42 protein-coding genes and 1 tRNA gene (1 of these 43 cut by a window edge) are annotated in these 50030 nt (G+C 66.3%); 19 read left to right on the forward strand and 24 right to left on the reverse strand.

Features of this window, described 5'->3' with window-relative positions; translation table 11 throughout:
* Positions 1–1940, reverse strand: the 5' portion of a protein-coding gene (locus AAC067_RS12760) for a heavy metal translocating P-type ATPase (protein WP_339933096.1). Its footprint begins 415 nt before the window's first position; only the first 1940 of its 2355 coding nucleotides appear in the window; its start codon is at positions 1938–1940; its stop codon lies beyond the left edge, outside the window.
* A gap of 102 nt (positions 1941–2042) precedes the next feature.
* On the opposite strand from AAC067_RS12760, the gene AAC067_RS12765 reads away from it, so the two are divergent.
* Together AAC067_RS12765 and AAC067_RS12770 are read left to right on the forward strand one after the other, a co-directional pair.
* Entirely contained in the window at positions 2043–2318 is a 276-nt protein-coding gene (locus AAC067_RS12765) for a metal-sensitive transcriptional regulator (protein ID WP_339933098.1), read from the forward strand.
* A 270-nt stretch (positions 2319–2588) separates the two neighbouring features.
* Positions 2589–3878, forward strand: a complete 1290-nt coding sequence (locus AAC067_RS12770; RefSeq protein WP_339933100.1) for a serine hydrolase domain-containing protein — start codon at positions 2589–2591, stop codon at positions 3876–3878.
* 96 nt (positions 3879–3974) lie between these two features.
* Here the strand turns inward: AAC067_RS12770 and AAC067_RS12775 are convergent, their stop codons facing one another.
* The 3 genes from AAC067_RS12775 to AAC067_RS12785 form a co-directional block, all read right to left on the reverse strand.
* Entirely contained in the window at positions 3975–4472 is a 498-nt protein-coding gene (locus AAC067_RS12775) for a nuclear transport factor 2 family protein (protein WP_339933102.1), read from the reverse strand.
* A 126-nt stretch (positions 4473–4598) separates the two neighbouring features.
* Positions 4599–5024, reverse strand: a complete 426-nt coding sequence (locus AAC067_RS12780) for a GreA/GreB family elongation factor (protein ID WP_339933104.1) — start codon at positions 5022–5024, stop codon at positions 4599–4601.
* Entirely contained in the window at positions 5024–5491 is a 468-nt protein-coding gene (locus tag AAC067_RS12785) for an Lrp/AsnC family transcriptional regulator (RefSeq protein ID WP_339933106.1), read from the reverse strand. The genes AAC067_RS12780 and AAC067_RS12785 overlap by 1 nt, the downstream gene beginning before the upstream one ends.
* Before the next feature lie 217 nt (positions 5492–5708).
* On the opposite strand from AAC067_RS12785, the gene AAC067_RS12790 reads away from it, so the two are divergent.
* A complete protein-coding gene (locus tag AAC067_RS12790) occupies positions 5709–6968 on the forward strand; it encodes a D-amino acid dehydrogenase (protein ID WP_339933207.1) in 1260 nt (419 codons plus the stop codon).
* A 29-nt stretch (positions 6969–6997) separates the two neighbouring features.
* On the opposite strand, the gene AAC067_RS12795 is transcribed toward AAC067_RS12790, so the two are convergent.
* The 5 genes from AAC067_RS12795 to AAC067_RS12815 all read right to left on the reverse strand — a co-directional run bounded on the left by AAC067_RS12795 (position 6998) and on the right by AAC067_RS12815 (position 9078).
* Positions 6998–7144 (reverse strand): hypothetical protein, encoded by a 147-nt coding sequence (locus AAC067_RS12795; protein WP_339933108.1) that lies wholly within the window; start codon positions 7142–7144, stop codon positions 6998–7000.
* A 123-nt stretch (positions 7145–7267) separates the two neighbouring features.
* Entirely contained in the window at positions 7268–7735 is a 468-nt protein-coding gene (locus AAC067_RS12800) for a hypothetical protein (protein ID WP_339933110.1), read from the reverse strand.
* 9 nt (positions 7736–7744) lie between these two features.
* Positions 7745–8314 (reverse strand): response regulator, encoded by a 570-nt coding sequence (locus tag AAC067_RS12805; RefSeq protein WP_339933112.1) that lies wholly within the window; start codon positions 8312–8314, stop codon positions 7745–7747.
* Between the two features lie 7 nt (positions 8315–8321).
* Positions 8322–8690 (reverse strand): hypothetical protein, encoded by a 369-nt coding sequence (locus tag AAC067_RS12810; RefSeq protein ID WP_339933114.1) that lies wholly within the window; start codon positions 8688–8690, stop codon positions 8322–8324.
* Between the two features lies 1 nt (position 8691).
* Positions 8692–9078: a response regulator gene (locus tag AAC067_RS12815; protein ID WP_339933116.1), complete on the reverse strand. Its 387-nt coding sequence runs from the start codon at positions 9076–9078 to the stop codon at positions 8692–8694.
* Between the two features lie 319 nt (positions 9079–9397).
* Here AAC067_RS12815 and AAC067_RS12820 point away from each other — a divergent pair, with 319 nt between their 5' ends.
* Entirely contained in the window at positions 9398–11398 is a 2001-nt protein-coding gene (locus tag AAC067_RS12820; RefSeq protein WP_339933118.1) for an ATP-binding protein, read from the forward strand.
* 615 nt (positions 11399–12013) lie between these two features.
* Entirely contained in the window at positions 12014–18562 is a 6549-nt protein-coding gene (locus AAC067_RS12825; protein WP_339933120.1) for an autotransporter outer membrane beta-barrel domain-containing protein, read from the forward strand.
* 187 nt (positions 18563–18749) lie between these two features.
* On the opposite strand, the gene AAC067_RS12830 is transcribed toward AAC067_RS12825, so the two are convergent.
* A tRNA-Arg gene (locus tag AAC067_RS12830) sits at positions 18750–18826 on the reverse strand.
* 143 nt (positions 18827–18969) lie between these two features.
* Between AAC067_RS12830 and AAC067_RS12835 the strand changes: the two genes are divergently transcribed.
* The gene (locus AAC067_RS12835; protein ID WP_339933122.1) at positions 18970–20727 is read left to right on the forward strand and encodes a gamma-glutamyltransferase family protein; all 1758 of its coding nucleotides are present in this window, start codon (positions 18970–18972) and stop codon (positions 20725–20727) included.
* Here AAC067_RS12835 and AAC067_RS12840 read toward each other — a convergent pair whose 3' ends face one another.
* Positions 20728–21606 carry a lipid A-modifier LpxR family protein gene (locus AAC067_RS12840; protein WP_339933124.1) on the reverse strand — a complete coding sequence of 293 codons (879 nt, stop codon included), beginning with the start codon at positions 21604–21606 and terminating at the stop codon, positions 20728–20730. It lies immediately after the preceding gene.
* A 171-nt stretch (positions 21607–21777) separates the two neighbouring features.
* Entirely contained in the window at positions 21778–23688 is a 1911-nt protein-coding gene (locus tag AAC067_RS12845; RefSeq protein ID WP_339933126.1) for a ribonucleoside-diphosphate reductase subunit alpha, read from the reverse strand.
* 253 nt (positions 23689–23941) lie between these two features.
* On the opposite strand from AAC067_RS12845, the gene AAC067_RS12850 reads away from it, so the two are divergent.
* The 4 genes from AAC067_RS12850 (at position 23942) to AAC067_RS12865 (ending at position 28875) form a co-directional block, all read left to right on the forward strand.
* Positions 23942–24709: a phosphatase PAP2 family protein gene (locus tag AAC067_RS12850; RefSeq protein WP_339933128.1), complete on the forward strand. Its 768-nt coding sequence runs from the start codon at positions 23942–23944 to the stop codon at positions 24707–24709.
* Positions 24710–24784: 75 nt separating this feature from the next.
* The gene (locus AAC067_RS12855; protein WP_339933130.1) at positions 24785–26914 is read left to right on the forward strand and encodes a response regulator; all 2130 of its coding nucleotides are present in this window, start codon (positions 24785–24787) and stop codon (positions 26912–26914) included.
* Between the two features lie 144 nt (positions 26915–27058).
* Entirely contained in the window at positions 27059–27613 is a 555-nt protein-coding gene (locus tag AAC067_RS12860; protein WP_339933132.1) for a hypothetical protein, read from the forward strand.
* A gap of 218 nt (positions 27614–27831) precedes the next feature.
* Positions 27832–28875: a ribonucleotide-diphosphate reductase subunit beta gene (locus AAC067_RS12865; RefSeq protein WP_339933134.1), complete on the forward strand. Its 1044-nt coding sequence runs from the start codon at positions 27832–27834 to the stop codon at positions 28873–28875.
* Between the two features lie 18 nt (positions 28876–28893).
* Here the strand turns inward: AAC067_RS12865 and AAC067_RS12870 are convergent, their stop codons facing one another.
* From AAC067_RS12870 to AAC067_RS12890, 5 genes are all read right to left on the reverse strand, one after another.
* Positions 28894–29649: a molybdopterin-binding protein gene (locus AAC067_RS12870; RefSeq protein ID WP_339933136.1), complete on the reverse strand. Its 756-nt coding sequence runs from the start codon at positions 29647–29649 to the stop codon at positions 28894–28896.
* The gene (locus AAC067_RS12875) at positions 29646–30407 is read right to left on the reverse strand and encodes a cytochrome b/b6 domain-containing protein (protein ID WP_339933138.1); all 762 of its coding nucleotides are present in this window, start codon (positions 30405–30407) and stop codon (positions 29646–29648) included. Before AAC067_RS12875 ends, AAC067_RS12870 begins: the two co-directional genes overlap by 4 nt.
* A 108-nt stretch (positions 30408–30515) precedes the next feature.
* The gene (locus AAC067_RS12880; RefSeq protein WP_339933140.1) at positions 30516–30980 is read right to left on the reverse strand and encodes a cell wall hydrolase; all 465 of its coding nucleotides are present in this window, start codon (positions 30978–30980) and stop codon (positions 30516–30518) included.
* 100 nt (positions 30981–31080) lie between these two features.
* The gene (locus tag AAC067_RS12885; RefSeq protein WP_339933142.1) at positions 31081–32592 is read right to left on the reverse strand and encodes a HAMP domain-containing sensor histidine kinase; all 1512 of its coding nucleotides are present in this window, start codon (positions 32590–32592) and stop codon (positions 31081–31083) included.
* Positions 32589–33335: a TVP38/TMEM64 family protein gene (locus AAC067_RS12890; protein WP_339933145.1), complete on the reverse strand. Its 747-nt coding sequence runs from the start codon at positions 33333–33335 to the stop codon at positions 32589–32591. Before AAC067_RS12890 ends, AAC067_RS12885 begins: the two co-directional genes overlap by 4 nt.
* Positions 33336–33462: 127 nt before the next feature.
* Between AAC067_RS12890 and rpmH the strand changes: the two genes are divergently transcribed.
* From rpmH to AAC067_RS12915, 5 genes are read left to right on the forward strand one after another with little or no spacing between them, the layout of a single operon-like run.
* Positions 33463–33597: a 50S ribosomal protein L34 gene (rpmH, locus tag AAC067_RS12895; protein WP_003164000.1), complete on the forward strand. Its 135-nt coding sequence runs from the start codon at positions 33463–33465 to the stop codon at positions 33595–33597.
* Between the two features lie 37 nt (positions 33598–33634).
* On the forward strand, positions 33635–34036 hold the full coding sequence (gene rnpA / locus AAC067_RS12900) for a ribonuclease P protein component (RefSeq protein ID WP_339933147.1): 402 nt from the start codon (positions 33635–33637) through the stop codon (positions 34034–34036).
* 5 nt (positions 34037–34041) lie between these two features.
* Positions 34042–35844: a membrane protein insertase YidC gene (gene yidC / locus AAC067_RS12905; protein ID WP_339933149.1), complete on the forward strand. Its 1803-nt coding sequence runs from the start codon at positions 34042–34044 to the stop codon at positions 35842–35844.
* On the forward strand, positions 35841–36482 hold the full coding sequence (yihA, locus tag AAC067_RS12910) for a ribosome biogenesis GTP-binding protein YihA/YsxC (RefSeq protein WP_339933151.1): 642 nt from the start codon (positions 35841–35843) through the stop codon (positions 36480–36482). The genes yidC and yihA overlap by 4 nt, the downstream gene beginning before the upstream one ends.
* Before the next feature lie 38 nt (positions 36483–36520).
* On the forward strand, positions 36521–37519 hold the full coding sequence (locus tag AAC067_RS12915; protein ID WP_339933153.1) for an LLM class flavin-dependent oxidoreductase: 999 nt from the start codon (positions 36521–36523) through the stop codon (positions 37517–37519).
* Here AAC067_RS12915 and AAC067_RS12920 read toward each other — a convergent pair.
* The 5 genes from AAC067_RS12920 to AAC067_RS12940 all read right to left on the reverse strand — a co-directional run bounded on the left by AAC067_RS12920 (position 37434) and on the right by AAC067_RS12940 (position 42848).
* Entirely contained in the window at positions 37434–38069 is a 636-nt protein-coding gene (locus AAC067_RS12920; protein ID WP_339933155.1) for a hypothetical protein, read from the reverse strand. The genes AAC067_RS12915 and AAC067_RS12920 overlap by 86 nt on opposite strands.
* A gap of 1 nt (position 38070) precedes the next feature.
* Complete coding sequence (locus tag AAC067_RS12925) at positions 38071–39219, reverse strand: polysaccharide biosynthesis/export family protein (protein ID WP_339933157.1); 1149 nt, start codon at positions 39217–39219, stop codon at positions 38071–38073.
* 64 nt (positions 39220–39283) lie between these two features.
* Entirely contained in the window at positions 39284–40522 is a 1239-nt protein-coding gene (locus AAC067_RS12930) for a glycosyltransferase family 1 protein (protein ID WP_339933159.1), read from the reverse strand.
* Entirely contained in the window at positions 40522–41820 is a 1299-nt protein-coding gene (locus tag AAC067_RS12935) for a glycosyltransferase family 1 protein (protein WP_339933161.1), read from the reverse strand. Before AAC067_RS12935 ends, AAC067_RS12930 begins: the two co-directional genes overlap by 1 nt.
* Before the next feature lie 32 nt (positions 41821–41852).
* Positions 41853–42848 carry a KpsF/GutQ family sugar-phosphate isomerase gene (locus tag AAC067_RS12940; protein ID WP_339933163.1) on the reverse strand — a complete coding sequence of 332 codons (996 nt, stop codon included), beginning with the start codon at positions 42846–42848 and terminating at the stop codon, positions 41853–41855.
* 129 nt (positions 42849–42977) lie between these two features.
* On the opposite strand from AAC067_RS12940, the gene otsB reads away from it, so the two are divergent.
* Genes otsB through AAC067_RS12955 form a run of 3 tightly spaced genes read left to right on the forward strand, consistent with a single transcriptional unit; the run spans position 42978 to position 46980 of the window.
* Entirely contained in the window at positions 42978–43769 is a 792-nt protein-coding gene (gene otsB, locus AAC067_RS12945) for a trehalose-phosphatase (protein ID WP_339933165.1), read from the forward strand.
* A complete protein-coding gene (locus AAC067_RS12950; RefSeq protein WP_339933167.1) occupies positions 43766–45550 on the forward strand; it encodes a glycoside hydrolase family 15 protein in 1785 nt (594 codons plus the stop codon). The genes otsB and AAC067_RS12950 overlap by 4 nt, the downstream gene beginning before the upstream one ends.
* Complete coding sequence (locus AAC067_RS12955; protein ID WP_339933209.1) at positions 45547–46980, forward strand: trehalose-6-phosphate synthase; 1434 nt, start codon at positions 45547–45549, stop codon at positions 46978–46980. Before AAC067_RS12950 ends, AAC067_RS12955 begins: the two co-directional genes overlap by 4 nt.
* A 12-nt stretch (positions 46981–46992) precedes the next feature.
* Here AAC067_RS12955 and AAC067_RS12960 read toward each other — a convergent pair whose 3' ends face one another.
* Together AAC067_RS12960 and AAC067_RS12965 are read right to left on the reverse strand one after the other, a co-directional pair.
* Entirely contained in the window at positions 46993–48195 is a 1203-nt protein-coding gene (locus AAC067_RS12960; protein ID WP_339933169.1) for an acetyl-CoA C-acyltransferase, read from the reverse strand.
* A 33-nt stretch (positions 48196–48228) separates the two neighbouring features.
* Positions 48229–49134: an SDR family NAD(P)-dependent oxidoreductase gene (locus AAC067_RS12965; protein WP_339933171.1), complete on the reverse strand. Its 906-nt coding sequence runs from the start codon at positions 49132–49134 to the stop codon at positions 48229–48231.
* A 199-nt stretch (positions 49135–49333) separates the two neighbouring features.
* On the opposite strand from AAC067_RS12965, the gene AAC067_RS12970 reads away from it, so the two are divergent.
* On the forward strand, positions 49334–50030 hold a 697-nt coding region (locus AAC067_RS12970; RefSeq protein ID WP_339933173.1), incomplete at its 3' end, for an outer membrane beta-barrel protein.

The following is a 50030-nucleotide window of genomic DNA, read 5'->3' on the forward strand; positions in this document are numbered from 1 at the left end:
TCGGCCCGGACGTCGTCGATCCCCAGCTGTCGGGCCACGGCCTCAGCCGTGGTGCGGTTGTCGCCGGTCATCATCACCAGCCGCAGACCGGCGGCCTTCAGGGCAATGATGGCTTCGGCAGTGGTCGCCTTGACCGGATCGGCGATGCCCAGCACCCCGGCGGCCTTGCCATCGACGGTGACGAAGATGGCGGTGGCCCCGTCGTGACGCAGCGCCTCGGCCCCGGCTTCCAGCGTCGTGACATCAATGTCCAGTTCGCCGAGATACCGGCTGTTGCCCAGCACCACGCGGCGGCCGTCGACCAGGCCGGTGACGCCGCGCCCGACCGGGCTGTCGAACTCACTGGCCTCGGACAGGGTCAGGGAGCGATCCTTGGCCGCCTGAACGATAGCGTCAGCCAGCGGGTGTTCACTGCCCCGCTCCAGACTGGCGGACAGGCGCAACAGCTCGTCTTCGTCGAAGCCGGCCATGGGCTGGATCGCGATGACGGACGGGCGACCCTCGGTCAGGGTCCCGGTCTTGTCGATCACCAGGGTGTCGACCTTCTCGAACCGCTCCAGCGCCTCGGCATTGCGGATCAGCACCCCGGCCTGGGCTCCGCGTCCGACCCCGACCATGATCGAGATCGGCGTGGCCAGACCCAGGGCACAGGGACAGGCGATGATCAGCACCGAGACCGCGGCAATCAGGGCGTAGGTCAGCTGCGGTGACGGGCCGAACAGACCCCAGATTACGGCGGCCAGCACAGCGGTGGCGATCACCGTCGGCACAAACCAGCCCGAGACCGTATCAGCCAGCCGCTGGATCGGGGCCCGGCTGCGCTGGGCCTGGGCCACCATCTGGACGATCCGCGACAGCAGGGTATCCGCCCCCACCTTGTCGGCGCGCATCACAAATGAACCGGTCCGGTTCAAGGACCCGCCGACGACGTTGTCCCCGGATTCCTTGGTCACCGGCATGGATTCACCGGTCACCATCGACTCGTCGATGGACACGCGGCCGTCGAGAATTTCACCATCGACCGGGACCTGTTCGCCGGGCCGGACACGCAGGCGGTCACCGACCACGACGAGGTCCAGGGTGACGTCTTCATCGGTTCCGTCGTCGCGGACGCGCCGCGCGGTCTTGGGTGTGAGATCCAGCAGCGCCCGGATCGCGCCCGAGGTCTTTTCCCGGGCCCGAAGTTCAAGAATCTGGCCGATCAGCACCAACACGGTAATGACGGCGGCTGCCTCGAAATAGACCGGCACGCTGCCGTCCATGCCGCGCACTGCCGCCGGAAACAGGCCTGGGGCCAGCACTGCGACGACGCTGTAGATCCAGGCCGCACCAACCCCGATGGAGATCAGGGTGAACATGTTGAGGTTTCGGCTGCGCAGCGAGGCCCAGCCGCGCTCGAAGAAGGGCCAGCCCGCCCACAACACCACCGGCGTCGCCAGCACGAACTGGATCCAGTTCGACGTCTGGCCGTCAATCCACTGATGGAGGTTGAACAGATGGCTGCCCATCTCAAGGGCGAACACCGGAATGGTGAGCACCAGACCGATCCAGAACCGGCGGGTGAAGTCGATCAGTTCGTGATTGACGGGGGCCTCGGCCGTGACGGTCTCGGGCTCCAGCGCCATGCCGCAGATCGGGCACGACCCGGGCCCTTCCTGACGTATCTGCGGATGCATCGGACAGGTGTAGATCGCGCCGGGGATCGCCGCTTCAGGCTCGGGCCGGTCGCCCAGATAGCGCTCCGGGTCGGCAATGAATTTGGTCCGGCATCCCGCCGAACAGAAAAAATAGTCCTCGTCGTCATGCGCCGCGCGGTACGCGGTGGTCGCGGGATCGACCGACATGCCGCAGACGGGATCCACGGCCTTGGCTGCGGCGTTGTCGGTCTTGCCGGCACAGCAGCTGTGGCCGGTCGAGGCGGGATGGGAGGGCGTGGACATGAGAGTCGTTCCTTGTTCTCGACCGAGCCATATATACCCATGGGGGGTATAGTGCAAGATGCCGACTTGGGGTATATGCGAACGATCAAACCGGGGAATTGGATGCAGACCGAGGCGAAGCCCAAGCTGATCAACCGCCTGAACCGGATCGAGGGGCAGGTGCGCGGGATCGCGCGCATGGTCGAGGAGGACCGCTATTGCGTGGACGTGCTGACCCAGCTCCAGGCGGTGCGAGCGGCCCTGCTGCGCGTCGAAACTGAAGTCCTGAAGGACCACCTCGACCACTGCGTGATGGGCGCGATGACCGGCGACGATCCGGCCGATCGCAAGGCCAAGGCGACAGAGTTGATTGAACTGCTCGGTCGGGCCACCCGCTAGGCCCAAGGCCCGCTCCCTGGCTTCTTCGACCCCGGAACGCGGCAGGTGCCGATCCAGCAAGATATGACCCGAAGACAGGCCGGCTTGGTGGCAGATCGGCACCATCCGGCATGGTTATGGTCAAGCTCGCGCCGGTTACCTTGAACTTCCGGTCGGCCTCCCGGAGTGTGTCGCGGTACGCAGATCGCGACTCCGGTCTGACTAACGCCCTGTCAAATTCAGACGACCAGTGAAGCTGGCTCAGACGATATTTAAAGAGGTGAGACAGTGATGCGCTTTATCAAATCATTCCTGGCTGCGTTGCTCGTAGCGGTACTCGTGGGTGCCGTAGTCGGCTTTGGGGCCATCGAGGGTTGGGGGCGCAAGCGGCTTGTTCCCGCGGGCGAAACCCGGCAGTTCGCCTCGGCCATCGCCGCCCGACTCGACCAGGACTCGAAGGGCAATGCCGCTTTCATTCTGATCGACGGCGGCGTGCCGGTCACCGAGCATTTCGTATCGAGGGGCGCACCCGTTGACCGCGATACGCAGTTCCAGGTTGCCTCGCTCAGCAAATGGGTGACCGCCTGGGGGGTTATGGCTCTGGTCGAACAGGGCCGGATCGATCTCGATGTACCCGTGTCCCGCTACCTCACTCGCTGGCAGCTGCCGGCCGGTGACTTCGACAACGAAAAGGTGACGGTCAGGCGGTTGTTGAGCCATACGGCCGGACTGACCGACGGACTCGGCTATGCCGGTTTCCCGCCAGGGACGCCGGTTCAGTCCCTCGAGGACTCCTTGACCCGGGCTGCCGACGCCTCGCCCGGTGCGGGCGGCTCTGTCCGGGTGGGCATGGAGCCCGGCAGCGGGTTCCAGTACTCCGGCGGGGGCTACACGCTGTTGCAGCTCATCGTCGAGGAAGTGTCCGGATTGACCTTTAATGACTACATGACGCAGACCATTTTCACGCCACTGGGCATGACGCGGTCGACCTATATTCTGGATGAGCCCGCCGCCAACGTCGCTGAATTCTATGATGTCGACGGTTCACCGGCGACGCATTTCCGCTTTGCATCGCTGGCCGCCACATCGCTCTACACGTCAGCGGGCGACATGGCGCGCCTCATCGCCGCCCATACCGGTAGCCCAACCGGTGAGCCGGCGGGACGCGGGGTGTTGAGCCCCGAAACCCTGCAGGCCATGCGCAAGCCGCACGCCGCCCAGATGGGGGCGGACATCTGGGGTCTTGGTGTCATGCTCTATGCGCCAAACAACAACGGCGACTTCATCATCGGCCACGACGGCGACAATGAACCGGCCATCAACACGGCCGTTCGACTGGACCCGGCGACCGGCGATGGTTTCGTGCTCCTGGAAACCGGCAACGATCTTATGGCCACCCGGCTCGGCGGCGAATGGGTGTTCTGGACCTCGGGCAAGGTCGATTTCCTGGCCGTGACCATGGAGTTTCAGCAGACGCTGAAGTGGGTCGCTATCGGGGCCGGCCTGGCGTTCCTGCTGACCTTCATCCTTGTCTGGCGGTTGGCGCGACGCCGAAAATCCGATGCCATTCCGTTGACCTAGGGAAGGGGAGACGGCGACGTCGACTTCTGCCCGAATGGCCGGAAATATCCTCGCCGCCATGGCGGCGAGGCCGGGCCCGGTCTCCTCGCGCCGGTCTCAGCTGGCGGCGCGCGACGACCAGTGGATATGCACGATGCGCCAGCCAGCCGGGGTGAGGCGCAGGACCATGGTCTCGGTCCCGATCCGGTCGATCGCCCGCTCGCGATAGACGCCGGTGGTGCGGTTTTCGCTGCTGATCCAGGCCAGGTCGGGCCCGGACCGGCCGGACCGGCGCGTGCGGACCGCCGGAACCGCCGCGCTGAAGGCGGCGTCTGCGGCCAGGTGGGAGGCCGTGTATTCGGCTTTCGATCGCTCCGCGCCGCCCTCTTCGAAGATCAGAACATCGTCCGACAGCAGGGTCAGCGCCGCCGCTGTGTCACCGTGCTCAAGGGCGGCATGGAAGGCGTCGACCACCGCCGCGGCCGCTACGGCCCCGGCCTCAATGTCATCGCCGGTAGCGGCCGCGGGGGCCGGATCATGCGCGACAATCGCAGCGGCGGCCGGGGTGATGAGCAGGACGAGAGCGGCCGGGATAGCCAGGGCAAGGCGGATCATGAGGGACTCCGGAAAGGTTCAGGCCGCAGCCTAGCGCGAACCGTTGACTTGTCGCTTGCTAAATTTCGCTGGTCTGACGGCCATCCGCCGCTTGCGCCAGTCGTTGGCGGACAGCCGCCCTCAAGGCTAGAAATGCAAACGATCGGGCGGCGTGACCCGCATCACCGAAACCGGTCGCGCCTCGCCTTGGTCGCACGGCCACCAGATCGTCGCCCCCATGGACAGGCCGATCAGGGCCGCCCCCTCCCACGACAGAACGGAGATCATGCCGGACGCGGGATCCGCCTCGGACGGATACACCAGCGGGACGTCCGGCGAATGGACGCCCGCGTGACTGAACCGAACGATCGAATGCATGCGCACGAACTGCGGCGGCACATAGGCGTCCTTGCAGATCTGGGCCCGGTTGATTTCCCGCTTCAACAGGCCGGCACTCACGTGGTCATAGCCCTGCTTCAGACTGGCGAGCACCGACAGCCGGCGGACTTCAGTTTCGGCCAGGATCAGGGGCGGATTTTCCGGCAGCGACGCGACGGCGACCGAGTCGGGCATCACCGATCGGACCCGGTCGTTTTCGCGACGTCTCGAAGCGCGAAGCTCGATGTCAGGCGGGCCACGCCGGGCAGGCGGGACAGCACCGTCGAATGGATCGCTTCGTACGCCTTGGTGTCTGCGCTGGAGACCTTCAACACATAGTCCGAGCCTCCGGTCATCAGATAGCATTCCTCGATTTCGGGGTGGTGTCGCACCGCAGCCTCGAAACGCCTCATGAACTCCTCGGTCTGCTTCTCCAGCGTAACGCTCACCAGGGCGACCAATGGAGTCTCGGGCGCGGCTGCGCCCAGCACGGCCTGATAGCCGCGGATGACGCCGCGGGACTCCAGCAGCCGGATCCGGCGAGAGCAGGCCGAAGGCGAAACGCCGAGGTCGCGCGCGAGATCGACGTTTGATCGTCGTCCGTGACGTTGCAGCATTCGCAGAAGCCGTTGATCGATTTCATCCAGCTTATGGGGACGCATCTGCCATTCACCGGTTGAATCGGTTGGTTTCAGCCCACAATCAGCACTTTTGGTGACGCAAAGCCACCATTCCCCAGCCCAGCACCGGTACATTCTGCGGATTATTTATCCTGAAGTGCGGGAAAGTTGCGTGCCGGGTCGCCCTGCGCGCGACAAGCATGACCCGGCCTGGTGCCGGCTTCAGCGTATCGACATCAAAGACGACGAGGCAAGCATTATGAAGGTCGTGGTTCTGGGCGCGGGCGTAATCGGCGTTACGACGGCCTATTTTCTGGCCAAGGCCGGACATGAGGTCACCGTCATCGAAAGCCGGGAGGCTCCGGGACTGGAAACCAGCTACGCCAATGCGGGGGAAATTTCGCCAGGCTACGCCTCGCCCTGGGCCGCGCCCGGCGTGCCTGCCAAGGCGGCCCGATGGCTGCTCATGCGGCATGCGCCCCTGATCGTTTCGCGGCCGTTCGAACGGGACACGGCGGCCTGGCTCTTTTCGACGCTGATGAACTGCACCCCGGCGCGATACGCGATCAACAAGGCCCGCATGGTGCGCCTAGCCAGCTACAGCCGCGACGTGCTGCAGCAGCTGCGCCAGGATACGGCTATCCACTACGACGAACGCGCCCTGGGAACCCTGCAGCTGTTTCGCACCCAGGCGCAGCTGGACGCCGCCGACAGCGACATCGCTGTCCTTCGCGAATACGACATCCCGTTTGAACTTCTGGATCGAAAGGCCTGCGAGCTGGCCGAGCCGGGCCTGGCGCAATCGCCTGTCGAGATCGCCGGCGGGCTGCGCTTGCCGGATGACGAGACCGGAGACTGCTTCATGTTCACCCAGGCGTTGGCGCGTCTGGCCGAAACTCTCGGTGTTCAGTTCAGGTTCAACACCCGGGTCGATGCCCTGGAGCTCGAGGGTCACGCGGTTCGCCGGATCATGACCAACCACGACCCTGTTGTCGCCGATGCCTTTGTCGTCGCCGCGGGCCATGGCTCACGTCAGCTTGTACGGCAGGTCGGACTGGACCTGCCCGTCGTGCCCGTGAAGGGCTATTCCCTCACCGTCCCCATCAGCGACCCTCAACGTGCGCCGGTTTCCACCGTGTTGGACGAGACCTACAAGGTCGCCATCACCCGCCTTGGTGATCGCATCCGGATAGGCGGGCTGGCCGAGATCGCCGGATACGACCAAAGCCTGAATCCCGGCCGGGCGCGGACCCTGTTGCATTCCTTCTCCAGCCTGTTCCCTGACGCAGGACACGTGGGCGAGGGCGCATTCTGGACGGGCCTGAGGCCGATGACGCCCGACAGCACGCCGATCGTGGGTGGGACCGCGATCGACAACCTCTACGTCAACACGGGCCACGGCACGCTGGGGTGGACCATGGCCTGCGGGTCGGCAAAGCTGCTGTCCGATCTGGTCAGCAATACGGATCCCGACATCGCATTCGCCGACCTGTCCCTGGCAAGGTATTCATCGAACTGACGAGCCTCTCCGGCTCCGGTAGCGCCCGGCTACTGCGGTCGCAGGGCCGTGATCTCGTTGACCCCGTCGTGGACCGAGACGTCGAAGGCGACCCGGTCTCCAACCTTGGCGGTAGCGAGCACAGGGGTGGAGGCGGTGAAGGCCGTGGTCGATGGTGACCGTGCCCGCCTCGGCATCGACAGCGGTGACGCCGGACGGGTTGAGCGGGTTGAGGATCGAGCGTTTCAGGTGAGGGTGGAGCCCCTCGCGACCGGCCGAGGTCCTGTTCGTCACGCCGCGCCCTTGAGCCGGGATCCCGATCAGGCCGTAAGGCCGATCGACTGCCGCATATCCCTCAGATTTTCCACGATTTGGGCCTGGTCCTGCGGGCTCATCGGCGCGGCCCCCGGGTTCAGCAGACTCAGTGAGCGGATGTGAACGCGAAGGGCGTCCGTGTGCCAGACACCGAGCGTTTTCAGTCCTTCGATCATCGTGATCACGCCGCGCGCCACGTCGCCGAGCGCGTCCAGTCTGGCGGCCCCGGCGACCTCGGCGACATTCATCGCCAGGCCGGAAATGGAGTCGGACTTGGCGAAGAGAACGTCGTCACTCTGATCGCACAGGGCCACGATTTCCTGCAATTTTCCGGTGACGAATACGCGAATGGATCCGGCCAGTGCCGTCACACGACTGTCCGCCTCGGCGATCAGTTCGGCCGGCGTAGGGCCGCCCTGCCGCAGGTGGCGCGCCAGACGGTTCTCCGGCGTAAAAATACGGGCGGTTTTCAAAACGGACTCCTAGCCGAACAGGGCACTGATATCGTCCTGCGAGAGGGCGCGGGTTGGATCGGCCACGAGCGCCAGCGCATCAGCCCGACGTTCTGCGCAGTCTTCGGAGAGCGGAACCTGTCGGAAGCGGCGATCAGGCCCATGGTAATTTTCCGCCGCGACAAACTCGCGATCATTGCGGGCGATCCACTCGATCCGGCTGAGAAGGATTGAGGGCGCGATGGGCTTGCGAACCACCATATTGGCCCCGGCGTCGCGGGCCCGGCTGACCATGAATGCGGGTGTAAACCCGTGCAGGATCATGATGGGAGCCGTATAGTTCGGCAACTGATGTTCCGACCGGATATGGCGCACCAGGGACAGGCCGTCCTCGCCGGGCATGTCGAGGTCGATCAGGATCAGGTCGAACCGTTGGGTGACAAGAATGTCCTTGGCCTCGGTGACGTCGCGGCAGGTCTTCATTTCGCGCATGCGAAAGCCCGTCAAAACCTGGGACAGCAACTCCAGCGACTGCGGATTGTCATCCACCAGAAGGGCTTTGGCTCGTTTGAGATCGAGACGCTTTGCAGGTGTCGACATGATCGGGTCAGGAATTCGGGTCGGATTGCCAGGAATCGACGGAGTCCATCAGACTGTCAGCCGCCGCCTGGCCCACGCCTTCACCGGCGAGGGCGGGGCCGTTCAACAGCGGATCGGCGGCGACCGCCTGAAGCGGGTGGGCCGAAAGCAAGTCTCGAAGCTTGGTTAGGCGCTGGCCCGTCAGGTCCTGAAACGCGCATGCCTCGAGAATGGTGAACATCAGTTGCTCAATTCGCGCGAGCGACTCTACGTCACCGGCCCGGGCGGCGGGGAACTTGTCCAGACTTTCCTCGACTGAACAGAGTACAGTATCCGTGGCAGTTTCGATTTCCCGACGGATGTTGGCGATAATCTCGCCTGCCTCGTCTTCGATCATCTCAAATTTCTCCTAGAACAGTAGTGAGTTTTTGCTTCAATACTGCAAGGGTGAAGGGCTTGATGATGTAGTTGTTTACGCCGGCCTGGCGAGCGGCGACGACGTTTTCGGTCTTGGCCTCAGCGGTCACCATGACGAACGGCGTGTTCCGGGTGCGGGGTTCGGCCCGAACAGCCTTGAGAAGTTCGTACCCGGTCATCGGCACCATGTTCCAGTCCGAGAGGATCAGCCCGTACTCATTGTGCTTGATCTTCTCGAGGGCCGAAGGGCCGTCGAGGGCTTCGTCGATATTCTTGAAGCCGAGCTGCTCGAGCAAATTCCTCACGATGCGGATCATCGTTTTGTAGTCGTCGACGACGAGCACATTCATGGATTTGTCGACGGACATTACAGGACTCTCTCTGTGTGGATTGAGCAATATCGAAGAGTAGAGATGGCTAAAAATCTATAATAAAAAGTAACGCTAGTCGAAAAGCGAGCATGTAACGTATTTATACGGCAACTAATGAACGAATGACGTAACAATATAGACCCTGGGTGCAACATAATGGGCTTTGGGTATCGAGAATCGACGTTTATAGTCAGCAGAATTTGAACAATACATAGGTGTCTGGTGGTTTATTCTCATCGTTAATATTTGCTTCACCAAAAACGCCCCTCAATAGCGTTGCCGGTCTGGTCCGGTGATCCCGACGCGAGGGTGGCCCTTGGACGACCTGGTTGCAGATTTTATCGCCGAGACCCGCGAGGGCCTGGAGGCACTCGACAGTGAGCTGGTTCGTTTCGAGCAATCGCCGGATGATCCGAAGACGCTCGGTGGAATCTTCCGCCTGATTCACACGATCAAGGGCACTTGCGGGTTTCTGGGACTGTCCCGACTGCAGAATGTCGCCCACGCCGCCGAAAATGTACTGGGGGCGTTCCGTGACGGTGAACTGGCGGTGACGCCGGCGGCGGTGACGGCTGTTCTCGACACGGTCGACCTGATCCGTTTGATTACGGACGAACTGGCTGCCACCGGCGGCGAGCCTGCCGGCGACGATTCTGCCCTGATTGCCCGAATGGAGGCCTTCCTGGCGGGTGAGTGCGGCCAGACCGAGTTGCCGGCGGCGGAGGCCGATCCGGCTCCGGTTGCGGTTGTCGACGGGCGCAATCTGATCGAGCAACTGGGGGGGGATGCGACGGTCGATGCCGCAGCGGAATCCGTTCTGGTTCGCATGCAGTCCGACGCCCGGTTCGGCTTTCTGGTGGGGCATGCCGATCCTGACCGCCTTCAGGCCGCAATGCGTGACAGTCTTTGCGGCCTGGCCCGCAAGGGGGAGGCCTCTGAAGCCTTCGAACAGGCCCTGGCGGATATCAGCGACGGCCTGGTGACTGGCGAACACGTCATCACAATCTTCGACATGATGGTCGTCGCCATGGGTGAACTCGACGTCGCCGATGCCCCGATCGCGCAACTGCGGACCTTGGCTCTCCGCCCCGTCGACGCCCCGGCCGCGCTCGAAGAAGCGCCGGCGGTGGTGATCGCTCCCGAGGCTGACCAACCGTCGACGATTGATCTCACCCCTTCACTGGTGCCTGCCCCGCCAAACCCGATACCGGACCCCATGCCCACGCCCGCAACCGCATCTGTATCCACCTCTCCGCCTGCCGCAGTCGCGACCAAGCCCGACGGGGAGGGCAGTGGACCGGCCCAGACGATCCGCGTCAGCGTTGATGCGCTGGAGCATCTGATGACGGTGGTCAGTGAGCTGGTTCTGATCCGGAACCAGTTGATCCAGACGCTTCGTCTCGAGCCCGAGAGCGCGTTCGCCGCCCCCCTGAACCGGCTCAACCAGGTCACCAGCGAGTTGCAGGAAGGCGTGATGACCACGCGGATGCAGCCGATCAGTGGAGCCTGGGCCAAGCTGCCCCGCCTGGTTCGCGACCTGGCCCAGGATCTGGGCAAGACCATCGACCTGAGCATGCACGGTCAGGACACCGAGCTGGACCGCCAGGTTCTCGAACTGATCAAGGATCCCCTGACGCACATGATCCGCAACGCCGCGGATCACGGCCTGGAAACTCCGGCGGAACGGCTCGCGGCCGGGAAGCCGGAGACCGGGCGCATCACTCTGCAGGCGCGCCATGAAGGCGGGGCCATCGTCATCGAGATCTCCGACGACGGGCGTGGCCTCCCGGCCGAGAAGTTGCGCGCCAAGGCACTGGCTTCGGGCATTGTGACGCCGGTGCAGGCCGAGCAGATGTCTGACATTGAGGCCCGTCAGCTGATCTTCCTGCCCGGGCTGTCGACCGCCTCCGAAGTCACGTCCGTTTCCGGACGCGGTGTCGGTATGGATGTGGTCCGGACCAATATCGAGAAGATCGGCGGGGCCATCGAGCTGACGTCGGTCGAGGGCGGCGGCACCTGCTTCACCATCCGCATTCCGCTGACCCTGACCATTGTATCGGCCCTGATCGTCGAATGTTGCGGCGAACGGTTCGCGATGCCCCAGTCAAGCCTGGTCGAGCTGGTCAGCGCCGGCCGGCCGCTGGAGCTCGAGGGCGGCTATTCCCGCGACATCGAACGGCTGCTGGAGGCCCGGGGCCATACCGTCCGCCCGTCCTCGACCATGGGCAGCACCCAGTCGATCCTGATCGACGACGACCGCTTCCTCGGGGCCGCCGACACCCGCCGACCTGACGCGCTCGCGCTTGGGGTGCACTGAATCGCCCTGAAGGAGTCCCTGGGGTCCGCGCCAGTGTCTCCAACCTCGGGGACATGAGTTCGCACCTGATCAGACAGTATCGCCCACGGTCAGAACGCCGCAGCTTACCGCGGGCAGGTCGAACCGTGGCGCGGCCAAATTCAATCAGCAGGAGATATTTGCGCGCTCCGGGCGAGAAGGGCAGGGGGCTTGAATGTCTTGATGTCCCCACCCGCAGGTGTTCGCAAGCTTCCGGCCGGGCGTGGAACGCCCCCGAAACACGTCTGGGCAGAACGCGATCTCTCATCAGAGTACTGTCTTGAAAAAACTGAGAATTGCCCGATGAAGTGATGCGATCCACGGGCCATTGGCGCGGTCGAAAACTCACAGAACAATCGCGAATGACCCTGGCTTTCCCGGGGGTTGGATTCCACTGTTTTGCGGCGTTTACGAATTGGTAGTACTCTACTCATGGTTCCGGGATGGCGTAGGTCTGTGCGGCCAATGTGACTGGCGGGCAGACGTGCGCATGGCACAATCCATGCAGCCGTAAGACTTGTGTAGCATCTCGGGAACCCCGCCGCGGTCTGGCCAATGGGGAGTTCGCCCGGGTTGTAGCGTATCGGGGGCGTGATAATGACAACCGACCATCGGGATTCCGGGCAGGCCCACAAGGGTCAACGGCGCGCCTTGTTGTGTTCGACCGCCCTGGTCGCAGCGGTTCTCGTCTTCGCGCCCCGGACAGCGATGGCGCAGGAGATCATCGACAATGGCGACCACGAGATCGTCGATGGAGACGGGCTGGGCACCGGCGCGCCGCCGTCGACCCAACCCAGCCACTGGACGCTCGGCGGCAATCTCCGGGTCGGCGACGTCGGCCCCGGATTTCTGACCATCCGCAATGGCGGCGCGGTCACTAATGCGTATGCCGCGGTCGGCTTCGGCACCGGCACCACCGGGGACGTCATCGTCACCGGCGCGGGCAGCATATGGACCAATACCAGCGAGCTGTGGGTCGGCCAATACGGAAGCGGCACGGTGACCATTGAAGACGGCGGCGCGGTCTCCGGTCTGGTCGGAGCGGTCGGTCTTTTCGCAGGCTCCACCGGCACCGTCACCGTCACCGGCGCGGGCAGCCTATGGACCAATAGCTACCGGCTGTATCTCGGCAAATCAGGCGACGGTGCCCTGACCATCGCGGACGGCGGCGCGGTGACGGCCGGCGAGGTAAAGCTCGCGTTGGACGCCGCCACGACCGGCACGCTCAATATCGGCGCGGCGGCCGGTGATGCGGCGGTCGCCGCCGGGTCTCTGGACACGCCAAGGATCATCTTCGGGGATGGCTCGGGCACACTGGTCTTCAATCACACCAGTCCTGATTTCGCGCTGGACGCCGATATTTCCGGCGACGGCACGATCCGGCTGCTGGCCGGATGGACCCGGTTGTCGGGCGACAGCAGCTATACCGGATCCACCCTGCTGGAAGGCGGCACGCTGTCGCTGGGCTCGGATACGGCGCTGGGGACCTCGACCCTGACCACGACCGGCTCGGTCGTGGACTATGTCGACGGCGTGAGCATCGCCAATCTGATCGTCATCGATTCCGACACCACCCAGTTTCAGGTGCTGACCGGATCGGCCACGCAATCCGGCGTGATCTCCGAACTCAATGGCCCCCGGCCGTTCGAGAAGATCGGCAACGGCGAACTGGTGCTGACCGCCGCCAACAGCTGGACCGGCCTGACCACGGTGCGCGACGGATCCCTGACCTTCGACGGCGGCTCCGTGGCGCTGGCGGCCGATTTCGTGGTCGGCGATCAGACCGGCGACAGCGGCGCGCTGATCATCGAGAACGGCGGCACAGTCTCCAATACACTGGGCTATATCGGCTACGATACAGGCTCCACCGGTGCGGCCACCGTCACCGGTGCGGGCAGTAGCTGGGCCAATAGCGACGATCTGTTTGTCGGCAACGCCGGCAACGGCACCCTGACTATTGCGGACGGCGGCGCGGTCTCAAATACGGATGGCGGGATCGGCTACGGCTCCGGCTCCACCGGGGCCGTCACCGTCACCGGCGCGGGCAGCGCCTGGACCAATAGCGATGATCTGGCTGTCGGCTATTCCGGCAACGGCACCCTGACCATTGCGGACGGCGGCGCGGTCTCCGGTCTGGTTGGAGCGGTCGGCTTTTTTCCAGGTGTCATCGGGACCGTTACCGTCACCGGCGTGGGCAGCACCTGGACCCATAGCGGGCTGTCGGTCGGCTATTTCGGCAACGGCACCCTGACCATCGCGGATGGTGGCGCGGTCTCCGATGAGTATGGCCTGATCGGTGCCGGCTCCGGCTCCATCGGCACGGTCACCATCACCGGTGTGGGCAGCCGCTGGGCCAATAGCGGCAGTCTGCAGGTCGGCAATTTCGGTGACGGCGCGCTGACCATCGCGGACGGCGGCACGGTCTCCAATACGCTGGGCACGATCGGCGCCAACTCCGGCTCCACCAGCACGGTCATCGTCACCGGCGCGGGCAGTACATGGAACAATAGCAACGGTCTATTTGTCGGCTACATCGGTGACGGCACGCTGACCATCGCGGACGGCGGCGCAGTGAGTGCGAGCGGGGTGATCGTCGCCGTGACCGCCACCGCGACCGGCACCTTGAACATCGGCGCTGCGGCCGGGGATGCGGCGGTCGCCGCCGGGTCGCTGGACACGCCGACGATCACCTTCGGGCCCGGCACGGGCACACTGGTCTTCAATCACACCAGTCCCGATTTTGCGCTGGACGCCGATGTTTCGGGCGCCGGCACGATCCGGCTGCTGGCCGGATGGACCCGGTTGTCGGGTGACAACAGCTATACCGGTGCCACCCTGCTGGAAGGCGGCACGCTGTCGCTGGGCTCGGATACGGCGCTGGGGACCTCGACCCTGACCACGACCGGCTCGGTCGTGGACTATGTCGACGGCGTGAGCATCGCCAATCTGATCGTCATCGATTCCGACACCACCCAGTTTCAGGTGCTGACCGGATCGGCCACGCAATCCGGCGTGATCTCCGAACTCAATGGCCCCCGGCCGTTCGAGAAGATCGGCAACGGCGAACTGGTGCTGACCGCCGCCAACAGCTGGACCGGCCTGACCACGGTGCGCGACGGATCCCTGACCTTCGACGGCGGCTCCGTGGCGCTGGCGGCCGATTTCGTGGTCGGCGATCAGACCGGCGACAGCGGCGCGCTGATCATCGAGAACGGCGGCACAGTCTCCAATACACTGGGCTATATCGGCTACGATACAGGCTCCACCGGTGCGGCCACCGTCACCGGTGCGGGCAGTAGCTGGACCAATAGCGACGACCTGTTTGTCGGCAACGCCGGCGACGGCACGCTGACCATTGCGGACGGCGGTGCGGTCTCCAGTCTGAATAGCCTGATCGGCTTTGATACGGGCACCACCGGCACGGTCACCGTCACCGGGGTGGGCAGCACCTGGACCCATAGTCAGGATCTATTGGTCGGCTTTTTCGGCAACGGCACCCTGACCATCGCGGACGGCGGCGCGGTCTCCGATGAGTATGGCTTGATCGGCCTTTATCCAGGCGCCATCGGGACCGTCACCGTAACCGGTGTGGGCAGCACCTGGACCCATAGCGTCGATCTGTTGGTCGGCTATCTCGGCAACGGCGCCCTGACTATCGCGAATGGCGGCGCGGTCTCCGATGAGTATGGCCTGATCGGCTTTGATACAGACGCCACCGGCGCGGTCACCGTCACCGGTGCCGGCAGCAGCTGGACCCATGGCGAAGAGCTGTTTGTCGGCTATTACGGCGACGGGACGCTGACCATCGAAAACGGTGGCGCGGTCTCCAATACCTATGGCTCGATCGGCTACGAAACAGGCTCGACGGGCGCGGTTACCGTCACCGGTGTGGGCAGCACCTGGACCAACAGCGAGGAGCTGTATGTCGGCGACTACGGCGATGGCACACTGACCGTCGCGGACGGCGGCACGGTCTCCAACACCTATGGCTCGATCGGCTTTGACACAGGCACCATCGGGACCGTCATGGTCACCGGCGCGGGCAGCACCTGGACCAACAGCGAGGAGCTGTTTGTCGGCGAGTTCGGAAGCGGCACACTGACCATCGCCGATGGCGGCGCGGTTGAGGCGGACGGGGTGACCCTGGCGTGGGACACCCTCGGCACCGGCACACTCAATATCGGCGCGGCGGCCGGGGATGCGGCGGTCACCGCCGGGTCGCTGGACACGCCGACGATCACCTTCGGGCCCGGCACGGGGGCGATCGTCTTTAATCACACCAGTCCCGATTTCGCGCTGGACGCTGATATTTCCGGCATCGGCACGATCCATGCCCTGGCCGGCCAGACCACCCTGACCGGCGACAGCTCTGCTTTCAGCGGTCCGACGGCGGTTTCCGGGGGCGACCTTCGGGTCACCGGCGGTCTTGGTGGCGACGTCACGGTCTCGGGCGGCTCGCTGGGCGGGTCCGGCACGGTGCTCGGCGCGGTCTCGGTCGGGGCGGGGGCCCTGGTCGGCGTGCAGGGCCAGACCCTGACCATGGGGTCGCTGAGCCTGTCTTCGGTCTCGAGCGTGAATGTGGCGATGGGCGCGCCCGCGCCCGACGTGCTGTTTGCCGTCGGCGGCGACCTGGTGCTGGACGGAACCGTGAATGTCACCGACCTGGGCGGCTTCGGCGCGGGGGTCTATGGGCTGATCAGCTATGGCGGCGGCCTGACCGACAACGGTCTGGTCGTCGGCACCACCCCGACAGGGGTTGTGGCCGGCGATCTGGCGGTTCAGACCTCGGTGGCCGGTCGGATCAATCTGATCAGCGCCGCGGGGCAGGACCTGCTGTTCTGGGACGGCGGCGACCCCACCCTGCACGACAACGGTGCCATTGACGGCGGCGACGGGACATGGAGCGTCGGCGGCCAGACCTGGGCCACGGCCGACGGCCTGGTCAGCAGCGCCATGCGGCCCAACCCCGGCTTTGCCATCTTTCAGGCCACGGCCGGAACGGTCACCGTCGACGGCCCCGGCATCGGCGTCACCGGCATGCAGTTCGCGGTTGACGGCTACAGCGTCACCGGCGACGCCGTTGAGCTGGCGGCGGCCGAGACCCTGATCCGGGTCGGCGACGGCACGGCGGCGGGCGCGGGCATGACCGCGACCATCGCCTCGGCCCTGACCGGCACTGGTCAGCTGGTCAAGACCGATCTTGGGACCCTGATCCTGACCGGCACCAACAGCTATGGCGGCGGAGTCGAGGTTCGCAACGGCACCCTGGTCGGCGATACGGCCTCACTGATCGGCGACATCGCCAACGATGCGACCATGGTGTTCGACCAGACGACGGATGCGATCTTCGCCGGCACCATCGCCGGCGGCGGTGCCACGATCAAGGATGGCGCTGGCAGCCTAACCCTGACCGGTGCCAACACCATGGACTGGACCGTCCGGACCGGCGCCCTGACGGTGGGAGCTGCCGCCTTCGCGGGCGACGTGACGATCGATACCGGCGCGGCCTTCAACTTCAACCCGGCCGCTGATCTGGTCTGGACCGGGGTGTTGTCCGGGGCGGGCGACTTCGGCAAGTCGGGTGCCAACACTCTGACCCTGACCGGGGATTCCTCCGGCTTCGGCGGAGCGACTTCGGTGCTGGGTGGCCTGCTGCGGATCAACGGTGCCCTTGGCGGCCAGGTAACCGTCAGCACCGCAGGCCGGATCGGCGGCTCGGGCCAGGTGGGGAGCCTCATCCTGGGGGACGGCGGGACCCTCGCGCCCGGCAACTCCATCGGCACCCTGAACGTCGCCGGCAATCTGACGATCGCGGCCGGCTCGGTCTATGAGGTCGAGGTCGACCCGGCCGGCAGCGCCAGCGACCTGATCGCCGTGGCCGGCACCGCCACCATCGCCGGCGGCACGGTCCAGCACATCGGCCTGAGCGGCGTCTATACCCCGGTCAGCAGCTACACCATCCTGACCGCGGTCGGCGGGGTCACCGGCACCTTTGACGCGGTGGATTCCGACTACGCCTTCCTCGAGACCCGTCTCACCTATGACCCCAACGCGGTCCGGTTGGTGCTCGAGCGTAACGACGTCTCCTTCGCCGGCGTCGGACACACCTTCAACCAGCAATCGACCGCCGACGCGATCGAGGCCGGCGGCTGGGGCACGCCCCTGTATAGCGCCCTGGTCACGCTGAACGCCGACAACGCCCGGCTGGCTTTCGACCAGCTGTCGGGCGAACTGCACGGCTCGGTACGCTCGGCCATGATCGAGGACAGCGGCCAGGTGCGGGGCATGGTCGGCCAGCGCCTGCGCGATGTCGGGACGGATGTCCGCGGTGTGTCGATGTGGGCCCGGGCCCAGGGCTCGCTCGGCCATATGGCGACCGACGGCAATGCCGCGTCCTTGCGCAACCGGACCGGTGGCCTGTGGCTGGGGGCCGAAGCCGTTGCGGCACCGGGACTGGTGCTGGGCGTCGCCGCCGGGGCCGACAGCGCGACCCACGATTCACTCCGGTCCGGACAGGCTGATCGCGACGGTTACCAGCTGGCGGCCTACGGCTCGGGACAATGGGGGGCCTTCACACTCTCCGCCGGTGTTTCGGCGGCCTGGGACGATATCGAGACCAAGCGTACAGCGATCTTCCCCGGTTTCGCCGAGCACCTTGAAGCGGACTATAGCGCCGAGACCCTTCAGACCTTCGCCGAGGCGACCTGGTCCGTCCCGGTCGGGGCGGCGGTGATCGAGCCGTTCGCCTCCATCGCCCATGTCCGCACAGAAACCGACGCCTTCACCGAGACCGGCGGCGTCGGGGCCCTGTCAGTGCGCAAGCAGAACCAGGCGGTCACCTTCGCCACCCTGGGTCTGGGCGCGCGCCGCAGCTTCGATGACGGCCCGGGACGCAACGGAACCCTTGGGGCACGGTTGGGCTGGCGTCACGCCTCGGGCGACCTGACGGCCGAAACCACCCAGGCCTTCGCCGGCGGCACCGCCTTCACCGTGCGCGGCCTGCCGGTCGACGAGGACGCCCTCGTCGCCGAACTGTCCGGCTATCTGGCGCTCAGTGAGACCATGGCGCTCAAGGTGGACTGGACCGGCCACGCCGGCGACCACACCGCCCAGAGCCTGTCGGCGACCCTGAACTGGCGGTTCTGAAGCCGCGGGATCTGCGGCAGTCACGCCGGAGGCCATGCGGCCCCGCATCAGTGAACGCCAGACTCGTGTTCGTGAAATTGCGCCGCAAATCCAGTGGCAAGGCGCGTCTCGCCGGGCCGATTTACAACGTGACGGCGAGCATACCGCCAAGTCAAAGGCCATCAGGTGGCTGAATTTACAAAGAAAATGGCGCACCCGGAGCGATTCGAACGCCCGACCCCCAGATTCGTAGTCTGGTGCTCTATCCAGCTGAGCTACGGGTGCGCACAGGCCTTTACGGCGAGGGCGGGTATCTAGCCGCTCGATTGGCGCGGCGCAAGCGGGTTCGGGGAGTTTTTGCGGGCTTGGCGAAGCGGGGAGGGCAGCCTAGGTCTGGAGCCTGTCCGTCGTCCCTCCCGAGACCGTCCATGCGCCCTGTCCGTTCGTCGCTCGTCGTCCTGTCCCTTGCGGCCGTCCTGGCCGTGACGACGGCCTGTGGGGGCCTGCCGGGCTTGCGGACTGATCCCGCGGTGGGCGTCGCCCCGGTGGGGCCCCCGGCCCCGGCCCGCGGGCCGTTTGTCGCCGCGGCCAATCCCCTGGCGGTCGCGGCCGGAATGGCGGTGCTGCAACGCGGCGGTTCTGCGGTTGATGCGGCGGTGGCGGTGCAGGCGGTGCTGGGGCTGGTCGAGCCCCAGTCCTCGGGCCTCGGCGGCGGGGCCTTCCTGATGCATTTCGACGCCAGCACCGGCGAGGTCACCGCCTATGACGGGCGCGAGACGGCCCCGGCTTCGGCCACCGACCGCCTATTCTATGAGGACGGTCGGCCGCTGGATTTCAGGGACGCGGTGCTGAGCGGTCGCTCGACCGGCGTGCCCGGCGTGGTGGCCATGCTGGGCCAGGCCCAGCGCGACCACGGCACCTTGGCCTGGAGCGACCTGTTCGGCGACGCCGAAACCCTGGCTCGCGACGGTTTCATCGTCAGCCCGCGCCTGGCGGGCTTCATCGCCGGCCGTGGCGGTCAGGCCCGCACCCGCTGGGCCGAGGCCTATTTCACCCGGCCCGACGGCGGCCGCTATGTCGCGGGCGACCGGCTGCGCAATCCGGCCTATGCCACGACCCTGGCGCGGATCGCCACCGGCGGGGCCGAGGCCTTCTATCGCGGCCCGATCGCCGAGGGGATCGCCGCCACCGTGGCCGAAGCGCCCCGGCCCGGCGGCCTGACCACGGCCGATATCGCCGCCTACCAGCCGATCGAGCGTGGGGCCCTGTGCCGACCCTACCGCGTCTATGTGGTCTGTGTGCCGCCGCCCCCGTCCAGCGGCGTGGCCCTGCTGCAGTTACTGGCCATGGCCGAACAGATCCCGGACATCGACCGGGGTCCCGACAGTGCCGCGGCCTGGACCGCCTTCGCCCAGCTGCAGCGGCTGATGTACGCCGACCGTGATCGCTATGTCGCCGACCCGGGCTTCGTCGGGGTGCCGGTCGCCGGCCTGCTGGATCCCGGCTATGTCGCCGACCGCGCCGCCCTGGCCCCGGGCCTGCGGGGCGCGGCCCCGGCCGGCCTGCCGCCCGGCGGTGTGTTCCGGGGCCCAGACGCCACCGCCGAGCCCGCCGGTACCTCCCATCTCGTTATCGTCGATGCCGCCGGCAACGCCGTCAGCATGACCACCACGGTCGAGAGCGTGTTCGGCTCGGGCCGGATGAGCGGCGGCTTCTTTCTCAACAACCAGCTGACCGACTTCTCGTTCGCGCCGACCCGGCTCGACGGGGAACCGGTCGCCAATGCCGTGGCTGCGGGCAAGCGGCCGCGCTCGTCAATGTCGCCGGTCATCATCCTCGATCGTCAGGGGCGGCTGATCGGGGCCCTGGGCTCGCCGGGCGGCTCGTCGATCCTGGCCTACAATGCCAAGGCCCTGATCGCGGTTCTGGACTGGAACCTGCCGGTCCAGGCCGCCTTCGACCTGCCCAATCTGGTAGCCAAGGGTGACGGGTTCGGGGCTGATACCGAGCGGTTTTCCGCCCGGCTGGCAGAAGAGCTGGCGGCGCGCGGCATCGTGCTGCGTCCCAATGCCAGTGAGAATTCGGGTCTGCACGGCGGGATCTGGCGCGACGGTCGTTGGGACGGCGGGGCCGATGACCGGCGCGAGGGCGTGGTCGAGTCGGTCGCTCTGGCGCTCAGGCCCTGATCACCAGTCGGGTTTGATCGACAGCTGGAAGGCGATGAGGCCTTCGGACACATCGGTATCGACCCCTTGGCCGACGCGCAGGTCCGACGGGCCCAGTTCGCGATAGACCAGACCGATCGAGCTCTGGATGTCGCCCTTGCGGAAGGCGACGCCCAGCGAGGCGTCTCCGATGAAATTGCTGGAGTCGTGGCTGACGCCGGAGCGGGCGAAATCCCCGTCCCGGGTGCGGGCGAAATTATAGCCGACCGCGCGACCGGATCCGGCGGCATAGATGTACCAGCGGGCCCGTTCGCCGAAGGCTTCCCGGCCGGCGGGCACCAGCCGCTCCATGTCGGTCCCGATCTGCAGCATGGCCCCGGCCTCGGCGGTGCCGCCCCGGGTGCCGACGCCGACGCCGGCGTGGGGGATCAGGGTCACCTCGAGACCCGAGGCGGTATAGCCCAGGGTCGCGGGCCAGCCGCGGATATAGCTCAGGTCATAATGTTCGGCCTCGAGCGCCGCCGGTTCCAGCGGACTGACCGGAACAGGGGCCCCGTCGGCGCGGCGTAGCGCGCCCTCGGTCCGCAGGCGCAGACGGTCGGTGAATTCGGAGGTTTCGAACCAGATGTCGCGGCGATCGATGGCGCGGGGGGCCACCCCGGTGGCGGGGTCCACGAGCCCGGCCGACGTGTCGAACGACGGGCTGAAGCCGTCCCCGTCCAGCCCGCCAAACGGCAGGGTGCGATCCAGCTGGATCAGCAGGTCGGCGACGGTAGCCGGTGGTGCCGCATCCGGGGCGACGGTGGTATCGACGATCCAGGAGGTCGGCGCGGTCTGGGACTCGGCCGAATCGGCGCTGGCGCAGATCAGCGCCATCCCCATTCCGGTCAAGATCGTCACCAGACGCATCAACGGCCCCCTCAGTCCGTTAGCGATGGGAATCCTTTACCAGAATCCCCGGTCCGCCAACACACATTTTCGTCCCAATGCAAACGGGTCGGCGGGGTGGCGGTTCCACCGGAGACGGAACGGATCAACCGGTACCGGCCCCTGCGGGCCGGTACCGTGCCGTCACTGGCAGGCCAGGCACTCATCGTAGTCGGTCGGCGCGGCGCTGAAGAGGTCGGGCTGGTTGGGGTCGAACTCGACCTCGGCCTTGTCCTCGGAGCCGGCGAAGGCGGCCCGCTGCACCGATTTGGAACGCAGATAGTAGAGCGACTTCAGGCCCCGCTCCCACGCCGACCAGTGCAGCATGTGCAGGTCCCATTTGTTGACGTCGCCCGGGATGAACAGGTTGATCGACTGGGCCTGGCAGATCTCGGGCGTGCGATCGGCGGACAGTTCGACGATCCAGCGCTGGTCCAGCTCGAACGCGGTCTTGAAGATGGATTTCTCGTCGTCGGTCAGCTCATCGAGATGCTGGACCGAGCCTTCGTGCTCGAGGATCGACGACCAGATGGCCTCGGTGTCGAGACCCTTTCCGGCCAGGATTTTCTCCAGATAGGGGTTCTTGACGGCGAACGAGCCCGACAGGGTCTTGTGCGTATAGATGTTGGCCGGGATCGGTTCGATGCCGGCCGAGGTGCCGCCGCAGATGATCGAGATCGAGGCGGTCGGGGCGATGGCCAGCTTGTGGCTGAACCGTTCCATCACATCGCGCTCGGCCGCATCCTCGCAGGCCCCCTTTTCTTCGGCCAGCAGGCGGCTGGCTTTGTCGGCCTCGCGACGCAGATGCTTGAACAGCCGCATGTTCCACGACTTGGCCATCGCGCTTTCGAAGGCGACGCCCTGGGCCTGCAGGAAGGAGTGGAAGCCCATCAGACCCAGACCGACCGAGCGCTCGCGCTTGGCCGAATAGACGGCTGCGGCCATCTCCGGCGGGGCCCGGCGGATGAAGTCTTCCAGCACGTTGTCGAGGAAACGCATCACGTCCTCGATGAATTTCGGCTCCTCACGCCACTCCAGGAAGGTCTCGGCATTGACCGACGACAGGCAGCAGACCGCCGTCCGGTCGACGCCCAGATGGTCGCGGCCGGTGTGGAGCATGATCTCCGAGCACAGGTTGGACTGTTTCACCTTCAGGCCCAGGTCGCGCTGATGCTGCGGCATCTGGCGGTTCACCGTGTCCGAGAAGATCAGATAGGGCTCGCCGGTCTGCAGGCGGATCTCGAGGATTTTCTGCCACAGGCTGCGCGCGTCGACGGTGCGGATGACTTCCTGATCCTTCGGCGACAGCAGGTCGAAGGTACGCCCGTCGCGCACCGCCTCCATGAAGGCGTCGGTGATGTTGATGCCGTGGTGCAGGTTCAGGGACTTGCGGTTGAAGTCGCCCGACGGCTTGCGGATCTCGAGGAACTCCTCGATCTCGGGGTGGTGCACGTCCAGATAGACGGCGGCCGAACCGCGCCGCAGCGAGCCCTGCGAAATCGCCAGCGTCAGCGAGTCCATGACGCGGATGAAGGGGATGATGCCGCTGGTCTGGCCCGCGCCCTTGACCTTCTCGCCGATCGACCGGACCCCGCCCCAGTAGGTGCCGATGCCGCCACCGTTGGAGGCCAGGGCGACGTTCTCGTTCCAGACCGACTGGATGCCGTCCAGGCTGTCGCCCACGGCATTGAGGAAGCAGGAGATCGGCAGGCCGCGGTCAGCGCCGCCGTTCGACAGCACCGGCGTCGACGGCATGAACCAAAGCTTGGACATATAGTCATAGACGCGCTGGGCGTGGCCGGCGTCGTCGGCATAGGCGGTGGCGACGCGGGCGAACATGTCCTGATAGCTCTCGCCCGCCAGCAGATAGCGATCCTCGAGGGTCTTCTTGCCGAAGGCGGTCAGCAGATCGTCGCGCGACCGGTCCAGTTGCAGGGACGGCACCACCGACAACTGCGGCCGGTCAGTCGTGTCCGCAGTCGCAACCGACTGGAATTCAACCGTCTTCAAAGCTTCGCCGCCAGCCATTGGTAATTCGCCCTGAACTAAAATCATTGATCGTTGCCGTCGCGCCCTGACCACATCATCTAGTGGCCGAAGCGCTCCCCAAGCCCACATATGGGGCGCAGATGGCTAACGACCCGTCAACGGGCTTGACGATCACTTTCTGTCCGAATCGCTTCGGAAGGCGGGATGAGCCTGTGGGAAAGCGGATGACAGGGGCATGACGGGCTGTTGAGCTTTGCGATCACGAAGGCGTGATGTCGAGTTCGGCGGAACGGGCGGACAGCTTGGCCGTTAGCAGCCGATGACCCGCACGACCGCCCCGGGAATTCTGTCCCGGCTCCTGCATCTGGCCCGGACCGAACTGGCCCTGCTCAGTGGCCTGCTGATCGTCGCCCTGGGGATATGGGCCTTCGCCGGCCTGGCCGACGAGACCGGTGAGGTCGGCGGTCAGGCCTTCGACCAGGCCGTGCTGGCGGCGATGCGACCCAATGCCGATCCGTCTGACGCCTGGGGGCCGTGGTGGCTCCAGGCTGCGGCGGGCGACATCACCGCCCTGGGCGGCATCGCCGTGCTCGGCCTGTTCGCCACCGTCGTCGTCGCCTTCCTGCTGATCCAGCGCAAGCGGTTGTCGGCTGTGATGCTGATGCTCGGTCTCGCCGGCGGCGTGGTCCTCAGCGAGGGCCTGAAGGGGGTGTTCGAACGGGCCCGGCCACCCGCGCTGTTCCAGGCGGTCGAGACGATCAACGCCAGCTTCCCGTCCGGCCACGCCCTGCTGTCGACGGTCTTCTATCTGACGGTCGGCGTGCTGCTGGCCCGGACCCTGCCGCGTCGTCGCCTCAAGGTCTTCGTTCTGGGCACGGCGGTGCTGATCGCCCTGCTGGTGGGTGCGACTCGCGTCTATCTGGCGGCCCACTGGGCCACCGACGTTCTGGCCGGCTGGAGCGTGGGGGCCGCCTGGGCCATGAGCCTGTGGCTGGGGGCCTCCCTGATCGAGCGGCGGCAGCGATCCCGACACGCGGCCCTGCAGGATTCGCCGGCTCCGGCAGCGGAGCCCGCCGGTCCCGATTGATCCGGTGCAACCGTGGCATCTGAAATTTAACCTATGGGTGCGATCAAGGCTGTTCACGTGGTCGGGAGGGACCGTATGCACGGTCGCTGGCGACTGTTTCGACATGATGCAGGTCAAGCCTCGGGTCCGCCCGCCTGGACCTATGTGGTCCTGTTCACGGCCTGCCTGCTGATCGGCATCTGGAGCGCCCGAACCTTCGGGGCCGTGGTCATCTGGCCCGCCAACGGCGTGATGCTTGCCGCCCTGTTGCAACTCCATCGTCGCAAGGCCATCTCCGTCCTCGCTGCGTGCCTGGTCATCAATCTGCTCGCCAATGTCGTGCGCGGCGACCCGATGCCCTATCTCTGGCTCAACGCTGTGCTCAATCTGGGTCAGGTCTGTGTGGCCGGTCTGATCGCCCGCCGGGTCGGCGGGGCCGCCCTGGATCTGCGCCGTCCGCGCCGACTGGCCAATTTCGCGCTGTTGGCCGTGACCCCGGCCGTTCTGCTGTCGGCCCTGTTCATCGTCACGGTAGCCGGCACGCTGCAATCCTATTCTCCGGCCCTCTATCTGTTCACCCTTGTGCGCTACTCGGCGATGGAAATCCTCGGGTTGCTGATCGTCACACCGGCCCTGCTGCTGCTCGCCAAATCGCACCGCTTCCGCGACACCGCCCCCGCCTCGCGGCGCGAGACCCTGGGCCTGATGGCCCTGCTGGTGCTCGTGACCACGGGTGTGTTCGTTCAGTCGCTGGCCCCGCTGGTCTTTCTGATCTTTCCCGCCCTGATGCTGGTCGCCTTCCGCGTCTCGCCGGTGTGGGTGGCGTGTGCGGTGCTGCTCGTCGCTTTGATCGGCGGAGTCAGCACAGTGACCGGTCATGGTCCGGCGGCGCTGACACGGGTGATCGGGATTCCCGGACTGGAAGCGGTTCCCCTGGTCATCCACCGGCTCAACGCCTTCTATCTGTGCATGCTGGCCGTGGTGCTGACCGCCCTGCCGGTGAGCACGGTCATGTCCGCCCGTCGCGGCCTGGTCGCCCGGCTGGAGGCGCGGACCCGGGCCGCCCAGCAGGCCCGTCGCCGCGCCGAGGAGGCCGACGCCGTCAAAACCCGCTTTCTGGCGCTGATGAGCCATGAGATGCGCACGCCGCTGAACAGCGTCACCGGCTATGCCGAGGTCCTGGCCCGCCGTCCCGCGATGGAGCCCGAGGCCCGTGATCAACTCGACCAGATCCAGCGTTCGGGCGAAGTCCTGCTGATGCTGGTCGAGGATGTGCTGGCGGTCTCCCGCGGCGACGACACACTGGACCTTCAGCCCCTGACCCTGTCGGTTCTGCTGGACACCGCGCTTGAGACGAGCCGTTCCACCGCGGTGGAAAAGGGTATCGCCCTGACCCTGGATGTCCGTCCGGCCGCCATCGGGCCGGTCATGGGCGATCGTTGTCGCCTGCGGCAGACCCTGCATCATCTGATCGGCAATGCCGTGAAATTCACGGACGAAGGCTCGGTGTCCGTCGTCGCCGACCGGATCGGTGAGGACGTGGTCATCACGGTCGCGGATACCGGCTGCGGTCTCGACCTGGCCGGGGTCGATGCCCTGTTTGACGTCTTCGTCCAGGGCGACGATTCGATCAGCCGCCGTCACGTCGGGGCCGGGATCGGCCTGGCCGTGGTCAAGCGCCATGCCACCATCATGGGCGGCGACATCAGCGTAGACAGTCGCCCGGGCCAGGGGACGACCTTCACCCTGCGTCTGCCGATGGGCCTCGCCGCCAACGATCTGGATGTCGGCACCGATCCGCTCACGGGCGGTGAGGACTCCCTGTCCCGCACGCCCCGGGTCCTGGTGGTGGATGACCACCCGGCCAATCGCGAGGTTGCCCGTCTCATGCTGACTGCGGTCGGTTGCGAAGTGGCCGAGGCCGCCGATGGCGACGAGGCCGTCGACATGGCCCGGGCCGGGATGTTCGATCTGATCCTGATGGATGTGCGGATGCCGCGTGTGGATGGACTGGCCGCGACCCGCCTGATCCGGGAGTTGCCCGGAGCCGTCGCCCGGACGCCGATCCTGGCGGTCACCGCCGATGCCATGCCCGCCGACGCCGCGCGCTGTCTTGCAGCGGGGATGAACGCTCACTTGGCCAAGCCGATCTCGCATCAGGCCCTGTATGCGGCGATGGAGACCCTGCTTTCGGGGCCGACATCGGACACCGCCGCGGTGGCCTGATCCGGCCCGGACCGGGTGCCGCAATGCGATATTCTTGCCGTACGCCATCCTATGGGCGCTACTGAACCGGTTCATTTCCGACAGCATTTTTCCGGGCAGGGGCTAATTTCCCGCCCTGGTTTCCGGCACGCCTAGACTCGCGGGATGACCTGCGATCCTCCAAACCCCGCCCCGCTGCCGCCACCGGACCTGTGGACCCGCGCCCGCGCCGACTATCTGGCCGGCGTCTCCGCCCCCGTGGTGGCTGAACGTTACGGTCTGTCCGAACGCACCCTGCGCCGCCGCGCCGCCACTGAGGGCTGGCGTCGTGTGGATCAGTCGCCCGTCGTGCTCGAACCCCCGCCGCCCTGGAACCGGGATACCCTGTCCCGCGAGGAGGCCATCGAACGATTCCCTGAACTGGCCGAGGTCGAGGCGGCAGCCTCCAACGACGCCTTCTTTCTGCTGTTCGATCCGGACCAGAAGGATCTGCGCCGGTACGCCTTCCGCCATGCCGCCGAGTCCGCCGCCTTCGGCCGACCGGCTGAAGCAGTGGTCTGGATGCGACTGGTCCAGATGCTGGATCGCACAGGCGAGCAGACGGATCGCCTCGGGCGGCCCTTCCGGGAAGAAGACTATCTCCGCGCCGCCTATCTCCGCCGGCTCGGTGAGGACGTTGCGCCGCCGCCCGGGAGCGAACCGTCACCGCACGAACCCTGAAGGGGGATGGCACGGTTGGCACCCCGATTCCGCAAAACCCTGCCACGACGCTGGCCGGTTTCGTCCCGGGCTTATCCCCGGAAGTCTCTCTTCTGCCTACCATATCTAGCGGTTTTGCAAAAAGTGATCGCAACATAGCCGCATTTGCCCTTGGCGCCGCCGCCATCCACCCGCATGCTAGGGGTCGATTTCCGGATTTCCAGTCAGAGCCTGTACCGATGAACGCCCACGCCATCATCAAGCCCACCACACCCGGTCTGCTGACCCGCTCGGCCGCTTACAAGCCGTTCCGCTATCCGTGGGCCTTCGACATGTGGAAGAAGCAGCAGCAGGTCCACTGGATGCCCGAGGAGATTCCGCTGGGTGAGGACTGCAAGGACTGGGCGGTCAATCTGAACGACAAGGAGCGCAATCTGCTGACGCAGATCTTCCGCTTCTTCACCCAGGCCGACATCGAGGTCGCCGACAACTACATGGAAAAATACGGCCGCGTCTTCAAACCCACCGAGGTGAAGATGATGCTGTCGGCCTTCGCCAATATGGAGACCATCCATATCGCGGCCTATGCCCTGCTGCTGGAAACCATCGGCATGCCCGAGAGCGAGTTCGGGGCCTTCATGGAATATGAGGCCATGCGCGACAAGCATGACTTCATGCAGGAGTTCGGCGTCGAGACCGAGGCCGACATCGCCCGCACCCTGGCCATGTTCGGCGGCTTCACCGAAGGTCTGCAGCTGTTCGCATCCTTCGCGATGCTGATGAATTTCCCGCGTCAGAACAAGATGAAGGGGATGGGCCAGATCGTGTCCTGGTCCGTGCGTGACGAGAGCCTGCACTGCGAGGGCATCATCAAACTGTACCACGCCTTCAACAAGGAGACGGGGGCCGTCACCAAGGCCGTGGCTGACGACATCGTGGGTTGCTGCGAAACGGTCGTGGCGCTCGAGGACAAATTCATCGACCTGGCCTTCGAAGCCGGCGAGGTCCAGGGCATGACCCCCGAGGACATCAAACAGTATATCCGCTTCATCGCCGACTGGCGCCTGCGCCAGCTGCACCTGCCCGAGGTCTACGGGGTCAAGGAAAACCCGCTGCCGTGGCTGCAGTCCCTGCTCAGCGGTGTCGAGCACGCCAATTTCTTCGAGGCCCGCGCCACCGAATATTCCAAGGGCGCGACCACCGGGGCCTGGCACGGGGCCGACGGCGTCTGGGGCAGTTTCGATGCGATGATGCAGCGCCGGACAGAGCCGGTCGAAGGCTAGTTCCGGCGCGGCGGTCGCTCAGATCGCCGCGAACCACTCATAGCCGCGGTCTTCCCAATAGCCGCCCTTGCCGTCGCCGATGCCGTCCAGGCTGGCGACGGCTTCTATGCGTTTGATATATTTGGCATGCTTATAGCCAAGCTGACGCTCGACCCGCAGCCGCAGCGGGGCCCCGTGGGGTATGGGCAGGATCTCACCGTTCATCGCCCAGGCCAGCAGGGTCTGCGGATGTCGGGCGTCGACCAGGTCGATGCTCTCATAATAGCGGTCGCCGCCCTCGGTCTGGTCCAGGGCGTCGAAGCAATGGAAGACGATATAGCGGGCTTCGGGCTTCAGCCCGGCCTCATCCAGCAGGGTCTCCAGCCGCACCCCGGTCCATTCGGCGATCGAGGTCCAGCCCTCTACGCAGTCGTGTTTGGTGATCTGGGTCCGGGCCGGGCGGGCCCGTAACTCGACCAGAGACAGGCTCAGGGGCCGTTCGACCAGTCCACCGATCTCCAGCCGGTAGGCGGCGAAGGCCCCGTCGCGCAGGGCCACATAGTCGGCGGCGGCCGGACTGATCGAGCCGTTGGGCCGGAAGTCGGGCGAGATCTCGGCCCGGTCATAGGTCGGGGCCAGAGCGTCGGCCGGGATCAACAGTCGCTGGGCCCGTCGGGTCAGGCCCTCAGCCATGCGCCCGGCTTGGGTCGCCAGCCGGTTTCCCGCCTCGCCGCAGGCGGTCAGGCCCGCAGCGGCGGTCGCCAGTAACCCCAACAGCCCGTGACGACGGTTCATGACGGGTCTCCGTCCGGGTCGGTCGGTGGGATCTCGCTCTCCGTCGGCTCAAGCACGAACCAGCCGGTGATCATCGCCCGCATATTGTTGAACAGGCCGGTCCAGATCACCAGGCCGACATGGATGATGATGAAGCCGACGATCAGTCCGGCCGAGATGAAATGCAGGGACCGGGCCGACTGCCGCCCGCCCATGATGTCCAGCAGCACGCCGCCGATGGCGTTGAAGCCCGGCGACATGCTCAGTCCCGTGATCAGCATCATCGGCAGGACGATCAACACCATGGCCAGATAGGTCAGCTTCTGAATGACATTATAGGCGCGGGCTTCCTCGTCCTTGGGGAAGTGGAAGCGGGCGTGTTCCTTTACCGAGGCCCAAAGCCCCCCCAGATCGGTTCGAGTGGGCCACAGGCGTCGCCGGAAGCGACCGCTGACCACGCCCCAGGCCAGATAGGCCAGACCGTTCAGCACGAAGACCCAGGCGAACAGGAAATGCCAGTGCCGCGCCCCCGCTAGATTGCGACCCTGGGGGAGCAGCAGCCAGTTCGGGACCGCCGGGGTGTTGATCCAGGGATCGGCGAAGGTCGAGCGCAGGCCCCAGTACAGGTGCGGATGGGCGGCCAGGATGTTCAGCCCGCTCATGATCAGCACGATGACTGCGGCGACGTTGATCCAGTGGCCGATCCGCACAGTCGTCGGATGTCGCCAGACCGCGATGCGTCCGTCGGACAGGGCGCGGTCAGGCCGGGCCGGGCTCACGAGCGTGCTGCCGGATCATTGCCGATGGAGATGCCGACCATGCTGAAATCCCCGCTATGTCGTCCACGCTCCCATGCGCGACTCTCGCGTGCAAGCGGTGAGGGGGGCTCAGTTCGGGGCGTTGGCCCGACAGTCGCGCCGGCCGCTGGCCTCGCAGGCCCGGATCATTGCCTCCCAGGTCGCCCGGGCCCGGTCATACTCGGCCCGCGCGGCGGTGGCGGTTCTCTGCTCGGCTTCGTAGTTGGCCTGTAGCGTGGCGGCCGTGGCGGCTTCCGTGCGGTAGCGGGCCTCGGCCTCCGCATGGGCGGCGGTGTCGGTGGCCTCTTGCCGGGCAACCGCCTCATTGTGGGCGGCGATCTTCGCGTTCAGGTCGGCGGTCGCCGCCAGCTCGTCCGGATCCTGTTCGCTATCGGGGGCCCGGTGATAGGTTTCGCCCCGGGCCTGAAGGCGGGCCGCCTCGGCCGCGGTCTCCGGCGCTGGCGGCGGCGTCTGGGTCAGAGCCTGTGCGGCTCCGGCGATCAGGATCAGGCCGCCGGCCAGGCCTGCGGCGGTTCTCAGGGTCGGACGAATCATCAGTCTGTTCTCCTCGGCGCGTGCTGCCGATCGTGGCGGCCAAGCGGGGCCGTTTCGCGGCGACTCGCTACAACAACGCCCGATCCGCGGTTTGGAGCCATCACTCCGGCAGTTTCAGCTCGAAGGTGGTGCCGCCGGGTCCGGTGTCGACCAGACGCAGATCCCCGCCGTGGTTGGCGGCCAGCTCGCGGGAAATGGTCAGACCCAGTCCCGTGCCGTCCGCGCCGCCCCCGCTGACGAAGGGATCAAACAGTCGGCCCGCCATGCGCGCATTGATGCCCGGCCCGTCATCGCTGACCCGCACCCGGCAGGACCCGCCTTCGCCGGTCGCCGAGACCCGGATCACGCCCTTCTGACGGCCGGAGGCCTCGATCGCCTGCCGGGCGTTGCGCATCAGATTGACGAGGATGCGATGCAGCTGGTCGGCATCGGCATTGATGCTGTAGCGGGCCGGGATCGACCGGACCAGCCGCACCCCGTCGGCCTCGAGGCCCGCATCTTCGGCTGCGGCCTTGACGGCAGCAGCCAGGGCGATGGGCGTGCGTTGGGGCAGGGGCTCCTCGCTGCGCCCGTACTCCAGCACATTGCGGGCCAGCGCCGCCGCCCGTCCGAGCGCCCGCTCCAACCGCGGCAGGACCCGGGCCACCTGGGGGTCGGGCGAGCCCGCCAGCCGCTCGGACGCGATCTGGGCCGAGGTCAGCATGTTGCGCAGGTCGTGGTTGATCTTGGCCACGGCCTGACCCAGCGCGACCAGCCGGGCGCGTGAGCGCAGCGACAGCCGGACTTCTTCCTGCATGCGCGCCAGTTCGCGCTCGACCCGGCCGATCTCGTCATGCCGGGTACTGGGGGGCTGGCCCTCGGTTTCGGGATTGGTGGCGAAATGCTCGATCGAGCGGGTCACCCGTCGCAGCGGCTGCAGCACCAGAAAGGCCAGCGCCGCATACAGCAGGCCACCGGCCACGGCCGAGATCAGCAGCGACACCAGCAAGCTGTTGAGCAGGAAGGCCCGCAGTTCCAGCTTCAGCGGCTGGGCCGGGGCCAGCACCTCGATGAAGTCGCCGGAACGATAGCGCGGCCGGGCCTGCACCCGGATGGACCGATCCGGGTGACCGGCGAGGGTGCGCCACGGATCCAGTAGCCAGGCCCCGACATTGCGCTGTCTCAGGTCGATCACATCGGGGGTGCGCGGCAGATTGGGGGCCTGCAGCAGCAGGCGACGCACGCCCTGGTCGCCGACCACCACGGCCTGGACCCCGCCGATCGTCAGCAGTTGTTCAGCCGTGGCGTCCTCGACGGCAGAATAGGGCAGGGCCTCGACCCCGACCGAGGCCAGCTCGGCCGACTGCAGCCGGTCCAGCAGCCAGCGCTCATGGAAGGAGGCGGCGCTGGGGGCGATGATCAGCGCCCCGACCGCCAGGGTGAAGCCGACGGTCAGCAGCAGCAGTCGCCACGACAGGCCGTCCGGGGCCGGGACATGCAGCCGTCCGCGCAGGCGCTGAACCCAATTCTCGGGCAGGCGCAGACGCAAGGGCGCGCGGGACGCCGGCGCGCCGTCTGTGACCGTCCTTGCGGCTGGAGGGGTGCCGGTCGTGGCCGGGCTCGGCGGGGTCATGCGGGGGTCTCCTGGCCACGGTCCCGCCAGACCTTACCCAGTTTGAGGCCCAGCGGCAGCAGCAGCGACAGGAAGACCACCCCCATCAGCGGCCAGAAGAAGCGCGACACCAGCAGGGACAGATCGACATGTTCTCCCGCCTGAATCATCTCACCCAGACCCGCGCCGATCGAGGTGTAGATGAAGGTCGAGGGCAGCAGGCCGAAAAAGGTGGCGAGGATATAGGGGCGCAGCGGGGCGGCGATCATGCCGGCGGCGGCGTTGATCAGCACGAAGGGCACGCTGGGGATGACCCGCAGGGTGAACAGGGTGACGAAGGCATTACGGTCCACCCCCTTGGCCAGACGATCCATGAAACCCGCGTCGGCGGCGAATTTCGCTCTCAGCCAGGTGCCGATGGCGGTGCGATAGACCAGATAGATGACGACCGAGCCGATGGTGGCCCCTGTGGCCTGGGCCAGGGCCCCGACCCACGGGCCGAACATCATGCCGCCCAGCAAGGTCAGGAACACCGGTCCGGGGATGGTCGAGGCCGTGGCTGTCGCATAGACGGCGATGAAGGCGACGAGCGCCAGCCAGTAATGCTCCTGAGCATAGGCCTGCAGGCCCAGACCATGCTCGCGGATCATGTCCATCGACAGGTAGCGGTTCCAGCCCAGGCTGAAGAAGGCGACCGCCAGGCCGGCGATGGCCATCAGCGGCAGGAGGCGGATTGCCCACTCTCTAGCTGATCGTTTCGCCATGCCTCAGAATGCCTTCCTGTGCCGGGTCTGCGTTGACACCTGCGGTCATGCGCCTTATACGCCCGCCCTCCTGCGGTGACGTTCCTTATTCGTTAGCCGTGCAAACCTTTAGACCCCGGAGCCGACCGTGAAGCGGACCTATCAGCCGTCGCGACTCGTGCGCAAGCGCCGTCACGGCTTCCGTTCGCGGATGGCCACCAAGAACGGACAGAAGATTGTTGCGCGGCGTCGCGCCAAGGGCCGCAAGCGCCTGACGGCCTAAGTCGTCGGGCTTTTGTGCCTCGCGTCCCGGTGGACGCATGACAGATGATCTCAACATCGAGCGCCTGACCTCGCGGCCCCAGTTTCTGGCGGCCGCGAGAGGCGTTTCGGAAGCCCGTGGCGCGGTGGTTATCCAGCGACTCGACCGTCATGACGGTGACACCATGGTGCGTGTCGGTTTTACCGCCACGCGCAAGGTCGGTGGTGCCGTCGTGCGCAACCGTGCCAAACGCCGCCTGCGCGAAGCCGCACGGGCTATGGTTCCCCTTATCGGGCGTGCCGGAAGCGACTATGTCTTCATCGCCCGGATGGGTACGGCAGGCCGTTCATGGGACCGTTTGCTTGACGATGTGAAATCGGCGCTTACAAGGCTCGCGACCCCGCGGCCGGCGCCTGGCGCCATTCCACCCGCCCGCGACCCTTCCGGCCAGGACCGCTGAACTCCATGCAGAATGACAACAGCAGGAACACGATCATCTTCGTCGTGATCGCGATGATCTTCCTGCTCGGCTACAGTGAATTCGTGATGAAGCCGCAGGCCGAGCGCCGTCAGGCGGCTCAGCAGCAGGCGACGGAACAGACCACCGGAACGTCTGCCGACGGCGTGGCTTTGGCCGCCAGCCCCACCGCCGCGGTGTTCGTGACCGACCGCAGTGCCGCGCTCGGCACAGGGGCGCGGGTGCCGATCCAGACGCCGACGCTGAAGGGCTCGCTGTCGCTGGAAGGCGGTCGCATCGATGACCTGTTCCTGATCGACTATCGCGAGACGCTGGCGGCGGACTCCCCGCCGGTCGAGCTGTTCCGCCCCCAGGGCATGGAGCACAGCTATTCGGCCCTGTTCGCCTGGAACGGCCCCAACGTCCCGGGTGGCGTGCCCGGTCCGCGTACGCCGTGGCGATTGACTGACGGCTCGGTGCTGACGCCGACGACTCCGGTCACCCTGACCTGGGACAACGGCCAAGGCCTGCGCTTCACCCGCGTGATTGCCATCGATCCGCAGTATCTGTTCACCGTCACCGATACGGTCGCCAATTTCGGCACCCAGGCCATCACCATCGCGCCGTTCGGCCGGGTCGAGCGCCAGGGCGTTCCGGACCACGTCGGCCGCCAGATGATCCTGCACGAAGGGGCCATCGGCACCTTCGGCGCTGAAGATGGAAAATTCTCGACCCAGCAGTTGAAATACAAGGACTGGGCCAAGAAGGAACGGGTTCAGCACACCTCGACCGGCGGCTGGCTCGGCATCACCGACAAATACTGGCTGGCGGCGATGATCCCCGATCAGTCCGAGAAGATCGAGGCCGAGTTCCGTGTGCGCAGCGGCGGCGGTGCCGATATTCACGAGGTCAACATGTTGGGCGCGGCGCGCACCATCGCGCCCGGCCGCCAGATCACCGAAACCCAGAGGCTGTTCGCCGGGGTCAAACGCAACGAAATCCTGACGGGCTATCAGGACGAACTGAACCTGCCGCGTTTCGTCTATGCGATCGACTGGGGGATGTTCTGGTTCCTGACCCGCCCGATCTTCATGGTCGTGGAGTTCTTCTTCGGGGTTCTGGGCAATTTCGGCCTCGCCATTCTGGCCCTGACCTTTGTCGTCAAGCTGATCATGTTCCCGTTGGCCAACAAGTCCTACGAGAGCCTGTCCAAGATGCGCAAACTCCAGCCGCTGATGGAGGAGATCAAGAAGAAGAATCCGGACGATCCGGCTGCGCAGCAAAAGGAAACGATGGCGCTCTATCAGCGCGAGAAGATCAATCCGCTGGCGGGCTGTCTGCCCATCCTGGTCCAGATTCCGGTCTTCTATGCCCTGTACAAGGTGCTGTACGTGACCATCGAGATGCGGCATGCGCCCTTCTTCGGCTGGCTGCGCGACCTGTCGGCCCCGGATCCCTCGACCCTGTGGACCCTGTACGGCCTGATCCCGTGGGACCCGACCTCGCTGCCGCTGGTCGGCACCATTCTCGGCACCAATTTCGCCCTCGGCATCCTGCCGATCTTCTACGGCCTGACCATGTGGCTGCAGATGGCGATGAACCCGCCCGCACCCGACCCGGTGCAGCGCAAGATCTTTGCCTTCATGCCGCTGGTGTTCACCTTCATCATGGCCACCTTCCCTGCGGGCCTGCTGGTCTACTGGGCCTGGAACAACATCCTCTCGATCCTGCAGCAGTGGTTCATCATGCACCGCTTCAAGGCCGAGAATCCGATCGACACCTTCATCGCCCGCTTCAAGAAGACGGCGTGACCGATTTCACCCCCGAGGAGCTGGAGGCCGCGCGGATCCTGTTCGCGCGGCCCGCGACCTTCGTCATGGGCGCGGCCAAGATCGAGCAACTGCCAGAACCGGACCTGCCCGAGGTCGCCTTCGCCGGGCGCTCCAACGTGGGCAAGTCCAGCCTGATCAACGGGCTGGTCGGCATGCACAAATTGGCCCGTGCCTCGAACGAGCCGGGGCGCACGCGCGAGGTCAATTTCTTCGACCTCGACGGCAAGACCCGGCTGGTCGACCTGCCGGGTTACGGCTGGGCCAAGGCGTCGAAAACGACGGTGCGAAAGTTCCAGGACCTGGGTCGCGACTATCTGCGCGGCCGCGTCACCCTGAAGCGGGTCTATCTGCTGATCGACAGCCGCCACGGCCTGAAGAAGGTCGACGACGAGGCTCTGGAAGCGCTCGATCTGGCCGCGGTCAGCTACCAGATCATCCTGACCAAGGCTGACAAGCTGAAGAAGGGCGAGGCCGAGGTTGTCCAGGCGGCGACGCTTAAGGCCATTTCCAAACGTCCGGCGGCCTTCCCGACGGTGATCGTTACCTCGGCGGAGAAGGGTGACGGCATGGCCGAGCTGCGCGCCGAGATCATGCGCACGACCGGCATCGCCCCCTAGCCATTGGCCCGGGCGGCCTTGCCTCCCATATGGGCGGGATGATCCCGCTTTCCATTCTCGATCTCGCCCCGGTGCCCCAGGGCGCGGATGTCTCTCGTGCCCTGGCCAATACGCTTGACCTGGCCCGCCATGCCGACACGCTCGGCTATCGACGCTACTGGCTGGCCGAACACCACAACATGCCCGGCATCGCCAGCGCGGCGACCTCTGTCCTGATTGGCGCAGTGGCGGCGGCGACCCGTACGATCCGGGTCGGGGCCGGCGGCGTGATGCTGCCCAACCACGCCCCGCTGGTCATTGCCGAACAGTTCGGCACCCTCGCCGCCCTGCACCCCGGCCGCATCGATCTGGGGCTGGGGCGCGCGCCCGGTTCCGACCAGGCCACGGCCCAGGCCCTGCGCCGCACCCTGTCCGGCGACGTCGACGCCTTTCCGCAGGACGTGATGGAGCTGATTCACTGGTTTGCCCCGGCCCAGTCTGACCAGCGCATCATCGCCAATCCCGGCGAGGGTCAGGATGTGCCGATCTGGATCCTCGGGTCCTCGACCTACGGGGCCCGGCTGGCAGCCCATCTGGGCCTGCCCTACGCCTTCGCCAGCCATTTCGCGCCGGGCGAGATGATGCGCGCCCTGCAGGTCTATCGTGACGACTTTCGGCCGTCAGAGCGGCTGGCCGAGCCCTATGTGATGCTGGGCTACAATGTCTTCGCGGCCGAAACGGACGAGGAGGCGACACATCTGTTCACCTCGCTGCAGCAGGCCTTCGTCAATCTGCGCAGCGGCCGCCCCGGCAAGCTGCCGCCGCCGGTCGACGGCTATGGTGACCGGCTGTCAGGGTCAGAGCGGGCGATGATCGATCAGGCGCTGGCCTGCTCGGCCGTCGGGTCTCCGGCCACGGTTCGGGCGCGCATTGAGGCGTTTGTCGACAAGACCGGCGCGGACGAGCTGATGGTTACGAGCCAGATCTGGGACCACGAGGCGCGGCGGCGGTCGCTCGCTTTGCTGGCCGAGGCGTGGGCGTTGCCCGCTTCGGCTTGACGGGGGCCGGGTCGGGGATCGCAGTCTTCCAGGCGGCCCCCAGATCAATGGCTGCCAGCAGGTCCTGGGCGGGGTCTCCGGGCAACAGCCCGTACAGTCGGCCCCGCAGGTAGCGGCACCGCACCAGCAGGCGCGAGGCCTCGGCCAGGGCCGGCAATGTCTCATAGCCACCGATGTCTTCCAGCCGGGCATGACGCCAGCCCTTTTCCGGCGGGTGCTCGACAATCGCGGCCCAGCGCTCCTCGGGACTCAGGGCGTCGCCGATGAAGGTCCAGCGCTTGCCGCGGGGCCCGCGCCGGTAGTCGCCGGCCTGCACCGGCAGACCGTGCTTGTGATAGAGGGCGAGGGCCGCCTGTTCGATCCCGGACAGTCGATCGTCGAGGCGTCCGTCAATCGGCGGCCGCTGCGGCCGTCGCGGCCCGGTATCCGCCGGTTCCTCGGCCTGATCGGCAGCGGTCTCTGTAGCGAGGGGCATGACCAGTCCACGCCAGCCGGAGCGACGGATCCGGGTCCATTTCTGGCGCAGGCGTGTTACGAGGTTCGGCTTCATCTCAGTTCACCGATAGGGCGCTGGTGACCGAGACGTCATAGATGACGCGGGTGATGCTCTGGACGAAGTCGAAGAATTTCCGCGCCTCGGCAGCGCCTGAGCGCGGCGCATACAGCATGTCGTCCGGCTGGATGGGGAAATTCCCGGCGGTGAACACCCCCGCCGGATCGGCCAGGTTCAGCCGGTAGACCACAGGCACGCCGCGCACGGTGGCCGGCTGCACCAGCCCCAGGGCCGCGGCCACTTCCGGCCGTTCAAAGCGGAACACCAGAACCGAGCGGGCGTCGGCGGTATTGGTGTCCAGCCCACCGGCCCGGCTCAGGGCGGCCCCAAGGGTGAGGGGACCGGCCCCCATGTCGATCTGGCTGACCGTGCCCAGGGCCCCGAACGCCGAGTAGCGGCGCGGCCGGTAGCGCAGGTTGATCTGGTCGCCGCGCGCCAGTCGCACATTCTCGCCGAAGGTCGAGGTCACGGTCGACAGGGGGGCGGTGAAGGTCAGGCCGTCGCGCTGGACAGCGACCTCGATATCCTCAACCGGACGGGCGGTGCCGCCGGCGGCGGCGATCACGTCCAGAATTCGATCGGCCCCGACCGCGAGCGGGGCGCGGCCCGGATTGCGGACCTCGCCCAGAACGGTGACGGCATTGGACGGGCTGGCGGCGATCGAGACCACCACCTGGGGTGCACCGACCTTTCCGATCAGGGCCCGGCGCACCGCTTCGGCGGCCTGGGGACCGGTCATGCCCGCGACCTGGACGGGACCGGCGAACGGGACGCCGGCCGCGCCGTTGCGATCGACCACGACCGGCGGCAGGGACGATCCGCCGGACGCCGCCGCACCACTGGCCGACCGGCCGCCAAACAGCGCCCCGCCCGGCTCGAAGACGGCGATCGACAGGGTGTCACCGACCGCGATCACATCGGACGGAGCCGTGCCTGCGGCAGCGGCGAGCGAGGCGTCGCTGGCGGGCGTGGCGGCCTTGATCCGCTCGACGGTGGTATAGTCGAGGTCGACCACGGCATAGCCGCCGGCGACATCGGCTCCGGTGGAACCGGCGTCGAGGGCCCGGGCCGATGGACCGTCCGCGGGCAGGGTCGAACACCCCGCCAGGGCCATCAGGATCAGCAGCGTGAACAGGGGTCGCGTCATGGGGCCTCGAAACCTCGGCGGTCCCCTTCTGACTACCGGGGTTTCCGGCCGGGAGCCAGTCCGCTCAGACAGGCAGGCCGATGAAGGCGGCGACCTGATCGAAATGCGTGGCCCAGGTGGGCGGCGCATAGGCCGGGGCGACAGGCGGCGAGTCGGTGGCGGCCTGCAGGGCCGACAGCCAGCCGAGACCATCCAGGGGATCGACCAGCCGGGCTCCGGAGACCAGTTCCCGGTGAACCGGAATGTCGGACGCGATCAGCGGCACGCCCATGGCCATGGCCTCAACCGCAGGCAGGTCAAAGCCCTCGACCGAGGAGGGGGCGACCACGGCGCGGGCCCCCCGCATCAGCCGCGCGAGCGAAACGTCGGACAGTCCCGCCGACTGGTGCACCAGACCCTGCAGGTTGGGTGAGCGCTGCAGGTGATCCAGCACGGCCTCATTCTCCCAGCCGTAGCGTCCGACCAGAACCAGCCCGGGCGTGCGGGGGCCCATGCGCTCCTGCAACCGCCGCCACAGGGTCAGCAGGAAGGCCAGGTTCTTGCGCGCCTCGATCGTACCGACATGGACGAAATAGGGGGCCGGCGAGGGCAAGGTTCCGCGTGTCAGGAAGACCGGTTCCAGGCCCAGGGGGATGGCCTTTACCGGCGGCGTGCTCAGCGCCTCCCTGTCGGCGAAGGCCCGAAGCTGATCGGCCGTATATTCAGAGTTGACGATGATCCGGTCGGCATGACGCAGGGCGTAGCTCACCCGGCGATGGTGGCGGGCCCGGTCGCCGGGCCGGCAGAACTCCGGGTGGGTGATGGGGATCAGATCGTGGATCATGATTGTCGACGACACGCCCCGGCGGGCCAGGTCGGCGAGGATGGCGGGGGTGTTCAGGGCGGTATGGCCGACGCTGATATAGGCCTGGCCGGGAGACGGCGGCGGCAGCGGGCGGGATGTCAGGGCCTGACTGACAGACCGGACGCGGCGAAGCGACAGGGGCGGCGCGCCCGGCTCGACATCGAGGATAGACGGTCCCCGCGTTTGACCGGTCAGGGCCCGGACGAGGGCCTGTTCATTCGCGGTCTCTGGTTCGTCGCCGGACCAGCGTTTTCGCACCGTCCGAATTTCTCGCCGGTAATGCGTTGCGTCGACAGCGCGCAGGCGGTTGCGCACCGTCGCGACCGGGACCACCCGGATGTCCCGCCGTGCCGCCAGCCATTCGGCGTAGGCGAGGCACACCCGGTCGACCCCGGTCGGGGCGTCGCGGGCGCTCCGGTCAAGCAGGCGGCCGGCGTCAAACAGGACAACGGGCTTCATCACACCCCGAGCCGAGCGTACAGGTCGACCAGCCGGGCCTGACAGACCTCGGGACTGAATTTGGCGGCCTGCAGCGGCCCGCGCGCCGAGAGTTCGGCGGCCAGATCGTCGTCGGATCCCAGACGGCGGATTTCCCGGGCCAGGGCGGCGACGTCATAGGGGTCGACGAGGATGGCGGCGTCGCCGGCGACTTCCGGCAGGGAGGCGGCCGTCGAGGTTATCACCGGCGTACCCAGCAGCATCGATTCCAGCACCGGCAGGCCGAAGCCCTCATAGAGGGACGGGAACACCGTCGCCCGGGCCCCGCGGATCAGGCTGACCAGCATCGAAAACGGCAGATAGTCATAGAGTTTGATCCGCTTCTTCCGGACCTTCTTGTCCCGGCGCGCCTGATGCATCAGCGCCGTTTCCTCCTCATCCAGCCAGGCCCGCCCGCCGACCACCACCAGCGGCAGCTCGGACCCCGAGGCCAGGTACGCCTCAACGATGCGGGCCAGGTTCTTCTTGGGCTCGATGGCGCCGAAAAAGAGGAAATAGCCCTTCCAGCCCAGCTTGAAGACGCCTTCGAGCTCTGTGGCCACGGCCTCGTCGCTCGCGGCGCGCAGGCGTTCCGGAATGGAGACCGACTGCCAGGTGGTGGTGACCCGCTCCTCGGCCACGCCCAGCAGTTGGATGACGTCGCGGCGGGTCGCCTCGGAGACCACGGCGATATGATCGGCCTTGCGGGCGAGGCCGCGGCAGACCCCCAGGAACTGGCGCTTGTTGTCCAGCGTCGTGTGCGGCAGCCGCAGCGGGATCATGTCGTGGATCGTGTACACATTGGCGGCCCCTCGGGCATGTACGGGCAGGACGGTGGTCCAATGCACGACGTCGGGGCGCGAGACCTGTGGGTGCCCGGCGAAGGTGACGGGCGTGAAGGTCTGGTGGCTCCTGAAAGCCCGATTGGCAGTATGAAAAAGCCGGGGCGCGCTCCAGAAGGCCGCAGCCGGCGGGCGTCCGCCACCGCGGGCGGGCCAGATAATGTCGTCGGTCACCGGCACGGCGTGGGCGGTGCGCCCGAACCGGGCGGTCGCGGACTCGACCATCTGCCGAACCCGGTTTCCATCGGGCGTATAGGCATCGGTCAGGGCGATCTCGTTCAGGATCGGGCGTTTGCTGATGTTGGCATGGGGCCCGTAGAGAACCTGGGTTTCCATGCCGATGGCGTTAAGGTTCGACAGCAGATTGCGCCCGTAGGTGGCGATGCCGGAGCCCTTGGGCAGGGCGAGGTTGAAGCCGTCAATACAGACCGTGGGCATGGAGGAAGGCTTCCGTCGCGGGCTTCGTCTCCTCAGGAGACGTAACCGGCCTGCATGAGTTCAGCGATATGGACGATGGCGACCGGGCGGTCCTGCACGGTCACGAACAGGTTGGAAATCTTGTTCTGGACGATCAGGTCTACCACATCGCTCATCCGTGCCGCGGGTCCGACCACCTTGGGGTTGGGGCTCATGATGTCCGCCGCGACCAGGGCGGCAATGTCCCGGGTAAAGGCCCGGCGCACGTCGCCGTCGGTGATGATGCCCGCCAGGGTGCCGTCGGGACCGACCACCGCAACAGCGCCCTTGCGCCCTTCGGTAATGGCCGAGACAACTTCACTGAAGGGAGCGTCGAGCGGCACGGTCGCCGGCGGGGCCGGACGGTCCCCCATCCAGTCCCCGACGCTCTGCAGGCTCATGCCCAGCTTGCCGCCGGGGTGATGCAGACCGAAGGCCTCGGCACTGAAGCCGCGTCGGTCCATCAGCACCATGGCCAGGGCATCGCCGAGCGCCAGGGTCATCAGGGTCGAGGTCGTCGGTGCCAGATTGTTGGGACAGGCCTCGGCCACCTTCGGCATGGTCAGGCAGACGGCCGAGTTGCGGCCGAGGAAGCTGGTCGGCCGCTGGGTCATGCCGATCACCGGAATCCCTTCACGCTGGCAGAAGATCAGCGGATCCCGCAGTTCCCGGCTCTCGCCTGAGTTGGAGATGGCCAGCAGGGTCGTATCGTGGCGCAGCATGCCGAGGTCGCCGTGGCTCATTTCCGCCGGGTGGACGAAGAAGGCATTGGTGCCCGTGGAGGCCAGCGTCGCCGCGAGCTTGCCGCCGATGTGCCCCGACTTGCCCATCCCGGTGACCACCAGATAGCCGGGGCGCCCCAGGATGATGTCGCAGGCCCGGCCCAGACTATCGTCCATGGCCCCGTCAAGGGCCTGCAACGCCGCGATATTGAGTCGGATGACCTCGTGTGCCCGGGTTAGCATGGCGGCAGCTTCGGCTGGCGAGGAGGGCGTATTGGCGACAGTCATGGCCCGGAATTGCCGCATCCGGCTCCCTTTCACAATGCCGCGCGGTCAGTCAGTCGGTGTCGGGCCGCGCAGAAATTCACAAAAGCCTCAACCTTTCGCCGCCTGTGGCGTTACCCTCGGCCTATGGGGATGTCCGGACAAGACCCGCAGGCGGCACCGCTGCCTGATCGAACCACGCTGGCGCGGCCCCTGCCGCCGCCGCCCGCGCGCCTGTCTCGACCCGCCCTGTTCCTTGACCTTGATGGCGTGCTGGCCCCGCTCGCGCCCACCCCTGAGGCCGTTGTGCCGGACCCGCGTCGCACGGCGGTCCTTCGGGCCGTGCTCGAGCGTCTCGACGGACGGGTCGCCATCATCAGTGGACGCACCCTGGCCGAGGTCGACCGGATCAGTGAGGACGCGGTGCGTTCGGCGTCCGGCGTCCATGGTCTGGAACGGCGCAGCGACGACGGCACACTTGTCGTGGGTGACGCCGCGCCGGCGGTCCGGACGGCGATCGCGGCCTTTCATGACTTCGCCGCGGATCGTCCCGGCATGATCGTTGAGGACAAGGTCGTATCGGCCGGGCTCCATTTCCGCGGCGCGCAGGATCAGGCCGGTGCGGCCCGGGACCTGGCCGGACGCCTGGCCGAGGACACCGGCCTTTCGCTCCAGTTCGGCAATCTGGTGGCCGAGCTGAAGACCCCCGGCACCGACAAGGGTACCGCCCTGACAGCCTTCATGGCCGAAGCCCCGTTCCAGGGGGCGACGCCGGTGATGGTCGGCGACGACCTGACCGACGAGCACGGCTTCGAGGCTGCCACGGCCCTGGGCGGTTTCGGCGTGCTGGTTGGCCCGCCCAGGCCGACGGCAGCGCGTTTTGGCCTGAAGGACGTGGCGGCAGTGCTCGACTGGCTGGACTCGCTGAGCGTGGACCCGGAATGAAACAATCCCTAGATCTGGCCCCGATCGGCAACTGTTCTGTCAGCGCCCTGATCGACCGGTGCGGTCGCTTTGTCTGGGCCTGCGCGCCCCGCGTGGACGGTGATCCGGTCTTTTCGGCCCTGATGGACGGTGACGATCCCGACCATGGCTTCTGGGAAGTGTGTCTCGCCGATCTGAAAAGTGTCGAGCAGGCCTACATCAAGAACACGCCGGTGCTTAGGACCGTGCTGACCGCCGCGGACGGAGCGGCGGTCGAGATCATCGATTTCGCGCCCCGGCATCACAAGCATCACCGCACCTATCGACCCGTCGCCTTCGGGCGGATAGTCCGCCCGCTCGTGGGTGCGCCGCGAATCTCCGTCCGACTTCGCCCATCCGCCGATTGGGGTGCGCGTCGTGCCGAGGTTACGTCCGGCTCCAACCACATCCGCTATCACTGCACCGACGTGACCCTGCGGCTGACGACGGACTGCCCGGTGTCGCACATTCTTGAGGAACGGATCTTCCGTCTGGAGACCCCGCTGGCCTTCTTCCTCGGTCCCGACGAAGGCTACGACCAGGAAGTCGGGCCCGGCGTGGCGGCGACGCTGGATCGCACGGTCGTCTACTGGAAGGACTGGGTACGCACCCTCTACATCCCGCTCGACTATCAGGACGCGGTGATCCGCGCGGCGATCACCCTCAAGCTCTGTGCCTATGAAGAGACCGGGGCCATCGTCGCGGCCATGACCACCTCGGTTCCGGAGTTTCCCGAGAGCGGGCGCAACTGGGATTACCGCTACTGCTGGATCCGCGACGCCTATTATACGGTCCGGGCGCTGAACCGGCTGGGTGCGGTCGACATTCTCGAGAACTATCTCGTCTACCTGCGCAATCTCGTTGACAACTCCGCCGGCGGCCATGTCCAGCCGGTCTATGGCGTCGGTCTGGAGGCCGGGCTGGGCGAGCGGATCGTCGATAGCGTCGAAGGCTATCGCGGCATGAAGCCGGTCCGGGTCGGCAATCAGGCGCACGAGCATCTGCAGCACGACGTCTACGGCCAGATCGTTCTGCCGCTGGTTCAGTCCTTCTATGATCAACGCCTGATCCGACCGGGGTCGATTGAGGATTTTTGCGCGCTGGAGGCGGTCGGCGACCGTGCCTTCGCCCTGTACGATCAACCGGACGCGGGCCTGTGGGAGTTTCGCACCATCGCCCGGGTGCATACCTATTCGTCGGTCATGTGCTGGGCGGCCTGCGACCGGCTGGCCAAGGCCGCGCGCGTTCTGGCGCTGGAAGACCGCGCCAAGGTCTGGGCCCAGCGGGCCGACACGATCCGCGCGCGGATCGAGGCCGAGGCGTTTGTCCCCGAGGAGGGGCGCTTCGGAGCCAGTTTCGGCGGTAAGGAACTGGACGCCAGCCTGCTGCAGCTGGTCGACCTCGGCTTTCTCGATCCGATGGATCCGCGCCAGGTGGCGACCTTCAACGCCATCGAACGGGACCTGAAGAAGGGCCCCTATCTGTTTCGCTACGTGGAGCCCGACGACTTCGGCGAGCCCGAGACGGCGTTCAACTTCTGCACCTTCTGGTTCATCGAGGCCCTTCACCTCAATGGTCGCACGGCCGAGGCGCGCGAGATTTTCGAACAGATGCTGAGCCGGCGCACTCACGCCGGCCTGTTGTCCGAAGACATCGCCCTGGGCAGCGATGAGTTGTGGGGCAACTACCCGCAAACCTATTCGCTCGTCGGCATCATCAATTGCGCGGTGCTGCTGAGCCGTTCGTGGACGGACGTCCGATGAGCCGGTTGATCGTCGTCTCCAACCGGGTCTCGGCCCCGACTGACGCCGCCGCCGGTTCCGTCGGGGGACTGGCCATGGCCCTGTCTGCGGCTCTGAGGAAATACCACGGCCTGTGGTTCGGCTGGTCCGGTGAGACGGTCGACACTTTCACTGGTGAACTGAAGGTCGAGGATCGCGCCGGGGTCAGCGTCGGCCTGGTCGACCTCGAGGCCCAGGACGTCGACGAATATTACAATGGCTATGCCAACAAGACGCTGTGGCCCCTGTTCCATCACCGGGTCGATCTGACCGCCTATGAGCGAAGCTACGGTGAGGGCTATGAGCGGGTGAACCAGCGGTTCGCCGAGGTTCTGGCCCCACTGATCGAGCCTGACGACATCATCTGGGTCCATGACTATCATCTGATCCCGCTAGCCCGGGACCTGCGTCGGCTGGGCGTGAAGAACCGGATCGGTTTTTTCCTGCATACGCCGTGGCCGGTGCGGCAGTTGCTGGTGACCCTGCCGCATCACCGCCGGCTGGTGGAGTCGATGTTCGACTACGACCTGATCGGCTTTCACACGCGCGAATGGCTGGATCTGTTTCGGGACTATGTTGCGGCGGAAGTCGGAGGCACCCTGACCGGCAACGACGGCATGGAGGCCTTCGGACGGCGGCTACAGGGCGGGGTCTTCCCGATTGGCATTGACGTCGAGGGCTTCCTGGAGGCCTGCAAATCGCCGCTGGGTGTCCGGACCTATGATCGCATGCTGTCCTCGACCGCCTTTCGCTCGTTGATCGTCGGCGTGGATCGGCTCGACTATTCCAAGGGGCTGGAGGAGCGGCTGCTGGGCTATGAGCAGTTTCTCGAGGACAATCCCGACATGCGGTCCGAGGTCCTGCTGCTGCAGATCACGCCCATTTCCCGCGACGACGTTGACACCTATCAGGATATTCGTGGACGTCTCGATTCCCTGGCTGGCCGTATCAACGGGGCCTATGCCGAGATGGACTGGCAGCCGATCCGTTATCTCAACCGTACCTACCGCCGGGACCAGCTGGCCGGCATCTATCGGGCGGCCCGCGTCGGCCTGGTGACTCCGCTGCGGGACGGGATGAATCTGGTGGCCAAGGAATACGTCTGTGCCCAGAATCCCGATGATCCCGGCGTGCTGATCCTGTCGCGCTTTGCCGGGGCGGCGGCGGATATGGGTGAAGCCCTGATCGTCAATCCGTTCAGCCGCGAGGAACTGTCCGACGCCATCCAGCGCGCCCTGACCATGCCGCTGGAAGAACGGAAGCGGAAATGGGAGTCCCTGATGCAGGTGGTGCGCGATACGGACGTGAGTATCTGGCGCGACGACTATGTTTGTGCCCTGCGCAGTGTCGAGATCGGTCGGGATGGTATGGGGGGGCGGACGCCCCCCCATACCGACGGCCTCAACGCCTGAGCGACGGCACCCTCAATAGATCTCGAACAGGCCGGCTGCACCCATGCCGCCGCCGATGCACATGGTGACGACGCCGTATTTGGCCCCGCGCCGCTTGCCTTCGATCAGGACGTGGCCGGTCATCCGGGCCCCCGACATGCCGTAGGGGTGGCCGATCGAGATGGCACCGCCCGACACATTCATCCGGTCATTGGGAATGCCCAGCCGGTCGCGGCAGTAGATGACCTGGGTCGCGAAGGCCTCGTTCAATTCCCAGATGCCGATATCGTCGACCGTCAGGCCGTGGCGCTCCAGCAGTCGGGGGACCGCGAACACCGGGCCGATGCCCATTTCATCCGGCGCGCAGCCGGCGACGGCCATGCCGCGATAGGCTCCGAGCGGGGTCAGGCCGCGACGTTCCGCCTCCTTCGCCTCCATCAGCACCGAGGCCGAGGCCCCGTCCGACAGCTGCGAGGCGTTGCCGGCGGTGATGTACAGACCCTGTTTGATCTCCTCGCCGCCGCCGAACACCGGCTTCAGTGACGACAGGCCTTCCAGGGTGGTCTCGGGCCGGTTGCCCTCGTCCATGGCTATGGTGACTTCCTTCGCCGACGCCTGGCCGGTGGCCTTGTCCATGACCTGCATGATCGTGGTCATCGGCACGATCTCGGCATTCAGGTGACCGGCGGCCTGGGCCGCGGCCGTGCGCTGCTGGGATTGCAGGGCGTATTCGTCCTGGGCCTCGCGACTGATCCCATAGCGGGCCGAGACGACCTCGGCCGTCTCCAGCATCGACATATAGACGTGCGGCTGAAGCTTCAGCAGCGCTTCGTCCTTCATCCGGTACAGGTTCATGTGCTGGTTCTGGACCAGTGAGATCGACTCAAGCCCACCCCCGACCGCCACGATCTGGCCGTCGTGGGTGACCTGTTTGGCCGCCGTGGCGATGGCCATCAGGCCCGAGGCGCACTGGCGGTCCAGGCTCATGCCCGCCGTGGTCACCGGCAAACCCGCCGCCAGCGCCACCTGACGGGCGACATTGGTGCCGGTCGAGCCCTGTTGCAGCGCCGCGCCCATGACCACGTCCTCGATTTCGGCGGGATCGACGCCCGAGCGCGCCACGGCATGACGTACGGCATGGGCCCCCAGCTGCTGGGCCTGGGTGTCGTTGAAGGCCCCGCGATAGGCCCGACCGATCGGGGTGCGGGCGGTGGAGACGATGACGGCTTCGCGCATGGTGGATTCTCCGAGAGCGTTTTGTTTCAGAACCTACTTATGTACGGCTTGCGCTTTCGACAACTCGATCATGCCCTGTGCGGCGCCCATTTCGGGCACGATCTCGCCGCTGCGGTCGGAGATCTCCTTGAAACGGGCCGCGACCTGTTCCGGCGCATCCTGGCCGGCGATCCATGCCCCCTGGGTCAGGGTGATATAGGCCCGCTCGAAGCCTCCGGCCCCGGCAGCGAGGATGCAACGGCTTGGAGCGTCATCGCTGACCAGATTCAGAAGCCCGGGGGTGACCATTTCCGGCTCCAGCAGTTCCAGCGGCAGTCTGGCCCCGAGATCCTCGGTCATTCGAGTATGGGCTGTGGGGGCGAGGCAGTTGACCCGGATGTCGTTCCTGGCCCCCTCAATCGACAGGGTCTGCATCAGCCCGACCAGCGCCATCTTAGCCGCGCCATAATTCGACTGCCCGAAATTGCCGTACAGGCCGGAGGATGAGGTGGTCATGACGACGCGGCCATAGTTGGCGTCGCGCATGATGTCCCAGACCGCCTTGGTGCAGTGGACCGCCCCCATCAGATGGACGTCCATGACGAAGCGGAAATCGTCCAGATCCATCTTGGCGAAGGTCTTGTCGCGCAGGACGCCGGCGTTGTTGACCAGGATATCGATCCGCCCCCAGCGGGCCATCGTCGCCTCGACCATCGTCTGGACGGCTGCAGCGTCGGTCACCGAGGCGGCGTTGGCCATGGCCTCGCCACCAAGAGCCATGATTTCGGCCACGACCGAGTCGGCAGCGCTGCTGGAACCGCCCGATCCGTCCCGTGCCCCGCCCAGATCATTGACGACGACCCGTGCGCCCCGGGCGGCCAGGGCCAGGGCATGCGATCGCCCCAGACCGCCGCCGGCCCCGGTCACGATCGCCACTCGGCCGTCGAAACGCATCGTCATTTGTATTTCTCCATGGAGTTCCGGACTCTCCTAGCAGGCGTTTCTAGCCGGAAAACCGGCATTTGTGTTGAAATGGCGCCACAGTCGCCACATTGATGGTCGCAATGGGGAACCGCTAGGGTATAATCCCGTTCGGTGATGGGATCGCCACGTAGTAAGCGTAGGCATTCGGGCATCTAAATTTTTTTGTGAGGACACAATGAAGCTGAAACTCCTGGCAAGCGTTGCGGTAGCGGGGCTTTTCGCCGCCGGTGCTGCGGCGGCTGAGCCGAACGGCTGGTACGGTGCGATTGACGCCGGCTGGCACTCCGCCGACGTTGAAACTGACCAGAACGTTGATTTCTCCGTCGAAGATGACTGGGCAGGCTTTGCCCGTCTCGGCTACCGGTTCGACCAGAACTGGCGCGTCGAGCTCGAGGGCGGCATGCGCAAGGGTCCGCTGGGCGAAGTAACCAACGCCACCTCGGGAGCAGCCTTTGTTTGTAACACGACGCCGGCGATCGGCGCGTGTAACGCACCGGACGGCGACATCGAAGCGGTCACCCTGATGGTCAACACCATCTATGACTTCGGTTCCGCCAGCTCGGCCCTTCGGCCGTTCGTCGGCATCGGTGCCGGTGTCAACCGCGTTGATACCCGCTTTGGCGGGACATTCGCCACCAATCGCGCCCGTGGCATCACCGCCGACGACGCCTCGACCGAACTGGCCGCCCAAGCCTTGGCCGGTGTGGCCTGGGCCTTCGGTGACCGCGGTCACGTCGACCTGACCTACCGCTACCTCGTCTCGAACATGGCGTTCGATGCTACCACCAGCGCACCGGTGACGACGACAGAATACGGCGGTCGCTACACCGATCACTCGGTGACCCTGGGTCTGCGCTATGCGTTCGGTGCCT

The organism is uncultured Brevundimonas sp. (assembly GCF_963977465.1).
Classification (GTDB): Bacteria; Pseudomonadota; Alphaproteobacteria; order Caulobacterales; family Caulobacteraceae; genus Brevundimonas.

Bases quoted from the DNA above. Each gene is read 5' to 3' on its own strand.
- AAC067_RS12765 (WP_339933098.1), top strand. From the start codon at position 2,043: ATGCAGACCGAGGCGAAGCCCAAGCTGATCAACCGCCTGAACCGGATC.
- AAC067_RS12770 (WP_339933100.1), top strand. From the start codon at position 2,589: ATGCGCTTTATCAAATCATTCCTGGCTGCGTTGCTCGTAGCGGTACTC.
- AAC067_RS12775 (WP_339933102.1), bottom strand. From the start codon at position 4,472: ATGATCCGCCTTGCCCTGGCTATCCCGGCCGCTCTCGTCCTGCTCATC.
- AAC067_RS12780 (WP_339933104.1), bottom strand. From the start codon at position 5,024: ATGCCCGACTCGGTCGCCGTCGCGTCGCTGCCGGAAAATCCGCCCCTG.
- AAC067_RS12785 (WP_339933106.1), bottom strand. From the start codon at position 5,491: ATGCGTCCCCATAAGCTGGATGAAATCGATCAACGGCTTCTGCGAATG.
- AAC067_RS12790 (WP_339933207.1), top strand. From the start codon at position 5,709: ATGAAGGTCGTGGTTCTGGGCGCGGGCGTAATCGGCGTTACGACGGCC.
- AAC067_RS12795 (WP_339933108.1), bottom strand. From the start codon at position 7,144: ATGCCGAGGCGGGCACGGTCACCATCGACCACGGCCTTCACCGCCTCC.
- AAC067_RS12805 (WP_339933112.1), bottom strand. From the start codon at position 8,314: ATGTCGACACCTGCAAAGCGTCTCGATCTCAAACGAGCCAAAGCCCTT.
- AAC067_RS12810 (WP_339933114.1), bottom strand. From the start codon at position 8,690: ATGATCGAAGACGAGGCAGGCGAGATTATCGCCAACATCCGTCGGGAA.
- AAC067_RS12815 (WP_339933116.1), bottom strand. From the start codon at position 9,078: ATGTCCGTCGACAAATCCATGAATGTGCTCGTCGTCGACGACTACAAA.
- AAC067_RS12825 (WP_339933120.1), top strand. From the start codon at position 12,014: ATGACAACCGACCATCGGGATTCCGGGCAGGCCCACAAGGGTCAACGG.
- AAC067_RS12835 (WP_339933122.1), top strand. From the start codon at position 18,970: ATGCGCCCTGTCCGTTCGTCGCTCGTCGTCCTGTCCCTTGCGGCCGTC.
- AAC067_RS12845 (WP_339933126.1), bottom strand. From the start codon at position 23,688: ATGATTTTAGTTCAGGGCGAATTACCAATGGCTGGCGGCGAAGCTTTG.
- AAC067_RS12850 (WP_339933128.1), top strand. From the start codon at position 23,942: ATGACCCGCACGACCGCCCCGGGAATTCTGTCCCGGCTCCTGCATCTG.
- AAC067_RS12855 (WP_339933130.1), top strand. From the start codon at position 24,785: ATGCACGGTCGCTGGCGACTGTTTCGACATGATGCAGGTCAAGCCTCG.
- AAC067_RS12860 (WP_339933132.1), top strand. From the start codon at position 27,059: ATGACCTGCGATCCTCCAAACCCCGCCCCGCTGCCGCCACCGGACCTG.
- AAC067_RS12865 (WP_339933134.1), top strand. From the start codon at position 27,832: ATGAACGCCCACGCCATCATCAAGCCCACCACACCCGGTCTGCTGACC.
- AAC067_RS12870 (WP_339933136.1), bottom strand. From the start codon at position 29,649: ATGAACCGTCGTCACGGGCTGTTGGGGTTACTGGCGACCGCCGCTGCG.
- AAC067_RS12880 (WP_339933140.1), bottom strand. From the start codon at position 30,980: ATGATTCGTCCGACCCTGAGAACCGCCGCAGGCCTGGCCGGCGGCCTG.
- AAC067_RS12885 (WP_339933142.1), bottom strand. From the start codon at position 32,592: ATGACCCCGCCGAGCCCGGCCACGACCGGCACCCCTCCAGCCGCAAGG.
- AAC067_RS12890 (WP_339933145.1), bottom strand. From the start codon at position 33,335: ATGGCGAAACGATCAGCTAGAGAGTGGGCAATCCGCCTCCTGCCGCTG.
- rnpA (WP_339933147.1), top strand. From the start codon at position 33,635: ATGACAGATGATCTCAACATCGAGCGCCTGACCTCGCGGCCCCAGTTT.
- yidC (WP_339933149.1), top strand. From the start codon at position 34,042: ATGCAGAATGACAACAGCAGGAACACGATCATCTTCGTCGTGATCGCG.
- AAC067_RS12915 (WP_339933153.1), top strand. From the start codon at position 36,521: ATGATCCCGCTTTCCATTCTCGATCTCGCCCCGGTGCCCCAGGGCGCG.
- AAC067_RS12920 (WP_339933155.1), bottom strand. From the start codon at position 38,069: ATGAAGCCGAACCTCGTAACACGCCTGCGCCAGAAATGGACCCGGATC.
- AAC067_RS12925 (WP_339933157.1), bottom strand. From the start codon at position 39,219: ATGACGCGACCCCTGTTCACGCTGCTGATCCTGATGGCCCTGGCGGGG.
- AAC067_RS12930 (WP_339933159.1), bottom strand. From the start codon at position 40,522: ATGAAGCCCGTTGTCCTGTTTGACGCCGGCCGCCTGCTTGACCGGAGC.
- AAC067_RS12935 (WP_339933161.1), bottom strand. From the start codon at position 41,820: ATGCCCACGGTCTGTATTGACGGCTTCAACCTCGCCCTGCCCAAGGGC.
- AAC067_RS12940 (WP_339933163.1), bottom strand. From the start codon at position 42,848: ATGACTGTCGCCAATACGCCCTCCTCGCCAGCCGAAGCTGCCGCCATG.
- otsB (WP_339933165.1), top strand. From the start codon at position 42,978: ATGTCCGGACAAGACCCGCAGGCGGCACCGCTGCCTGATCGAACCACG.
- AAC067_RS12950 (WP_339933167.1), top strand. From the start codon at position 43,766: ATGAAACAATCCCTAGATCTGGCCCCGATCGGCAACTGTTCTGTCAGC.
- AAC067_RS12955 (WP_339933209.1), top strand. From the start codon at position 45,547: ATGAGCCGGTTGATCGTCGTCTCCAACCGGGTCTCGGCCCCGACTGAC.
- AAC067_RS12960 (WP_339933169.1), bottom strand. From the start codon at position 48,195: ATGCGCGAAGCCGTCATCGTCTCCACCGCCCGCACCCCGATCGGTCGG.
- AAC067_RS12965 (WP_339933171.1), bottom strand. From the start codon at position 49,134: ATGACGATGCGTTTCGACGGCCGAGTGGCGATCGTGACCGGGGCCGGC.